The 48,254-nt window shown below is 72.8% G+C and carries 51 protein-coding genes and 1 pseudogene; 27 read left to right on the forward strand and 25 right to left on the reverse strand.

What is annotated here, in order from left to right:
• Positions 1 to 429: 429 nt before the first annotated feature.
• Positions 430 to 969, reverse strand: coding sequence for an ATP-binding protein (locus KBX43_RS27930; protein ID WP_069088881.1), 540 nt, complete (start codon positions 967 to 969; stop codon positions 430 to 432).
• 593 nt (positions 970 to 1,562) lie between these two features.
• Here KBX43_RS27930 and KBX43_RS27935 point away from each other — a divergent pair.
• Positions 1,563 to 1,904 (forward strand): hypothetical protein, encoded by a 342-nt coding sequence (locus tag KBX43_RS27935; protein WP_307851610.1) that lies wholly within the window; start codon positions 1,563 to 1,565, stop codon positions 1,902 to 1,904.
• A 226-nt stretch (positions 1,905 to 2,130) separates the two neighbouring features.
• On the opposite strand, the gene KBX43_RS27940 is transcribed toward KBX43_RS27935, so the two are convergent.
• A complete protein-coding gene (locus KBX43_RS27940) occupies positions 2,131 to 2,838 on the reverse strand; it encodes a DUF899 family protein (protein ID WP_043331028.1) in 708 nt (235 codons plus the stop codon).
• A 137-nt stretch (positions 2,839 to 2,975) separates the two neighbouring features.
• On the opposite strand from KBX43_RS27940, the gene KBX43_RS27945 reads away from it, so the two are divergent.
• The 5 genes from KBX43_RS27945 (at position 2,976) to KBX43_RS27965 (ending at position 7,925) form a co-directional block, all read left to right on the forward strand.
• Positions 2,976 to 3,896, forward strand: a complete 921-nt coding sequence (locus KBX43_RS27945; protein WP_210888147.1) for an RNA polymerase subunit sigma-70 — start codon at positions 2,976 to 2,978, stop codon at positions 3,894 to 3,896.
• Between the two features lie 907 nt (positions 3,897 to 4,803).
• Entirely contained in the window at positions 4,804 to 5,199 is a 396-nt protein-coding gene (locus KBX43_RS27950) for a hypothetical protein (RefSeq protein WP_064448191.1), read from the forward strand.
• A gap of 289 nt (positions 5,200 to 5,488) precedes the next feature.
• Positions 5,489 to 5,830 carry a CU044_2847 family protein gene (locus KBX43_RS27955; RefSeq protein ID WP_069088884.1) on the forward strand — a complete coding sequence of 114 codons (342 nt, stop codon included), beginning with the start codon at positions 5,489 to 5,491 and terminating at the stop codon, positions 5,828 to 5,830.
• On the forward strand, positions 5,827 to 6,891 hold the full coding sequence (locus KBX43_RS27960; protein WP_210888150.1) for a serine protease: 1,065 nt from the start codon (positions 5,827 to 5,829) through the stop codon (positions 6,889 to 6,891). Before KBX43_RS27955 ends, KBX43_RS27960 begins: the two co-directional genes overlap by 4 nt.
• A complete protein-coding gene (locus KBX43_RS27965; protein WP_187693404.1) occupies positions 6,891 to 7,925 on the forward strand; it encodes a hypothetical protein in 1,035 nt (344 codons plus the stop codon). The genes KBX43_RS27960 and KBX43_RS27965 overlap by 1 nt, the downstream gene beginning before the upstream one ends.
• Positions 7,926 to 7,976: 51 nt before the next feature.
• Here KBX43_RS27965 and KBX43_RS27970 read toward each other — a convergent pair whose 3' ends face one another.
• Positions 7,977 to 8,768, reverse strand: coding sequence for an aminoglycoside N(3)-acetyltransferase (locus KBX43_RS27970; RefSeq protein WP_210888153.1), 792 nt, complete (start codon positions 8,766 to 8,768; stop codon positions 7,977 to 7,979).
• Positions 8,769 to 8,946: 178 nt separating this feature from the next.
• Positions 8,947 to 9,384, reverse strand: a complete 438-nt coding sequence (locus KBX43_RS27980; protein ID WP_113972643.1) for a hypothetical protein — start codon at positions 9,382 to 9,384, stop codon at positions 8,947 to 8,949.
• 100 nt (positions 9,385 to 9,484) lie between these two features.
• Between KBX43_RS27980 and KBX43_RS27985 the strand changes: the two genes are divergently transcribed.
• Positions 9,485 to 10,069, forward strand: coding sequence for a GNAT family N-acetyltransferase (locus KBX43_RS27985; protein ID WP_210888155.1), 585 nt, complete (start codon positions 9,485 to 9,487; stop codon positions 10,067 to 10,069).
• A gap of 5 nt (positions 10,070 to 10,074) precedes the next feature.
• Here KBX43_RS27985 and KBX43_RS27990 read toward each other — a convergent pair whose 3' ends face one another.
• Complete coding sequence (locus KBX43_RS27990) at positions 10,075 to 11,262, reverse strand: aromatic acid exporter family protein (RefSeq protein ID WP_210888160.1); 1,188 nt, start codon at positions 11,260 to 11,262, stop codon at positions 10,075 to 10,077.
• Between the two features lie 50 nt (positions 11,263 to 11,312).
• Complete coding sequence (locus KBX43_RS27995) at positions 11,313 to 11,780, reverse strand: SRPBCC family protein (protein WP_210888163.1); 468 nt, start codon at positions 11,778 to 11,780, stop codon at positions 11,313 to 11,315.
• Between the two features lie 160 nt (positions 11,781 to 11,940).
• On the opposite strand from KBX43_RS27995, the gene KBX43_RS28000 reads away from it, so the two are divergent.
• Positions 11,941 to 12,702, forward strand: coding sequence for a GNAT family N-acetyltransferase (locus tag KBX43_RS28000; protein ID WP_210888167.1), 762 nt, complete (start codon positions 11,941 to 11,943; stop codon positions 12,700 to 12,702).
• Positions 12,703 to 12,717: 15 nt separating this feature from the next.
• On the opposite strand, the gene KBX43_RS28005 is transcribed toward KBX43_RS28000, so the two are convergent.
• Positions 12,718 to 13,410, reverse strand: coding sequence for a hypothetical protein (locus tag KBX43_RS28005; RefSeq protein ID WP_374226030.1), 693 nt, complete (start codon positions 13,408 to 13,410; stop codon positions 12,718 to 12,720).
• Between the two features lie 50 nt (positions 13,411 to 13,460).
• On the opposite strand from KBX43_RS28005, the gene KBX43_RS28010 reads away from it, so the two are divergent.
• Complete coding sequence (locus KBX43_RS28010) at positions 13,461 to 16,598, forward strand: BTAD domain-containing putative transcriptional regulator (RefSeq protein WP_210888169.1); 3,138 nt, start codon at positions 13,461 to 13,463, stop codon at positions 16,596 to 16,598.
• A gap of 7 nt (positions 16,599 to 16,605) precedes the next feature.
• Here the strand turns inward: KBX43_RS28010 and KBX43_RS28015 are convergent, their stop codons facing one another.
• Positions 16,606 to 17,430 carry an ABC transporter permease gene (locus tag KBX43_RS28015; RefSeq protein ID WP_064448199.1) on the reverse strand — a complete coding sequence of 275 codons (825 nt, stop codon included), beginning with the start codon at positions 17,428 to 17,430 and terminating at the stop codon, positions 16,606 to 16,608.
• Positions 17,427 to 18,383, reverse strand: coding sequence for a daunorubicin resistance protein DrrA family ABC transporter ATP-binding protein (locus KBX43_RS28020; RefSeq protein ID WP_043331034.1), 957 nt, complete (start codon positions 18,381 to 18,383; stop codon positions 17,427 to 17,429). The genes KBX43_RS28015 and KBX43_RS28020 overlap by 4 nt, the downstream gene beginning before the upstream one ends.
• 126 nt (positions 18,384 to 18,509) lie before the next feature.
• On the opposite strand from KBX43_RS28020, the gene KBX43_RS28025 reads away from it, so the two are divergent.
• Positions 18,510 to 18,893 carry a hypothetical protein gene (locus KBX43_RS28025; protein ID WP_043329122.1) on the forward strand — a complete coding sequence of 128 codons (384 nt, stop codon included), beginning with the start codon at positions 18,510 to 18,512 and terminating at the stop codon, positions 18,891 to 18,893.
• 9 nt (positions 18,894 to 18,902) lie between these two features.
• Here the strand turns inward: KBX43_RS28025 and KBX43_RS28030 are convergent, their stop codons facing one another.
• Both KBX43_RS28030 and KBX43_RS28035 read right to left on the reverse strand, forming a co-directional pair.
• Positions 18,903 to 19,424 carry an SRPBCC family protein gene (locus tag KBX43_RS28030; protein WP_166456699.1) on the reverse strand — a complete coding sequence of 174 codons (522 nt, stop codon included), beginning with the start codon at positions 19,422 to 19,424 and terminating at the stop codon, positions 18,903 to 18,905.
• A gap of 3 nt (positions 19,425 to 19,427) precedes the next feature.
• Positions 19,428 to 19,736: a helix-turn-helix transcriptional regulator gene (locus tag KBX43_RS28035; protein WP_104115004.1), complete on the reverse strand. Its 309-nt coding sequence runs from the start codon at positions 19,734 to 19,736 to the stop codon at positions 19,428 to 19,430.
• Between the two features lie 87 nt (positions 19,737 to 19,823).
• Here KBX43_RS28035 and KBX43_RS28040 point away from each other — a divergent pair, with 87 nt between their 5' ends.
• Entirely contained in the window at positions 19,824 to 20,753 is a 930-nt protein-coding gene (locus tag KBX43_RS28040; protein ID WP_210888172.1) for an LLM class F420-dependent oxidoreductase, read from the forward strand.
• A 303-nt stretch (positions 20,754 to 21,056) separates the two neighbouring features.
• On the opposite strand, the gene KBX43_RS28045 is transcribed toward KBX43_RS28040, so the two are convergent.
• On the reverse strand, positions 21,057 to 21,464 hold the full coding sequence (locus KBX43_RS28045; protein ID WP_064448203.1) for a hypothetical protein: 408 nt from the start codon (positions 21,462 to 21,464) through the stop codon (positions 21,057 to 21,059).
• Positions 21,465 to 21,531: 67 nt separating this feature from the next.
• Between KBX43_RS28045 and KBX43_RS28050 the strand changes: the two genes are divergently transcribed.
• Positions 21,532 to 22,758 (forward strand): FAD-binding protein, encoded by a 1,227-nt coding sequence (locus KBX43_RS28050; RefSeq protein WP_282101094.1) that lies wholly within the window; start codon positions 21,532 to 21,534, stop codon positions 22,756 to 22,758.
• Position 22,759: 1 nt separating this feature from the next.
• On the opposite strand, the gene KBX43_RS28055 is transcribed toward KBX43_RS28050, so the two are convergent.
• Positions 22,760 to 23,899: a site-2 protease family protein gene (locus KBX43_RS28055; protein ID WP_064448204.1), complete on the reverse strand. Its 1,140-nt coding sequence runs from the start codon at positions 23,897 to 23,899 to the stop codon at positions 22,760 to 22,762.
• A gap of 151 nt (positions 23,900 to 24,050) precedes the next feature.
• Between KBX43_RS28055 and KBX43_RS28060 the strand changes: the two genes are divergently transcribed.
• Complete coding sequence (locus KBX43_RS28060) at positions 24,051 to 24,665, forward strand: DUF6082 family protein (RefSeq protein WP_210888179.1); 615 nt, start codon at positions 24,051 to 24,053, stop codon at positions 24,663 to 24,665.
• Between the two features lie 31 nt (positions 24,666 to 24,696).
• Here the strand turns inward: KBX43_RS28060 and KBX43_RS28065 are convergent, their stop codons facing one another.
• Both KBX43_RS28065 and KBX43_RS28070 read right to left on the reverse strand, forming a co-directional pair.
• Positions 24,697 to 24,903, reverse strand: coding sequence for a DUF397 domain-containing protein (locus tag KBX43_RS28065; protein ID WP_064448206.1), 207 nt, complete (start codon positions 24,901 to 24,903; stop codon positions 24,697 to 24,699).
• A 13-nt stretch (positions 24,904 to 24,916) separates the two neighbouring features.
• Positions 24,917 to 25,753 carry a helix-turn-helix transcriptional regulator gene (locus KBX43_RS28070; RefSeq protein ID WP_064448207.1) on the reverse strand — a complete coding sequence of 279 codons (837 nt, stop codon included), beginning with the start codon at positions 25,751 to 25,753 and terminating at the stop codon, positions 24,917 to 24,919.
• 270 nt (positions 25,754 to 26,023) lie between these two features.
• On the opposite strand from KBX43_RS28070, the gene KBX43_RS28075 reads away from it, so the two are divergent.
• From KBX43_RS28075 to KBX43_RS28090, 4 genes are all read left to right on the forward strand, one after another.
• A complete protein-coding gene (locus KBX43_RS28075) occupies positions 26,024 to 26,338 on the forward strand; it encodes a DivIVA domain-containing protein (protein ID WP_210888181.1) in 315 nt (104 codons plus the stop codon).
• Positions 26,335 to 26,589, forward strand: coding sequence for a hypothetical protein (locus tag KBX43_RS28080; RefSeq protein WP_043329135.1), 255 nt, complete (start codon positions 26,335 to 26,337; stop codon positions 26,587 to 26,589). Before KBX43_RS28075 ends, KBX43_RS28080 begins: the two co-directional genes overlap by 4 nt.
• 65 nt (positions 26,590 to 26,654) lie before the next feature.
• Positions 26,655 to 26,939, forward strand: coding sequence for a hypothetical protein (locus KBX43_RS28085; protein ID WP_210888185.1), 285 nt, complete (start codon positions 26,655 to 26,657; stop codon positions 26,937 to 26,939).
• Positions 26,936 to 27,346: a type II toxin-antitoxin system VapC family toxin gene (locus tag KBX43_RS28090; RefSeq protein ID WP_043329139.1), complete on the forward strand. Its 411-nt coding sequence runs from the start codon at positions 26,936 to 26,938 to the stop codon at positions 27,344 to 27,346. The genes KBX43_RS28085 and KBX43_RS28090 overlap by 4 nt, the downstream gene beginning before the upstream one ends.
• Before the next feature lie 13 nt (positions 27,347 to 27,359).
• Here the strand turns inward: KBX43_RS28090 and KBX43_RS28095 are convergent, their stop codons facing one another.
• From KBX43_RS28095 to KBX43_RS28105, 3 genes are all read right to left on the reverse strand, one after another.
• Positions 27,360 to 27,779 carry a PIN domain nuclease gene (locus KBX43_RS28095; RefSeq protein ID WP_064448209.1) on the reverse strand — a complete coding sequence of 140 codons (420 nt, stop codon included), beginning with the start codon at positions 27,777 to 27,779 and terminating at the stop codon, positions 27,360 to 27,362.
• A complete protein-coding gene (locus KBX43_RS28100) occupies positions 27,776 to 27,985 on the reverse strand; it encodes a type II toxin-antitoxin system VapB family antitoxin (protein ID WP_043329142.1) in 210 nt (69 codons plus the stop codon). The genes KBX43_RS28095 and KBX43_RS28100 overlap by 4 nt, the downstream gene beginning before the upstream one ends.
• A 72-nt stretch (positions 27,986 to 28,057) precedes the next feature.
• Positions 28,058 to 28,909, reverse strand: coding sequence for an alpha/beta hydrolase (locus tag KBX43_RS28105; RefSeq protein ID WP_113972631.1), 852 nt, complete (start codon positions 28,907 to 28,909; stop codon positions 28,058 to 28,060).
• A 137-nt stretch (positions 28,910 to 29,046) separates the two neighbouring features.
• Here KBX43_RS28105 and KBX43_RS28110 point away from each other — a divergent pair, with 137 nt between their 5' ends.
• From KBX43_RS28110 to KBX43_RS28130, 5 genes are all read left to right on the forward strand, one after another.
• Positions 29,047 to 29,790, forward strand: a complete 744-nt coding sequence (locus KBX43_RS28110; RefSeq protein WP_210888188.1) for an SDR family NAD(P)-dependent oxidoreductase — start codon at positions 29,047 to 29,049, stop codon at positions 29,788 to 29,790.
• 109 nt (positions 29,791 to 29,899) lie between these two features.
• Entirely contained in the window at positions 29,900 to 30,784 is an 885-nt protein-coding gene (locus KBX43_RS28115; RefSeq protein ID WP_210888191.1) for an ABC transporter ATP-binding protein, read from the forward strand.
• Between the two features lie 16 nt (positions 30,785 to 30,800).
• Positions 30,801 to 31,598 (forward strand): ABC transporter permease, encoded by a 798-nt coding sequence (locus tag KBX43_RS28120; RefSeq protein WP_069088902.1) that lies wholly within the window; start codon positions 30,801 to 30,803, stop codon positions 31,596 to 31,598.
• Positions 31,599 to 31,619: 21 nt separating this feature from the next.
• Positions 31,620 to 32,771 (forward strand): sensor histidine kinase, encoded by a 1,152-nt coding sequence (locus tag KBX43_RS32175; RefSeq protein ID WP_210888196.1) that lies wholly within the window; start codon positions 31,620 to 31,622, stop codon positions 32,769 to 32,771.
• Positions 32,768 to 33,388, forward strand: coding sequence for a response regulator (locus KBX43_RS28130; RefSeq protein WP_064448212.1), 621 nt, complete (start codon positions 32,768 to 32,770; stop codon positions 33,386 to 33,388). The genes KBX43_RS32175 and KBX43_RS28130 overlap by 4 nt, the downstream gene beginning before the upstream one ends.
• 6 nt (positions 33,389 to 33,394) lie before the next feature.
• On the opposite strand, the gene KBX43_RS28135 is transcribed toward KBX43_RS28130, so the two are convergent.
• Together KBX43_RS28135 and KBX43_RS28140 are read right to left on the reverse strand one after the other, a co-directional pair.
• Entirely contained in the window at positions 33,395 to 34,285 is an 891-nt protein-coding gene (locus KBX43_RS28135; RefSeq protein WP_043329151.1) for a L,D-transpeptidase family protein, read from the reverse strand.
• A gap of 74 nt (positions 34,286 to 34,359) precedes the next feature.
• Complete coding sequence (locus KBX43_RS28140; protein WP_166456688.1) at positions 34,360 to 35,805, reverse strand: alpha-amylase family protein; 1,446 nt, start codon at positions 35,803 to 35,805, stop codon at positions 34,360 to 34,362.
• A gap of 239 nt (positions 35,806 to 36,044) precedes the next feature.
• Here KBX43_RS28140 and KBX43_RS28145 point away from each other — a divergent pair, with 239 nt between their 5' ends.
• The 4 genes and pseudogenes from KBX43_RS28145 to KBX43_RS28160 form a co-directional block, all read left to right on the forward strand.
• Entirely contained in the window at positions 36,045 to 37,799 is a 1,755-nt protein-coding gene (locus tag KBX43_RS28145) for a hypothetical protein (RefSeq protein ID WP_233607678.1), read from the forward strand.
• Positions 37,796 to 39,265, forward strand: coding sequence for an NADH-quinone oxidoreductase subunit NuoF family protein (locus tag KBX43_RS28150; protein WP_064448215.1), 1,470 nt, complete (start codon positions 37,796 to 37,798; stop codon positions 39,263 to 39,265). Before KBX43_RS28145 ends, KBX43_RS28150 begins: the two co-directional genes overlap by 4 nt.
• 16 nt (positions 39,266 to 39,281) lie before the next feature.
• Entirely contained in the window at positions 39,282 to 39,866 is a 585-nt protein-coding gene (locus tag KBX43_RS28155) for a redoxin family protein (protein ID WP_210888199.1), read from the forward strand.
• Positions 39,863 to 40,735: pseudogene (locus tag KBX43_RS28160) on the forward strand (cytochrome c biogenesis CcdA family protein); the annotation flags it as partial. The gene KBX43_RS28155 and the pseudogene KBX43_RS28160, both read left to right, overlap by 4 nt.
• A 53-nt stretch (positions 40,736 to 40,788) precedes the next feature.
• Here KBX43_RS28160 and serS read toward each other — a convergent pair.
• The 5 genes from serS to KBX43_RS28185 form a co-directional block, all read right to left on the reverse strand.
• Positions 40,789 to 42,072: a serine--tRNA ligase gene (gene serS / locus KBX43_RS28165; protein ID WP_210888202.1), complete on the reverse strand. Its 1,284-nt coding sequence runs from the start codon at positions 42,070 to 42,072 to the stop codon at positions 40,789 to 40,791.
• Positions 42,073 to 42,541: 469 nt separating this feature from the next.
• A complete protein-coding gene (locus KBX43_RS28170; RefSeq protein ID WP_210888204.1) occupies positions 42,542 to 43,654 on the reverse strand; it encodes a MerR family transcriptional regulator in 1,113 nt (370 codons plus the stop codon).
• Between the two features lie 31 nt (positions 43,655 to 43,685).
• Positions 43,686 to 44,861 (reverse strand): trans-acting enoyl reductase family protein, encoded by a 1,176-nt coding sequence (locus tag KBX43_RS28175; protein ID WP_210888207.1) that lies wholly within the window; start codon positions 44,859 to 44,861, stop codon positions 43,686 to 43,688.
• A gap of 31 nt (positions 44,862 to 44,892) precedes the next feature.
• Entirely contained in the window at positions 44,893 to 46,029 is a 1,137-nt protein-coding gene (locus KBX43_RS28180) for an alcohol dehydrogenase catalytic domain-containing protein (RefSeq protein ID WP_210888210.1), read from the reverse strand.
• A complete protein-coding gene (locus KBX43_RS28185; protein ID WP_064448221.1) occupies positions 46,026 to 46,451 on the reverse strand; it encodes a hypothetical protein in 426 nt (141 codons plus the stop codon). The genes KBX43_RS28180 and KBX43_RS28185 overlap by 4 nt, the downstream gene beginning before the upstream one ends.
• 160 nt (positions 46,452 to 46,611) lie before the next feature.
• On the opposite strand from KBX43_RS28185, the gene KBX43_RS28190 reads away from it, so the two are divergent.
• A partial coding sequence (locus KBX43_RS28190) for an AAA family ATPase (protein WP_210888214.1) occupies positions 46,612 to 48,254 on the forward strand: 1,643 nt, incomplete at its 3' end.

The following is a 48,254-nucleotide window of genomic DNA, read 5'->3' on the forward strand; positions in this document are numbered from 1 at the left end:
TGGGGGAGTGGTGAGAGACGTCGAGAGGTGTTTCCGCTGGTAGGAGCCCACTCGGGCAGGTCACCGGGTCGCCCATCTTGATCTCATAATCCCTCGGTCGCGGGTTCGAACCCCGCCCGCCCCACCAAGCCGTTTCTCCAGCTCAGCCATGGTGCCGACGGCTCGGGTGCACTGCGTCGAGGTCATGGCCGCCTTCACATTGGCCCCTCCGCCACCGCGACACTGGCCGCCGTTGTGCCGCAGCTCGTGCGGCGTCCGGTTCGCAAGCTCGATCGACGCCGAAGCCCGGTCGAAGACCCGGCGACGGAAGTTGTTGTTACGCAACACCTCGCCCGTTGGGGATGTGAACACCAGCTCGTCACCGGGGCACATCAGTGGGCGTCGGGACGTGCGGTCTGCCGATGGGTGGTTGGTTCGGAATCCTTGGTGTCAGGGGACCGACGGAGGCCAGCGATGCCTGCGCCAGTCCTCCCACGTCGCGAATTCTGCCGGCGGGCAGTCGACGGGTTCACTGCCGTCGAGTTCCCCTTCGGTCGGGATGCTGATGAGGGCAGCCCACCTGTCGAGTTCCTCGTCGGACATGTGCCACGTCGTGTGCGGCTCTTCGGCTTGGCGTTGGTCGAGTCGTCTCCGTTGCTCGGCCGGTGGGAGTTCGAAGTAGCGCATCTCCACCGCCGCGCCGAGGTCGGCAGCTGCCTGCCGTAGCGCGGAGCGCTCATCTCGACCCCAGAGGCCGAAGTCGATGACGACGTTGATGCCGAGATTGAGGGCGCGCAGCCCAATCTCGATGAGCCGTCCTTCGATCACGTCCGAGGCCGACGGCGGGTTCGCGAGGCCGTACAGGGCCTTTACCCACTCGTCCTTCGTGAGGCGAAGAGCCTGCTCCTCGACTTCTATGCGCCGCGCTTCTGTGGTCTTCCCGGTGCCTGGCAGTCCTACCGTCAGGAACAGAGTCGGTCGTGTCGTCATCGTTTCCCCATCTGAACGGTCGCGCCATCATCGCTGACGCTCGCTCATGCCGCGACCAGCGCGTAGGTGTCGCCGATCAGTTGGCGGACGGGTGTCGCGCATCAGCCGACGGAAGACAAGAGTTCTACACCGCGAACTGCCGAATTGGCCTCTTTAGGATCAAGGCGGCCTGCTGGCGGCGCAAGCGCCGGCATCGGCCGGGCCGGCCGGCCACGCTGACGGGGCCTACCAAGGGCTTGAAGGGCTGTGAGGCGGGACGATCGGCGTAGGCGTCGCTCCCAGTTGAGGTTGGGGCGATCGGCTGCCGCGCAGCGGAGCTGCTTGCCCCCGGCCTCTCGTAGGTCGCCGAATGCGGTTTGACGACGATGAGGACCAGGGCGTGAACCGTCCCCGGGTGCCCGATCCTCTACGCCACCCGCCCGGCGTCAAGGGCGCTGCGCGTCGGTATGCCGATGGCCTACAGCCATCCTTGACCCCAACCGGGCACCGCAGTTTTTGGCACCTATCCGGGGGACGGGGGCAGACTGGCGGCTATCCGTCGAGGATCTGGACGGTCTGCGACGGCATCTTGATCCAGAGGGGCAGCCTTGGATGTGAACCGCGACGAATCAACGGTGACCGTCCCACTTGACCGGGCGATTGAGGTAGCTCGCTTCCTTGAATGCCTCACCCGCTCGATTGACCGGATCGGTTCAAGTATGGCAGGCGGCCATGCAGACGCCGAGACCGTCGACCGCTTCATCGACGAGTGGCTGATCGGCCCTCAAGCGTCTCGGGCGCGAAGGGTCCTATGGGATGCCATCAGTCAGGTGATCGGTGAGGAGGCGGTGGAGGGAATCGCTGAAGCAGTGCCCAGATTCCCGGACGCCCCACCTGATGAGGTGGGACGGCTTCGACAGGAGCTGTCGGCGGGGCAGAAGGCGCTCGATGGGTAGCCAACTCTTGCGGGACGAGAGGCTTGCGGGCAGTTCGCACCCAGTCCGCAAGAGGCCGACCGCCTCTGGGGGAGTGGTGAGAGATATCGAGAGGTGTTTCCGCTGGTGAGAGCCCCATTCAGGCAGGTCGCTGGGTCGCCCATCTTGATCTCATGATTCCTCGGTGGCGGGGTCGAAACCCGCCCGCCCCACCAGCCGTTTCCCCAGCTCAACTACGATCAGGACGTCATCGCGGTGCAACGCCGGGGCGTGACCATTGCGCGGTGGGGCGGCCGTCGAGACGCCACGGGTGCCCGGCGACCCGCGGCCAGCCTTCAGGCGAGTTCTCCCAGTTCTCCTGCCGGCCGTACACCGTGAGATCCAGAGCGTGGTAGGTGGTCATCAACGCCTCCACGCCCCGCCCGGTGGTCCAGTAGGTCTCGTAGACCTTGTCGCCGTCGCGCAGGTAGCACGCGATGAACCCGAAGTGACGACCGTCGGCCAGAGCCGGGTCGGAGTCCTTCGCCGAATACCAGGGGAACCTGTAGCCCATGAACTCCGCGAACGGGGCGCTTTCGTCGTAGGGACCCTCGCAGAAGACGGCGTAGGTGACGTCCCGAGCATGCAGGTAGTCCAGCGTCTGCATGTGACAGGTCGAGAAGGTGCACCCCTCACACTGATGCTCGTACGGATTGCCGTCGTGCCACATATGGAAGTAGGCGATGAGCATCCGGCGGCCCTCGAACACCTCCACCAGCGGGGTGTCGCCGCCAGGGCCCCGCACCGTCACCGTCGGCATCAAGGTCATCGGTAGCTGACGACGAGCGGCTGCGATCGCGTCTCCTTCGCGGGTGTGGGCCTTCTCCCGTACGAGCAGTTCGTCGCGCTTGCGCAGCCAGGTCTCCCGGTCGACGACCGGGGGCGCGGCGGCGCTGGACGCGGGGGTTGCCGTCATGGCTGTCTCCTTCGTGGAGTGGGGATCGGTCACAGGTACAGACGACCGAGTCGGCGAGTGTCATCGGTGACCGATGACGGATGCGGTCCGCGGTCGTCAGTACGGTTGTGAGCACCATTCAGCCCCGGGGAAATCACATGCCCGACTCGTCTGACGAGCAGGCGATCTGGCTGCGGCGCGCCTTCGACGAGCACCGGCGTGAGCTACACGTCCACTGCTACCGCCTCGCCGGGAACGTCACCGACGCGGACGACCTGGTGCAGGAGACCTTCCTGCGTGCCTGGCGGGCTCGCGACCGCTTCGAGGGCCGGGCGTCGGCGCGTACCTGGTTGTATCGGATCGCCACGAACGTCTTCCTCGACAGCCGCAAGGCGGCCGGTCGACGGGCGGTGCCGTACGGTGATCCGCTGGAGTGGTCCACCGAGCTCGGTCCCTATCCCGACGCCCTGCTGGCCGACGACGCGCAGGCCGGTCTCGCCGCTCGGGAGACCGTCGAGCTGGCCGTGATCGCGGCGCTCATGTACCTGCCGCCGCGGCAGCGGGCGGCCTTCGTGCTGCGCGACGTCCACGGCTGGACGCCGCAGGAGATCGCCGTCGCGCTCGACACCGCCGTAGCGGCCGTCAACAGCCTCCTCCAGCGGGCCCGCCACACCCTCCGGGGGCGCGCTCCGTCGGACCCGAAGGAATGGCGCCGCCCGCAGCTCACCAGTGAGGACGAAGAGATCCTGCGCCGCTACGCCGACGCGAAGGACCCGGAGACGATACGGGAACTGCTCGCCGAGGACGTACGGATCACGATGCCGCCCGAGCCGCCGGTCGTCGGGATCGACGCGGCCGCGGAGTTCCTCGGCCGACCGCTCGACTGGCGTACCTTCCCCACCTCGGCCAACGGGCGCCCGGCACTGATCAACTATCTCCGCCGGCCCGGCAGCCGGCACTACGAGGCGTTGGTCGTCGACGTACTCCGGATCGAGAACGGGAAGATCGTAGAAAGCAACGCCTTCATCGGTGCCCGTCACGTCGCCGCCTTCGGCATGCCCACCACGCTCGAGCCCTAGACAAGTAAGCTTCAAGCTCAGGATTCCTACGAACTCGGCGGCGTGGTTCCGTCGCAGGGGACACCGACACCTAGTTGTACGTGCGCCGTCTGCCCCCGCGACGTGATGGTGAGCGGTAGGCAGGCCGGCCGCGCAACCCAGGTGCCGCCGACGAAGGCCAGCCACTGAGGTCGGTCATCGACAGGTGCGCAGGCGCGCACGTGGGCGCTCACGGCCGGCACCACTGACGAGCCCCATCCGAGACGCGCCTTGTCCTCCCAGCCGGCTGCCACCCGAAGGTCGACCACTGCGCCGCCGCGTACGACCAGGCCCCATTTGGCGAACAGCCGGGCTGCCGGGTCCGGTTGCCCCGATTCCGCTACTTGAAGCACCGGCCGGGCAGGTACCGCGACGTCCTCTCCCACGAGCCGATAACCCGCCGGCGGTTCCGTGATCGTATCGACCGATTTGGTGCACGACTCCTGCCCGGCGCCCACGTCAGCTGACGGGGACGCGCTGGGGTCGGTGCCCAGAGACGCAGTTGGCGCGGGTGGTCTGGCCTCACCCTGGCCGGTACCGCTTGAGGACGTACAGGCTGCCGGCGCCGCCATCAGGAAGATGCTGAGCGGCCACCACACCATGCGGCTGGTCCTTCTCACGCGCGTCACCTCCTGAACGGCGAGGCCATCACCGGTAAGGGCACGACTCGTGAAGCGTCACCGTACCCGAGGGCGGGTGCGTTCGATGCCGCCCATCTGAGCCTGCGGCAGCCCGACCAGCTAGACGCGGGCCAGTTCCGCGATGTGCGGACCCACCGCGGAGATGAGCTGAGGCGAGGAATGGTTGGCGGCATCACCGCCTACGCTGCCGGGATGAAGGCGGAAGCGGCGCCGGCCATGCCGACGGCGGACATCGACAGGAGACGGGCGTGAGCAGGCGAAAGGTCTTGCTTGTGGCCGTCGGCCTACTGATCGCGCTGCTGCCGTGTGCCCTGGCCTGGAGGTCACTGTGGCCGGTCCGCATCGACGCTCTGTGCGGCGTTTTCCAGTCCCGGCAGGGTGGGGTCGTCAAGATCGAGCCAGACCGTTCCTTCACGGTCTCTGCGGCCGTGTTCGGTCCGAACGACACGGTTTCCGGGAGCGGCCAGCTGCGCCCGGGTGACCTGGCAGCGGACGGCCATCTAATCCTGACGATGAAGGATGCCAAGGTAAGCCTTGAGCTGGATACGCGGCGCAGTTGGCGAGGGAATGTGAGCCTGTGGCACTGGGCCGACGACCCGGACACCGGGGAACGCGAGACCTTCGTCCAGAAGTCTGCCTGCTAGTCCGCGTCCAGTCCGCAGGGGTCCACCAGGAGTAGTGATCGATGCGAGATGCCGTAAGGCATCGGCCCAGTCCTCAGTAGAGCGCGATATTCGACCAGAAGTCGTGTTGCTGACAATCGAACCGGCCGAATGCCTGATCCTGGCATCAGTGCGCGAACGTCAGGATCTTTTTCAAGCCGGTTGAACGATCCTCGCAAGTTGCGGGCGTCACGCCGGTCGTCATCGACGCATTGTCGCGTCGTCTGCATTGTCCCGCTGACCTCTTTTTCCTTCCGTCCGAAGGAGTGCTGTGCCAGTTACCAGGCAATTCGCGGTGCATGGAGCGGATCCGGTTCTCATCGAGGTCGATGGTCAGGACCTTGATATTCGTGGCGAGAGCGCCGGCATCGGGCCGGTGGGCCGCAGCGGTCGTACCGAACCGAGATCCTTCGAGGAGTCCCTTCGGAGCGTCCGCGCGGCGGCTCTGGAGGCCATGCGCGTGTTCCGCGAGGACCTGGGGCCGAGCGAGGTCAAGCTCACCTTCGCGGTGAAGATGACGGCTGAGATGAACGCCGTCATCGCGAAGACCGCGTACGAAGGAAACCTCGGTGTCGAACTGGTCTGGCGACGGGAAGACTCCGCACCGAAATGATCACCTCCTCTGAACCCTGGCGGCTGCGGATCCGAGCCACGACGAATGATGGTGCTCCGTCGGAGGTGCTGGGAACCGCATTCGTCGTGGCGCCGGGCGTGGCCCTCACGTGCGCTCACGTGGTCGAGGGCCGGGTCCGGTGCTGGGCGGAGGCGCCGGGGGGCTGGGGCTCGGGCCAGGTCTGTTCCACCCGCTACGCGGTGCCGGGCTGGAGTCCGGGCCGGTACGACGGGACCGACGTGGCAGTCGTCGACGTGCCGGAGAGCTGGCCTACGGCGCCGCTCGGGCCCAGTGCGCCGCCGCGGCCGGAGACGCCGCTCGACGCGCTCGGCTTTCCGGAACAGTATTCGGCGGCGGACGACCGCGGTCAGCGGACCCGGGTCCAGGTCATCGGGCCTGATGAGACCGGGAAGCTCATCCAGGTGAACGGTCTGCCCGGATTCGACGGCCAGATCCAGCGCGGATACAGCGGCGGCCCCGTTGTCGACGTCACGTCGGGCCGCGTCGTCGGCATGGTTTCGACCGCCGACATGGACAAGAGGCTGCGGATCTCGTGGATCATCCCGCTCGCCACGCTGGCTGAGGCCTGGCCGCCGTTGGCGGACCTGCTCCCGGAGCAGATCCGCGTCGACCCGGAATTCGTCGAGGCGGTCGCTGCTCTCAACAATGGGGCGTACGCGCGGGCCCTGGAGCGCTTCAACACGCTCGTGAACATGTATCCACGCGAAGTCGATGTCTACTACTACCGGGTGCTGGCCGCTCTCGGCGGCCGACGCCCCGGCGGGTACCGGTACGAGGTGATCCGGGCGATGGAGAATCTGCTGCAGATCGGCATTCAGATCGAGCCCGGCCGTACGAGCAACCATTTGCGAGCCCTCTGGGCGCTGATCATCGAGGACTACTACGAAATCCGTGGCATTCCGACCGACCGCTCCAGGCTGCGCGGCCTTCAGGCGGCGCTGTCGGGCGTCGGCAGTGATCGCGCCCGCGAGATCATCAACCACGTTCCTGCTGTCGAGTGCCCGACCTGGCAGGGGCTCAGCCGAAACCAGGGGATCTGATGCATCCTGAACAACGCGCAGAGCGAGCCGGCAAGTATTTCGCGCCCGAACCGTCCACGCCGGTAGCCCAGTACGTCAAGCTGGCATTCGGTGGCGGACTCCTGCTGATGGCCCTGGTGATGTTCGCCGTCGGTGACGCGGCGATCTGTCTCGGATTCCTCTGTGGGGTCGGCGGCGCCGTGCTCGTCGTCCTGGGGCTCATCGGGCTCCTGAACTATGCGGAGGCGCGCCGGCGCGCCTATCCCCGGGCGACCGATCAGGAGATGGACGCCTGGCTGTACGGGGCCGAGGAAGCCATCGCGCAGATGGGCTACCGGCGGCTGAACATCCACCCCACCGAGCTTTCCCAGGGCAGGCAGCCCTATCTCGTCTTCTACGGAATCCCCGAGCTGTTCTCGGTTCTCCCGTTCCACTGGAACAGGGGACGGGACGGCAAACTCCGCTACTCCGCGTACAAGATCATGATCGTCTACATGTCGAACTGGCGCCTGCCGGTGTACGAGTGCGTGCTCGACATCGCCACCGGGTTCACGATCCGCGACTCCACGAAGGAGTACGCGCTCGGCAACGTGGACGGGATGGAGACGTCCGCGGACCGGGTGAGCGTCTTCAACGAGCAGTGGAAACCCGGCTCCGACGGCAACAGCGGCGGGGTCTTCTCGGGAGCCATCGGCAACGGGCCGAACATGGGTGCACAGTTCGGGCACTACACGCAGCGCCAGATCATCAAACTGCTCGTCTCCGGCCGGGTGGCTGTCGACCTCTGGCTGGGGATCGCGCCCAACGAGGCGATGGGTATCCAGGGTGTCACGGAGCCGTCCTCCGTGGACAGGATGATCTCCCAACTCCGCGAGCACCTGCGGGAACACAGCGGCGCCGCGTATCCCGACGCGCCCGCGGCGTTGAGTGGACCCGCTGTACCGTCGGGTGCGGACCCGACCGCGCTGTTGATGCCGCCGCCGTCCGAAGGCCACACGACCGAGCCGATCCGCCAGCGTCCTCCTGGCGAGGAGAACGAACAACGCCCCGCGTGAGTCGAGCGCCCCGTCCGTCGTGTGAGTCCGGGCGGCGGACGGGGACGGCGATCAGCCCGTGCGGTTGGTGGCCATCCACCCGGTCGCGAAGTCGACCAGCGCGCGTTGGCGCATCAGCCTGGCCGTCGCGCTGCCGACCCGGCCGACCGTCGCGCCGCCGGTGGCCTCGAAGTCGGCGCCCAGCCGGTCGAAGTCGTCCTCGTCGGTGACGACGTCGGTCCACGTGGTCCACCGGCTCGTTCCGTCCGGCAGCCGTACCGCCGAACCCGTCACCGCCCGCGGCGGCGACGCCTGCCGCCATTCCGCCAGGTGCAGCGAGGTGTTGGAGCTGTGTTCGCAGCCGAGCAGCAGCACCTTGCCGCCGAGCCGGTAGACCGCGCCCAGCGGTGAGCCCTCGCCCAGCGCGTCGTCGAGGCGGTGTCCGTCCACGACGTCGGCGGCGTGCGCGCCGAGCGCGGCGAACGACACCTGCGGATGGTCGCTGCGGCGGGCGCCCGGCCAGGTGCGTACCGTCTCGGCGACGGCGCCTATCCACCGGCTCGGCGTGCGCGCCGGGTCGAAGCCCGGGGTGTGCTCGCGGATGACGGGCCACCACGCCTCCGGTACGGGCGGATGCCGCCACCCGGCCGGATCCGTGTTGTCCGGCGTGTGCGTCGGCACCACGAGGGTGCCCTCCGAACCGAGCGCCTCCAGCAGCGCCAGCACCACCGCGTGGGTGCCCCCGGCGACGAACCCGAGACTCCGGTACGACGAGTGCAGCAGCAGGACGTCGCCCTTGGTGACGCCGAGCGTGCGCAGGTCGTGCGCGATCGAGGCGACGGTGTGCGGTGCGGCCTGGTCCACGCGGCGCAGTGTAGGCGGGGCCCTGAGCAGGATTCTCGCCGATTCCGGGATAGCGGCGGCGTCCCCGCGCGTCTGTCACTGGTGAACGAGGAGACGAGGGTGGTGCGGTGGACGAGGACGAGCGGGCGGTGCTGGCCGAGTTCGTGGCGAGCCGTGCGCCGGCGCTGATTCGGGTCGCCTACCTGCTCACCGGCGGGGGATGCCGGTTCACGTAGTCGCGGGCGCGGGGGAGCGGATCACCGAAGTACTGGTGCGGCATGCGGTGATGCTGGGCCCGGCAGAACGTGGCGAGGTCGCCCGTGATCCCGATCCGGTCCAGTGGACGCCGTTCGAACTCCCGGTTGGCGGCGAGCAGGTCCGCCTCCCGGTTCCATCCGGCGTGGTCGAACGCCCAGTCCGCCCAGGTCGCGTACACGTGGAAGACCTGGCGCTCGCCCGCGAACCGCAACCCCGCGAGACCGATCGGCCGGTCCGGGTAGGTGTCCCGGCACACCCAGGCCAGGATGTGGCAGGCCCCGGCCGCGAAGAACGCCTGGTCGGCGCGCTCCCAGGCGAGTCGTTGGTCGGCCCGTTCCCGCGGCGTACGCCGGAAGACGCCCGCTGCCGTCACTGCCACCAGCGCACCCTAGCCGAGCGGCCACGTGACGCGTGGACCCTCGCACGTGCCGATCTGAACCCGATTGACATGTGGGGTGGTCGGCGGGGGAGAGTCGGGCATGCGCTTTCAGGTGTCCACACCGCCCGCCGTTCCCGCCGGTACGTTGGCCGCCGGCCCGCAACCGACGTTGCCCGCCGAGGGCGGCCTGGTCCTGCGCCCCTGGGCGGACGGGGACGCGCCGAGCGTCCTGGCCGCGTACCAGGATCCGGAGATCCGCCGCTGGCACACCCGCCGGCCCGCGTCGCCGGAGCAGGTCCTCCAGTGGTTCGCCCACTCCCGTCGATCGTGGCAGGAGGAGACGGGCGCGAGCTGGGCGGTGACCCGGGGCGACGAGGTGGTGGGCCGCATGACGTTGGGCGGCGTCAACCTCGACGACGGCGAGGCCGCGTGCGCGTACTGGGTGGTTCCGGCCGCCCGCGGCACCGGCGTGGCCTCCGGCGCGCTGCGGGCGCTGAGCGCGTGGGCGCTCGCGGACGGCCGGCTGCACCGGCTCTGGCTGGACCACTCCACCGGCAACGTCGCGTCGTGCCGGGTGGCGGTCAAGGCCGGGTTCCGGCTGGAGGGCACCAAGCGCAGCGCGGCCGTGCACGACGACGGACGGCACGACATGCACCTGCACGCCCGCGTCCGCGGGGACGACTGACCGGGTCACGACTGCGCGGCGGCCACCTCCCGGATGCGCCGCAGCGCCTCCGCCCGGTCCATCCCGGTCGCCTGGAGGATGTCGCTCGCGGCGGTCCGGACCTGCCCCACGATCACCGTGCCGGACAGCCCGGTCCCGGCCAGCTCCGCGCGCGTCGCCGCCGCCACCGCGTTCAGCGCGTGCCGGCGGGCGTCCTCCGGACCCTGGTCCGCGAGAACCTCCTCCTGTACGGCGTGCACCGCCGCGCCGAGCGCCTCCACGGCGTCCGGCAGGCTCTCCGGGATCGGCTCCCCGTCCTCGATCAGCACCACGGCCCGCCGGGCCAGCACGCGGGTGTTCCAGACCGCCTGGTCCACGTCCGGCGCGCCGAGCTGGTAATGCTGAACGGATTGCCGCCTCGGCCACCGGGCCGGGGCGAGGTCGACGGTTTCCTTCGCGCCGCCGAAGACGTCCCAGAACCGGCCCAGGTCCGTGCCGATCGCCTGCGACCGGCTCAGCGCCCGGTCGGCCAGTTCGTGGTCGCGTCGCCGTAGGGCGGTGGCGGTCGCCGCGAGCTGGTCGGCGAGCTGCCGCAACGTCGGCGCGGCCACCCGCCGCATGACCCGCAGCGGGTTGATCGGCACCAGCAGCAGTGTCACCACCAGTCCCACGCCGCCGCCGATCAGCGCGTCCACGAAGCGGGGGAACTCCAGCGTGTGCCGGGACGAGGAGAGCGCGCCGAGCAGCACCGCCGTACCGCTGGCGTTGCCCACGATCCCGCCCCGCGTACTCAATGCCAGCGCGACCAGGACGGACGCCGCGACGATCACGCCGGTCTGCCACACCCCGGCGCCGACGGCACCGATCAGCAGGTCCGACACGATGATGCCGAGCGTCACCCCGGCGAGCAGCTCGACGGTGTTGGAGAGGCGCCGTCCGAACGACGAGGTGATCACCGCGACCGCGGCCGCCGGGGCGAAGATCGGGCTCGGCATGCCGGTGACCCAGCGCGCGACGGCCCAGGCCAGCGCCGCCGCCAGCCCGGCCTGCACGGCGAGTACGGACTTGACCCGCAGCTGCTGCATCCGGTCCCGCCCGGCGGCCCGGCCGCGCTCGTTCACGCGCTCCCACGCCTCGTCGAACCGTTCCGCGTCCAGGCCGGCGCGCCGCGACGACCCCCGCCGGCCGTCGCGCCCCTCCCGCTGCCCGGTCACCGCGGGCGGCTACCCGCAAAAACCGCCGCCAATCCCGGCGTCCGCCTAGGTCAGCCGCCCGATTCGAGGTACGCGGCCAGGTGCGCCAGCGAGGACGCGATGCCCTCCTCGTGCACCGCCTGGTCGATGCCCGGTGGTACGCCGGTGGCCGTGACCGTCACCTCGGTGCCGTCGCCGGCCGCCGCGAGGTGCCAGGTCATGGTCATGGTGCCCGCGTACGCGGGGTCGTCGGCCTGGAACACGGCGGTCTGCACGACCCGGCGCGCCGGTACGAGTTCGGCGAACCCGACGTCGACCACGTCGGTGGCGTCCGACGTCTTGCCCGGGCTGCCCGCCGGATCGAGATAGGTGAGCACCATCCGGAACCCGCCCCCGGGCCGAGGATCCCACCGCTCGATCCGCCCGCGCATCCCGTCCGGCGGCAACCACGCCTCCAGGGCCGCCCGATCCACGAGCGCCCCGTACACCGCTGCCGGCGCGGCCCCGATCGTCCTGCTACCCCGATCGACCCTGCTCACCCCCCAACCCTAGGCCCCGCACCCTGCCCGCCCGTGGGCGCTCTCGTCGATCTTGGAGTTGTGGCGGTTGACGAATGCCACCGAGTAGGGCGATTCAGGCGCAACAACTCCAAGATCGGCGGGGAAGCGGGGGCGGGGCGCGCCGGGTACGCTGCCGCGAATGCCGGTACTGCCGCACCTCCACTACTCGCTGCTGTTCGATGCCGACGACGTGCCGCTGGCCCGGATGCGGCTGCGGGACGACGACGGCACGCGGGTCGCGGCCGGCGTGAGGCCGCTGGCCGGGGCGCCGCTCACCCGGCTCGTCGCGCAGGTGCGGCGTGACCTCGCCGGGCATCGGCTGGAGACGCCGGACGAGGCGCTGGCGGCGGCGCTGGTGGCCGACGGGCTGAAGCTGCACCGGGCCGCCACTGACATGCGGCACGACCTGACCGACGTGCCGGAACCGGTGGCGCTGCCGGACGGCTGGTCGCTCGGCGCCCCCGGCTGGGACGACGAACTCGCCGAGGGACTGGACGCGGCGTACGGCCCGGACCACCCGGACGGCCGCTGGCAGCCCAGCGACACCGAACAGGTGCGGGCGATGTTCGACACCGGTGAGCCGGTGCCGCCCCTGGTGCCCGCCTCGGCCCGGCTGATCGACCCGGACGGCCGCAGCGCCGGGCACGTGCTGTGCGCCGGGCCGGTGCCGTGGACCGACGACGACTGCGTCTGGATCCTCAACCTCGGCGTCGCGCCCCGGGCACAGCGGCGCGGGTTCGGGCGGGCGCTGCTCGTCCACGCGCTGCGCGGCGCGCGGGAGGCGGGACTGCCGTCCGTCGGCCTGTCGGTGGTCGACGGCAACCCGGCCCGCCGCATGTACGACGCGGCCGGTTTCCGCGTCCTCACCCGGGTGCTCACGGTCCGCATCCCCGACGCGTAGCCCGCCGGGGAACCGTCAGGCGCCGGTGAGCAGGGGACGGTGCGCGGACCAGAGCCAGCGCAGGTAGTCGCGTAGCCGTTCCGGGGTGGCGATCCACCCCTGGCCGGGATAGCGGAGCAGCCGGCTGACCTCGCCGGCCACCAGGTCGTATCCGGCCGCGCCGGTCTCCGGCACCGGGGCGTCCGGTGCGACAGCCACTGGTAGCGGGACCATCGGGATCCGCAGGCCGGCGTCGTCGCAGGCCCGCAGCACGGTGAGGTAGACCCGGACCAGGTGGTACGGCGAGACGACGAGCGCGACGCTGCCGATGCCCAGCGCCCGTACCTGCTCCACGACCCAGGTGGCCTGCCGGCCGGTGCCGGTGACCGGCTCGGCCTGGAGCACGACCCCGTCGACCCGGCGCAGACCGAGTCCGCGCAGCCGGTCCAGTGTGAGCGGGCGGTACGTCCGCTCGGCCGAGTCGGTGTTCGCCACCAGCAGGTGCCGCAGCGCCGGGCCGGTCTCCCAGGCGCGGATCGCGTCGGTGAGACGCCAGTCCTCGCCCTGGCCGGTGGCCACCACCAGCGCGTCCACCCGCTCGGCGGCGCGGTGGGGGAGCGTGAGGACCATCGTGACCGCCTCCAGCACCGCCAGGAGCCGGTCGGCGGGGACGTCCGCGAACGCCTCCGGCCCCACGAGCCGTGGCAGCGGGCGGGACACACTCGTCACGCCCGCGATCTTGCCACCATCGGTTCGCCGGCGGGTGAGAGAGTGACATGGTGCGGGTGGGGATCCTCGGGCCGCTTGAGGTCCGCGACGGCGACCGGCCGCTCGACGTCGCCGGGGCGCGGCTGCGGGCGCTGCTGATCCGCCTCGCGCTGGACCCGGGCCGGCCGGTGAGCGTGCCCGCGCTGGCCGAGGCGCTCTGGGGCGACGAGCCGCCCACCGACACCGCCAACGCGGTGCAGACGCTCGTGTCGCGGCTGCGCCGGGCGGTGCCCGGGCTCGGGGTACGCAGCAGCCCGGCGGGCTACCGGCTCGACCTGGACCCGGACGACGTGGACGCCGGGCGGTTCGAGCGGCTGACCCGGCAGGGGCGGGCGGCGCTTCGCGACGGGGACCCGGCGACGGCGCGGACGACGTTGCGCGACGCGCTCGCGCTGTGGCGGGGGCCGGCGCTGGCCGAGGTCGCCGACGCGCCGTACGCGGCGGCAACGGTGGCGCGGCTGGCGGAACTGCGGCTCACCGCGCAGGAGGACCGGATCGAGGCGGAGCTGCGCGCCGGGCGGCCGGAACTGCTGGTCGCCGAGCTGGAGGAGCTGACCGCCGCGCATCCGCTGCGGGAGCGGCTGGCCGAGCTGCACCTGCGTACGCTCGCCGCCGCCGGGCGGCCCGCCGAGGCGCTCGCCGCGTACGAGCGGATCCGGCAGCGGCTCGCCGACGAGCTGGGCGTCGACCCGTCGCCGCAGTTGCGGGCCGCGCACCTGGAGCTGCTGCGCGGCGAGGCGGCCCCGCGGCAGCCGACGGCCGTGACGCGGGGCAACCTGCGGGCCGCGCTCACCACGTTCGTCGGGCGCGACGAGGACCTGCGCCGGCTCACCGGGCTGCTCGCCGGCAACCGGCTGGTCACCCTGCTCGGGCCGGGCGGAGCCGGCAAGACGCGGCTGGCGAGCGTGGCGGCGGGCCGGCTCGCCGACGGCGTACCCGGCGGGGCGTGGCTGGTCGAGCTGGCGCCGATCACCGACCCGGCGGACGTGCCACGGGCCGTGCTCGACACGCTCGGGCGGCGGGACCGGAAGCTGGAACCGGTACGCCAGCCGGCCCGCGACACGCTCGGCCGCCTGGTGGACACGATCGCCACCGACGAGACGCTGATCGTGCTGGACAACTGCGAACACGTCGTCGAGGCCGCCGCCCGGCTCGCCGAGGACCTGCTCGGCCACTGTCCGGGGCTGCGCGTGCTGGCCACCTCCCGGGAGCCGCTCGGCATCGTCGGCGAGGTGCTGGAACCCGTACCCCCGTTGCGGCTGCCACCGGCGGACGCGACGCCGGGCGACGCGCTCGCGTACCCGTCGGTGCAGTTGCTGCGCGACCGGGCCGCCGCCGTGCGGCCCGGGTTCGCGGTGACCGGCGAGAACGTGGCGGCCGTGGTGGAGATCTGCCGGCGGCTCGACGGCCTGCCGCTGGCCATCGAACTCGCGGCGGCGCGCCTGCGGACGCTGTCGCCGCGGCAGGTCGCGGCCGGTCTGGACGACCGGTTCCGGCTGCTGACCGGCGGCAGCCGCACCGCGCTGCCCCGGCACCGCACCCTGCGGGCGGTGGTGGACTGGAGCTGGGGGCTGCTCACCGACGACGAGCGGCAGCTCGCCGAACGGCTCGCGGTCTTCCCGGCGTCGGTCACCGCCGACTCGGCGGCCGGCGTCGCCGGCCCGGCCGCCGCCGCGCTGCTCGACGCGCTCGTGGACAAGTCGCTGCTCCAGGTGGTCGGCGACGGGCGGTTCCGGATGCTGGAGACCATCCGGGAGTACGGGCTGGAACGGCTCGCCGCCGCCGGGGCGTCGGCCGGGGCGCGCGCCGCGCACGCGGCGTACTTCCGGGAGCTGGTCCGGACCGCGGAGCCGCACCTGCGCACGGCCGGTCAGCTGCCGTGGCTGCGGCTGCTGGAGGCGGAACGGGAGAACATCGTCGGCGCGCTGCACTACGCCTGCGACGCCGGTGACGCCGACACCGCGCTGCGCATCGGCGCGGGGCTGGCGTTGCCGCTGGTGATCTGGGGCGACGGCGGCATCGGCGGTGACGTGCTGGCCCGCGCGCTGGCGCTGCCCGGCCCGGCCCCGGCGGAGGAGCGGGCGGTGGTGCTCGCCATCCGCATCGGTTCGGAGCTGGCAGGCGGCGAGCGGGGGCCGACGCCGGAGCAGATCGCCGAGCTGACCACGACCCTGCGGGCGGTGGAGGGGACCAAGCATCCGATCGTGGGGCTGCTCGCGCCGATGCTGTCGATCTTCGACGACGACACGGCGGCCGGGATCGCGGCGATCGACCGTGCGCGCGGGCATCCCGACCCGTGGACCGACGGCACGCTGCTGGGGGTACGCGGCAAGTTCAAGGAGAACGACGGCGACGCCGAGGGCATGCTGCGTGACCTGACCGACGCCGCCGCGGAGCTGCGCGCGGTCGGCGAGCGGATGAGCCTGTCGCACGTGCTCAGCGAGTACGCCGACGCGCTCACCAAACGCGGCGACTTCGACGCGGCGACCGCGGCGCTGGAGGAGTCGGTGCGGCTGGCCCGGGAACTCAACCCGGCCTCCGAGCCCGGCTTCCAGCTGATCTGGCTCGCCGCCATCCGGGCCCGCTCCGGCGACGTGGCCGGCGCCAAGGCCGAACTGCGCCGGTTCGTGACCGACCGGGACGGCCGGGACGGCGCGTTCGGGCTGATGATGCTCGGCAGCATCGCCCGCTCCGAGGGGTCGCTGGACGAGGCGCAGGAGTGCCTCGCCGAGGCGACGCGCCGCCAGGACGAGACGCCGTTGGCCGCCCCGCAGTTCCGTGCCCTGCTGCTGACCGAGACGGGCCATCTGGCGCTGGCCCGCGGTGACCTTCCGGGTGCGCGTCGCTGTCTCGACGATGCGACCACGCGCAGCCTCGCCGCCCGGGACATGCCGGTGGTCGCGATCGTCACGGTCGGCTGGGTCGCGTTGGCGGTGGCCGAGGGCCGGTACGAGCGGGCCGCCGAACTGCTCGGCGTCTCCGACTCGCTGCGCGGGCGGCCGGACCGCTCCAATCCCGACGCGCAGCGGCTCGCCGAGCGGCTGCGCGCCGAGCTGGGCGAGGACGGATACGCCGCCGCGTACGCCCGGGGTCACGGCCGCAGCCGGGCCGACGCCCTCGCGTTCGTGGGCGGCGACCCGGCTGGATGAGGCGCCCTCAGGCGCGGCGGCGGTAGGCGCGGACGGCGAGCGGCGCGAACACCGCGATGATCGCCACGGTCCAGAGCAGCGACCGGGTCACCGGCCCGGCCACCGGGCCGCCGATCATCAGACCCCGGGCCGCCTCCATCACGTCGGCCACCGGGTTGACCCCGACCCACCACTGCAACCAGCCGGGCAGCGTGTCCGTCGGCACCATCATGTTGGTGCCGAAGGTCAGCGGGAACAGCAGCAGGAACGCCGTGCCCTGCACCGCGCCCGGGCTGCGCATCAGCACCCCGAGCAGCACGCCGATCCAGCTGACCGCGAACGCGAACGCGATGGTCAGCAGGCAGGCGGCGAGCGCGGACAGCGGATCGGTGCCGATCCGGAAGCCGAGCGCGTAGCCGAACCCCAGCAGCACCGCGATGGAGACCACGAACCGGACCAGGTCGCCGACCACCGAGCCGACGAGCGGCGCGGACCGGGCGATCGGCAGGCTGCGGAACCTGTCGAAGACGCCCTTCTCGACGTCGGTGTTGAGGCTGACGCCGGTGGCGATGGACGCGAACAGCACGGTCTGCACCATGATCGCGGGCAGCAGGAACTGCAGGTACTCGTGCTGCGAGCCGGCGACCGCGCCGCCGAGCAGGTAGACGAAGATCAGCACGAAGACGACCGGCTGGAGCGTGACGTCGAGCAGTTGTTCCGGGGTCCGGATCGTCTTGACCAGGCTGCGGCCGGCCAGCGCGAGACTGTGCCGGACCAGCCCGAACGGACGGGCGGAGGCGCGGGGCGTGCCGGTCCGGGGCGGCGGCGTCGCCGTACGGGTCGTCGTGGTCATGCCGCCACCTCCGCCTGCTCCTCGGCGCCGTGGCCGGTCAACGTGAAGAACACCTCGTCGAGGCTGGGCAGCCGCAACGCCAGCTCGACCACTCCGATGCCGGCGTCGTCGAGCCGGCGGACCACAGCGGTGAACGGGGTGTCGTCGTCCACCGGCACGGTCAGCACGCCCGGCCGGGGCAGCTCGGGATCGGTCCCGGTGGCGGCGCGCAGGATCTCGGCGACCGCGCCGATCCGGCCCGGATCGGTCGGCCGGACCACGATCGTCTGGCTGCCGGCGATCCGCTTCAGCTCGCCCGGCGTACCGTGCGCGATCACCCGGCCGTGGTCGATCACCGAGATCTCGTCGGCGAGCGCGTCGGCCTCGTCCAGGTACTGCGTGGTCAGCAGCACCGTCGACCCGTCGTCGACGAGCGAGCGGACCACGCCCCACATCTCCTCCCGCTTCGCCGGGTCCAGCCCGGTCGTCGGCTCGTCCAGGTAGATCACCTCCGGCCGGCCGACCAGGCTCGCGGCCAGGTCCAGGCGGCGGCGCATACCCCCGGAGTACGTCTTGGCCGGGCGTCCGGCCGCGTCGGTCAGGCCGAACCAGGCGAGCAGCTCCGCCGCCCGCGCCCGCGCCTCGTGGCGGCTCAGGTCGAGCAGCCGGCCGATCAGCACCAGGTTCTGGGTGCCGGTCAGGTCCTCGTCCACCGAGGCGTACTGGCCGGTCAGCCCGATCAGCCGCCGTACCCGGGCGGCGTCGGTGACCACGTCGTAGCCGCCGACAGTCGCGCGCCCCCCGTCCGGGCGCAACAGCGTGGCGAGGATCCGTACCGCAGTGGTCTTGCCGGCGCCGTTGGGTCCCAGCACCCCCAGCACGGTCCCCCGGCGTGCGGCGAGGTCGATCCCGGCCAGCGCGGTGGTCGTACCGAACCGCTTGACCAGGCCCTCCGCTTCGAATGCGTAACTCATGACGCCGACGATGGCCAGGGCCGCTGGCACCGGGCGCACACGCCGCGCACACCGTCGTGTGCGCGGCGGCGAAATCGAGTACGCGTGCTCATTCGCCAGCCCCGCCGGCCGGGCAGGATCGAAGGCGTGACGACGAGACGTACGCTGCTCGGCGGTCTGTTCCTGGCGCTGGCCACGGCCGGCGCCTGGGTGGCCTGGCTGAGCTGGGAGTCCGGCTGGACCGTGGACCCGCAGACCGGCGACATGAGCGGGCCGTACGCGGTCTGGCAGGTCGCCGCCGCGGTGCTGACCCTGGGCGCGCTGGCCGCCGTCGCCGGCTGGTGGCTGAACATCTGGCTGGTGGCGACCGTGATGACAGTGGCGTTCACCGTTCCGTGGGCGGTGCACGCCGCCTCGACCGACGACACCGGCCTGTGGGCGGTCGGGGCGGCGCTGGTGGCGATCGGCACCACCATCGGAACGACGCTTGTCGGCGGCGCCGCCGGGTGGCTGCGCCGCCGGACCGGGTGACCGCAGTCGTCAGTCGCGGTTCAGGCGTTCGGCGTACGCGTCGCGCAGGTCCGCCCAGCCGAAGTCCTTCGCCTCCGCGCCCCGGATCGGGCCGACCGGGTCGCCGTCGAGCAGATGCGCGGCGACGTCGAGGCAGATGTGCCAGCCGGCGGCAGTCATCGGGGCGAGGTCGGGACCGCCGACCCGGTGCCGCAGCGTGAGCGTGGTGCCGTCGCCGTTGGCGGTCAGCTCCCAGCGCAGCAGGTCGTCGCCCCAGGTGTACTCCAGCAGGTGCGGCCGGTCGGCGCGCAGCACCCGGGCCGGCGCCGGGTAGCTCTGGTCGCCGTCGACGGCGCTGAGTACGGCGTCGCCGGGGCGGCCCAGGTCACGGTCGGCCAGGAACGGCGCCCACTCGGCGAGCCGATCCGGGTCGGTGAGCGCGGCCCACACGGTTTCCGGCGGGTGCCGCAGGTCGCGGACGAAGACCAGTTCGTTTTCGGGTGTCAGCCTCACCCGGGCGAGTGGGCCGGGGCGGAACGAGTCGCGGTCCATCTGTCACTCCTGACTGTCGAGATGGCGTTCCAGGGCGTCGAGATGCGTGGTCCACATCGACCGGTAGGGCTCGAGCCAGTCGTCGACTGCTCGTAGCGGCGCGGTGTCGACCCGGTAGATCCGCCGCTGCGCGGCAGTACGGCAGGTGACCAGTCCGGCGTCGCGGAGCACGCGCAGGTGCTTGGAGACGGCCGGCTGGCTCATGCCCAGCGCGTCCACCAGCTCGCCGACGCTGCTCTCGGTCCGGCGCAGCCGGTCCAGGATGCGGCGCCGGGAGGGCTCGGCCAGCACGGCGAAGGCGTCGACTGTCACGCCTTCAATATGCCTCATCGGTTATATGCCTGGCAAGGAATGACAGGTCGCGCTGCCCCGCCCCGGCCGGCTCCATATGCTCGGGGCATGGAACTGCGGATCTTCACCGAACCCCAGCAGGGCGCCACGTACGACCAGCTCCTCGCCGTGGCCCGGCGTGCGGAGGAGACCGGCTTCGCCGCGTTCTTCCGCTCCGACCACTACCTGAAGATGGGCTCGGTGAGCGGTGACCCCGGCCCGACCGACGCCTGGACCACGCTCGCCGGGCTGGCCCGCGACACCACCCGGATCCGGCTCGGCACGCTGATGACCGCCGCCACGTTCCGGCTCCCCGGCCCGCTGGCGATCACGGTGGCGCAGGTCGACCAGATGAGCGGCGGCCGGGTCGAGCTGGGCATCGGCACCGGCTGGTACGCCGAGGAACACACCGCGTACGGCATCCCGTTCCCGCCGCTGGGGGAGCGGTTCGACCGGCTGGAGGAGCAGCTCGCGGTGATCACCGGGCTCTGGTCCACCCCGGCGGGCTCCACGTTCGACTCCCCCGGCACGTACTACCCGGTCAGCGACTCGCCGGCGCTGCCCAAGCCGGTGCAGCGCCCCCGCCCGCCGATCCTGCTCGGCGGCATGGGACCGAAGCGCACGCCCCGCCTGGCCGCTCGGTACGCCGACGAGTTCAACCTGCCGTTCGTCTCGGTCGAGGACACCGTCACGCAGTTCCAGCGGGTACGCGACGCCTGCGCCGAGATCGACCGCGATCCGTCCACGATGGCCTGGTCCAACGCGCTCGTGCTGTGCTGCGGCCGCAACGAGGCCGAGGTGAAGCGGCGCGCCGAGGCGATCGGGCGCGACCCGGACGAGTTGCGCGCCAACGGCGCCGCCGGCACGCCCGCCGAGGTGGTCGAGACGCTCGGCCGGTACGCCGAGGCGGGCAGCTCCCGGGCCTACCTCCAGGTGCTGGACCTGACCGACCTGGACCACCTGGAGCTGGTAGCCGCCGAGGTGATGCCCCACATCTGACCCGGCCCTGTCCGCCGCCCGTCCCGCCTCCCGCCTCCCGCCTCCCGTCGAGATCTTGGTACGGAACGGCCCCTATAGGGGCCCTTCCGTACCAAGATCTCCAGCGGTCCCACCTTGCGGAACAACAATCTCGCGTTACGGGAGGCACTCCCGCGCCGCCCCCCACAAACCCCGCGATCTTGCGGTTGCGGCCCTTCCGGTGCCGGATTTACGGCTCTTGTCGGGGCGGCAACCGCATGATCAACGGCGGTGTGGACGCCAGAACTCCAAGATCGTCGCCGAGTCGCGTGGGCGGCGGGCGGGTCAGCTTGTTGTGGCGCGGCGGACCGTGTCGAGGCGGCCGTCGCGGTCGCTGTCCAGGTACGTCACGTCGGGTACGCCGTCGCCGTCCAGGTCGATCTGCACCACGTCGGCCACACCGTCGCCGTCCAGATCCGTGACCACCTCGACGGAACCGTCCAGGTGCCGGGTCACGATCGACCGGCCCGCCCCCTGGCGCGGCGGCGGCCCCGGGTGGGGCACCGGCGCGGGCTCGGGCTCCGGCGTGGGCCCCGGAACCGGGGCGGTCGCGGCGGGCGTCACCCCCACACCGGCGGGTCCCACACCGGCGGGCGGCATCTCCGCAGCGTCGGGGTCCACGCCGGTCGGGTCGATCTCCTCCTCCGACGGGTACACGTCGCCGCGGAGGCTCGGGTCGCGGTAGCTGCTCATCCCGCCAGGATTCCCGCCGAGTGGCCGGGGCAACCCTGTCGGCGCATGATGGCGGATGATGGCGCGCATGACGGACACGAACTGGGCCGGAAACGTCAGCTGGTCGGCGCGTACCCGATCGCGGCCGACCTCGACCGACGAACTGCGGCGGCTGGTCGCGGAGGCCGACCTGGTCCGGGCCGTCGGCACCGGCCACTCGTTCAACCGGCTCGGCGACACCACCGGCACCCAGATCGCGCTGGACGGCCTGCCGCCCGCCGTCGCGCTCGACCCCGACCGCGGCGCCGTCACCGTCGCGGCGGGCGTCCGCTACGGCGACCTGGCCACCGCGCTCCAGGCCCAGGGGTACGCGTTGGCGAACCTCGCGTCGCTGCCGCACATCTCGGTGGCCGGCTCGGTCGCCACCGCCACCCACGGCTCCGGCGCGCGGAACCGCAACCTGGCCGCCGCCGTCGCCGCGCTGGAACTCGTCACCGCCGACGGCGACCTGATCACCGTCGACCGGGCCGATCCGCGCTTCGCCGGGATGGTGGTCAACCTGGGCGCGCTGGGCGTGGTCACCCGGCTCACGCTCGACGTGGTGCCCACGTACGAGATCCGGCAGCACGTCCGTCTGGGCCTGCCCCGCGCCGCGCTGGACGAGGCGCTCGACGCCGCGTACAGCGTCAGCGTCTTCACCTCGTGGCGCTCGGAGCGCTTCGACCAGGTGTGGGTGAAGCAGTACGCCGACGAGGCCCCGCCGCCCGCCGACTGGCTGGACACGGTGGCCGCCGACTCGCCCCGGCACCCGGTGCCCGGCATGTCGCCGGAGCACTGCACCGCTCAGCTCGGCGAGCCGGGGCCGTGGCACGAGCGGCTGCCGCACTTCCGGCTCGGCTTCACCCCCAGTAGCGGCGACGAGCTGCAGTCGGAGTGGCACGTGGCCCGGGCCGACGCGACGGCGGCGCTCGCCGCGCTCGACCCGGTCGCCGACCGCATCGCCGCCGTGCTCCAGATCTGCGAGCTGCGTACGGTCGCCGCCGACGAGCTGTGGCTGAGCCCGAACTTCCGGCGCGACTCGCTGGCGCTGCACTTCACCTGGATCGGCGATCCGGTCGCTGTCGCGCCGGTGCTGGCCGAGGTGGAGGAACGGCTCGCCCCGTTCGCGCCGCGCCCGCACTGGGGCAAGCTGTTCGAGCGCGACCCCGCCGCCGCGTACCCCCGGCACGCCGACTTCGCCGCGCTGCTGCGCGAGTTCGACCCGAAGGGGAAGTTCCGCACCGCCGAGATGGACCGCTACTTCCCCCGGGACTGACTCAACGCCCGGCCGGCATCTGCTGGCGCAGGCTGCCGCGCTGCACCGCGCGGCTGATGTCGCTGGGCGAGACGATGCCGACAAGCTGGTTGTCGACCACCACGAGAGCGCGGCCGTCGGTGCACTCGTTGAGCCGGGGCAGCAGGTCGGTGAGCTGCTCGTCCGGGCGGGCGAGCACCAGCTCGTCGGCCCGGCAGGACACCTCGGCCAGCGTGGTCGACGCACGGCGGTCGGCCGCGATGCCGCGTACCCGATCGAGCGTGACCAGACCGACCGGCCTGCCGTCGACGGTCAGTGGGAGCGCGGAGTGCCGGTACGCGAAAAGGTAGTGGTCGACGAAGTCGGCCACTGTGAGGTCGCCGGACGCGGTCTGCGGCTGCGGCGTCATCACGTCGCCGACCCGGATGCCGCGCAGCGCGTCGCCCATCCGGGCGGCGCGTTCCTCCTGGCCGGCGGCGCCGAGCAGGAACCAGCCGATCAGCGCCAGCCACAACCCGCCGAACCCGGCGCCGGTGAAGAACCGCCACAGCCCCAGCCCGATCAGCACGACGCCGAGCACCCAGCCCGCGCGGGCCGCCACCACCGACGCCTTGGTTCGGTCGCCGGTGAACTTCCACACCGCCGCGCGCAGCAGCCGCCCGCCGTCCAGCGGGGCGGCCGGCAGCACGTTGAAGATCGCCAGCAGTACGTTGATGCCCGCCAGCCAGGCCAGCGCGCCGAGCAGCAGCCCGTGCCCGCCCGCGGCGGCCACCGCCACCGCGATCGCCGCGAAGAACACGCCGATGATCAGGCTGACCAGCGGCCCGACCCCGGCGATCCGCAGCTCGGCGCCCGGGTCCTTCGCCTCGCCCTTCAGCTCGGCGACACCGCCGAACAGCCAGAGCGTGATGCCCTCGACCTCGATGCCGTTGCGCTTGGCGACCACCGCGTGCGCCACCTCGTGGGCGAGCAGGCCGAGGAAGAAGACCACGGCGGCGGCCAGGCCGGCCGCGACGTAGGCGACGGGGGAGTGACCGGGGTACGAGGCGGGGAACAGGCTCGCCGACAGCGCCCACGCGATCAGCACGAAGATGACCAGGACACTCCAGTTGACGCCGACCGGTACGCCGGCGATCCGACCCAGACGGAAACTCGCCCTCATGTTTCCGTCATACCCGGCGCACCCACCCGCACACCAGAACCTGCCGCACGGCGTGCCGGTTCTGCGGTGGGTGCAGAGCCAGGAGGATCGGGGTGCCAGGTGGCGGCGCGTTCGATTGATCAACTTTGATGGGAGAACTAGCCTTGCGTAGATGAGGAGTGTTCGCGGCGTAGCCGTCTGGGCGTTGTTGGTCTTCTTGGGAGGGCTTGCGCTGCTGCTCTCCCCGCCCCTGATCGACTACGCCTTCGATCCGAGTACCGACTGGGAGCGCTTGGCGAATATCGGCCAAGCCTACGGCTCGGTCTCCATGCTTCTGTCCGCGCTGGCTCTCGTGGGTGTGGTCGCCACCACCATCAGTCAAAACAGGCAGGACCGCATCGCATTGGAATACGCGCAACGTGACCAGCACGCCTTGTTGCTCAAGATGGCCATAGATGATGCCGTGCTGATGGAGTGCTGGGGGTCGCTGACCCAGGACCCTGCCCCTGAACGGCGGAGGCAGCGGGCCTACATCAATCTGATCCTCAACTTCTGGGCCACGACCTGGCAACTGGGCGGGATGCCTGAGAGCCAGTTGCGAGGACTGCTGGCGGCTGACATCTTCGCCACCGAGATCGGCTTGAGGTTCTGGGAGCAGGCGCGGCTTACGCGGAAGGTCGTGCACGCGGGGGCGCAGCCAGCAGCGTTCGACCGGATTGTAGAGGACGAGTACCTGCGCGCCCTGGCGAAGCTACGAAGCACGGAGGCTTCGGGCGTTGGACCGTAGGGTCAGGGTGCGCAGGCGATGCCTGCCGCGTTCAGTTCCGGAACGTCTCGTGCTTGACGCCCGCGACGAAGGTCGACCAGGCTGCCGGGTCGAAGGCGAGGATAGGACCTCGCGGGTCCTTGCTGTCGCGTAGCCCGACCACGCCGGGCAGGTTGTCGGCGACCTCGACGCAGTTTCCGGAGCCGTTGCTGCGGGTGCTCTTGCGCCAGGTCACCGCCGCCTGGTTGGCCTCTTCCACCCGCGCCGTCCTCTCATAGCTCGTCGATCGCCCCCAGGATCAGGTCGTGCGACTCGCGGGCGCCGGCCGCCGTGGCGACCAGGTGCTCGAAGACGCGGCTGTACTCCCTGACCTGTTGGCCTTCGAGGTAGAGGCTACCCGCGCGGGTCTCGACGTAGACGACCCCCGGATCGGCCGGCTCGGGGAAGGTCAGCACGCTGAAGGCACTGCCCATCGACCCGTACTCGCCCGCGCCGAAGGTCAGGATCTGAATGGTGCGGCCAGGTCGGTCGGCCTCCTCGGCCAGTCGCCGCAACTGCGCCGCGAACAGCTCCGCGCCGCCGACCGGCCGCCGTAGTGCGGCTTCGTCCAGCACCACCCAGAGCTTCGGCGGAGTCTCGGTGTCCTGTCGCCGCATGCGCAACTCCACCCGCCGGTCCACCTCGTCGGTCGGGGCGTCCGGGTGCTCGGCGCGGATGATCGCGCGGGCGTAGTCGGCGGTCTGGAGTAGACCCGGAATCAGTTGTGGCTCGAACGCGCGGATCTCGGACGCCTCGGCCTCCAGCCCGACGTAGACCTCGAACCAGTCCGGCAGCACGTCGTCGTACGCCTGCCACCAGCCGCGCTTGCGGGCATCGCGGGCGACCTGGACGAGCGCGTCCACCTCGTCGCCTTCCACCCCGTACAGCTCAAGAAGTCCACGGGCGACCGGCGGCATGACGGACACCTGGGCGTTCTCGATGCGGCTGATCGCCGACTTCGAGATCCCCACCTCCTTGGCGGCCTGGTCGGCGGTCATGCCGGTCTGCTCACGGAGGCGACGGAGGGCAGCGGCCAGGCGTCGACGTCGGACGGTCGGGCTTCCAGTCATGCCGGTCAGTGTGGCGGAAGCGGACGAGCTTCGCAATGACATCATCCCGAATCGGGAGTTGCGCAAAGGGTGCGGTCCACTGCACGATGAGTGAGTGGCCGGATCGGCTGGGTCATCGGGTGTCGACCTGGGCCACGCGTTGTGCCCTGCTGACGTACTGCTGGTCGAAGGCTGCGGTGGCAGGTGCCGGGGTGGGTCCGCCGGTGCGCGGCGGGCCGGTGGGCCCGCCCTTCCACGGTTCGATCTCGACGGTGAGAGGCAGGTCCTGTCATGCGCGTCTTCCTCCGGCGTGTCCGGCGTCGTCGGCGGTCGGTCCTCGGATCGACCTGCTACCGCTCGTCCACCTACCAGCCCCTGCGTCCGTGGCAGGTCCGTGAGCGGAGCTTCCGGACGACCCAGCTGGGCCGGCGCGGGCTCGACCCGCAGGAGGTGCGGGAGTTCCTCGACCGCGTCGCCGGTGACCTGGCCGTCGTCTACGACGCGCTGGCGCAGAGCCGCCGGGAGACCGACCGGATCAAGAACGCGCTGCGTCGCTGGCAGTCGGAGCAGGCCCGGGCCCGCAACGAACGGGGGTGCGACAGGTGACCGAGCGATGGGTGATCCACCTGCCGGTCGTCGTCAACGACCTGCTCTCCGCTCAGCGGCTGGCCCGGGTGGTGGCGCACTGGTCGCACGTCCTGCCGCAGACCGAGCCCGGCGGCACCACGGTCTCGGCGGAGGACGACCAGAACGTCCGCCACTGGGTGTTCTGCGACCTGTTGCTGTCCGGCGGGCAGCGGTGTCTGCTCCGGCCCGGACACGACGGTGAGTGCTCCCGGCGGTTCCGGCCGCGATGAGCACCCGCTCGACCGGCACCGCGTGCCGCACCGAAAGCGGAGTATGCATGAGCTATGGTGAGAGTATGACGCGGCGCATCACGATCAGCCTGCCCGACGACGTGGCCGAGTACGTCGAGCGGTCGCAGGGCACGACGTCCGGCTTCATCGCCGACGTGCTCCGGCGGAAGATGCGAGCGGACGGTCTGCGTGCCCGATGGGCTGAGCACGGCTATGTGGTGACCGACGAGGACGTCGAGCGGGCTCGCCGGAGGCTGGCACAACAGCCGCCGATCACCGACGAGCAACACGATCGGAACATGGAGTGGCTACGCCAGTTCGGGGACGGTGACGGGGTGGCTGCCGCGTGAACGGGCTCGTCCTGGACACGTCCGCACTGCTCGCGTACGCCGCTGGGGACAGCGTCGAGCCGGGTGCGCTGCTGACCCTCGCGCAGGAGGATCCCGAGCAGGAGGTGTGGATCCCGGCGCTCTGCCTGGGGCAGGCGCAGCTTCAGGTAGCGGGTACTCCGGCCGCCGATCTGCTCGACCTGCTCCTCGACACGGACCGGGACATCCGGATCGCGGTATACGACGGTCCGACCAGCCGGCGGGTGGCCCGGATCGCGGCGAGCCGCAAGGTGCCGCTCGACGTGGCCCACGCGATCGCCACCGCCGTGCTCTACCGGTGCTACCTGGTCACACGGGACGTCGGGACGGTAGCGGCGGCGGCCCCGCCCGACCTCGAGGTCCTCGACATCTCCGACTCCTGGGAATGAGGACCGTAGTCGGTCAGTCGGCCTTTCCGGCCGGGACGACCCACGTCGTCGGCTGGCCGGTGATCGCGGTGATCAGGTCGAAGTCGCCGTCGTAGTGCAGAACGGTCACGCCATGCCGTTCGGCGGTGGCGGCGATCAGCAGATCGGCCATCGAAAGCGCGCGGTGGTTGCCCTTGTGCAGCGCCTGCACCTGGACGTCGATCGCACGATCCCAGATGTCGTCCGGCATGGCGAGCCAGTCGAAGCCGCGAAGCAGCCATCGAGCGCGCTGCGCGTCCTTGGCCGAGCGGGCGCTGTGCACCACCTCGATCTCGACCGCCCCGCAGACCGCCAGCAGACCGCGCTCGGACAACTCGTCCAGGACGGGTGCCACGGCGGGCTTCGGCCACCTGGCGAGCGCCGACTTGTCGAGAAGGTAGCGCTCCCGCGTCATGCCGCTTCGGGCTTCGACGCCTGCTGCGGGTCGGTGAGGTCCGGCAGGCCGCCGCTCTTGAGCCAGTCGGCGAACTCCCGGCGCTTCTCCCGGTTGACCACTTCCTGCAGCGCGGCGTTGACGGTGGCCTTCTTGGTGCCGGTACCGAGGATCTCGGCGGCCTCGGCCAGGAGGTCGTCGTCGACGTCAAGGATGGTCCGGGACACGTGCGCCTCCTCGTCCGAGCACTCGAACGAGGTGATGATATCAATTTTCGCTGATCTTGATATCTCCGTGGGTCAACGCCGTCGCGGGGCCTCGGCGACCACTGTCGGGGAATACTCGTTCGCCGCCTCGACCGCCCACTCCAGCGCGTAGTCCGCCTCCTCCTCCCAGCCCGGTTCGCCGCCGACGAAGTGCGACCGGCCGGGGAACTCCCGGTAGCCGGTGAGCGCCGTCGAACTCCGGTAGAGGTTGGCGATCGAGCTGGCCAAGGTTGCGGGCACCACGTGGTCCTCGCCGCCCGCGGTGATCAGCAGCGGGGCGCGGTCGCTGCGCTTCTTGTCGATCTCGGTGGCGGAGTTCGGGTCCAGGTTGGCGAACGCGGCCTCGAACAGCACGTGCCCAGCGCCCGGTACGGCGTACCGCTCCCAGGCGGCGTCGGACTCCTGCTGGCTGATGGTGTTGCCGAAGGCGTACCGGAAGTCCTCCGGCGTGAACGGCACGGCGCGGTGCCGGTTGGCCGGGTTGTGCAGGATCGAATATCCGGACCGCAGCGTGCTGGGCGGCAGCTTGAGCACACCCCGTACCGGCGCGGGGTGCACGGCGACCACCGCGGCGCCGAGGCGGCGGTCCGCCAGCAACTGGGCGATCAGGCCGCCGAACGAGTGGCCCATGATGATCGGCGGGCGCGGCAGGCCCTTGACGATCGCCGCGTAGTGGTCGGTGATGTCGGCGATGCGCTGCGCGGCGATCGGGGCCGGGTCGGCCCGCAGCTCCTCCACCTCGCGGTCCATCCCGGGCCAGGCGGGCGTGAGCACCTGGAAGCCGCGCGCGGCGTACCGCTGCGCCCAGTGCTCCCAGCTCCGCGAGGTCATCCAGAGCCCGTGGATGAGCACGATCGTGTCGACCCGTCCCGTCGGTGCGCTCATGTCCGCCTCCCCGTTTCGCCGCTGGACGGCCCGCGCGTACCCGGACTGGGCGCCGGCAATCCTGCCTGACCGGCCGGACAGGAATTGACGGCTGACCCGGATGATCAGCGTCCTGAGTCGACTGTCAGGATGACGACATGACGGTCAGACTTGCCGACAGGGTCGCCCTGGTGACGGGCGGGAGCCGGGGTATCGGCGCCGCCGTCGCGCGCCGGCTGGCCGAGGACGGCATCCACGTCGCGTTCACCTACCGCACCGCGCAGGACAGCGCGAAGTCCGTGGTGGCCGAGATCGAGGCGTACGGGCGGACCGGCCTGGCGATCAACGCGGACAGCGCCGACGCGACGGCCGTGATCGGCGCCGTGGACCGGACCGTCGCCGAGTTGGGGCGGCTGGACATCCTGGTCAACAACGCCGGCGTGTTCGCGGGTGGGCCGATCGAGTCGGTCAGCCTCGACGCCCTGGACCGGGCGATCGCGGTGAACGTGCGCGGGGTCTACCTCGCCACCCAGGCGGCGGTACGCCACATGGGCGCGGGTGGGCGGATCGTCAACATTGGCAGCAGCTTCGCCAGCCGCGTCCCGGCACCGGGGGTGAGCGCGTACGCGATGACCAAGAGCGCCGTGAACGGGCTGACCCGGGCGCTCGCCCGCGAACTCGGTCCGCGTGGGATCACCGTCAACCTGATCCTGCCCGGCTCGACCGACACCGACATGAACCCGGCGGACAGCGCCGGCGCGGACGGGCAGCGGTCGCACATCGCCCTCGGCCGGTACGCGACCCCGGACGACGTGGCGGCGACTGTCAGTCACCTGGTAGGCCCCGGCGGACGGCACATCACCGGCGCGTCGATCGCGATCGACGGCGGCGCGACGGCCTGATCGGCCCCAGAGCGTCCCGCGTCGGCGGTGTGACCGCCTGACAAATGTCACGGCCGGAAGGTGACTGCCGCTCCGGGGAACCGGACACCGCACGCCGGAGCATCGGGACATGACCGATTCCGCACCGGCCGTGGACCTGGCCGGACTCACCAAGACCTTCGGCCCGGTGACCGCCGTCGACGGGCTCGACCTGCGGATCGCCCCCGGTGAGGTGGTGGCGTTCCTCGGCCCCAACGGCGCCGGCAAGACCACCACAGTCGACATGCTGCTCGAGCTGGCCCGCCCGGACGCCGGCACGGTCCGCCTCTTCGGCGGCGAGCCGGCCGACGCCGTCCGGCACGGCCGGGTCGCCGCCGTGATGCAGACCGGTGGCCTGCTCAAGGACCTCACCGTCGCCGAGACGGTACGGATGACCGCGCACTTCTACGGCCACACCCGGCCGGTGGCGGAGGTGCTGGAGCGCGCCGGCATCGCCGGGATCGCCGACCGGGCGGTGGGCAAGTGCTCGGGCGGTCAGCAGCAGCGCCTGCGGTTCGCGCTCGCGCTGCTGCCCGACCCGGACCTGATGGTGCTGGACGAGCCGACCACCGGCATGGACGTCGAGGGCCGGCGCGACTTCTGGCAGGCGATCCGGGCCGACGCCCGCTCCGGCCGGACCGTCCTGTTCGCCACCCACTACCTGGACGAGGCCGACGCGTACGCGGACCGGATCGTGCTGATCCGCCAGGGCCGCGTGGTCGCCGACGGCACCACCGCCGAGATCAAGAACCTTGCCGCCGGGCGGGTGGTGCGGGCGACGCTGCCCGGCGCCGACCAGGCCGCGCTCGCCGCGCTGCCGGGCGTCCGCTCGGTCGAGGTACGCGGCGACGCGGTCCTCGTGCACACCGGGGACTCCGATGTGGTCGCCCGGCACCTGCTGACCCGCACGGACGCCCGGGACCTGGAGATCACCTCACGCAACCTCGAGGACGCCTTCCTCACCCTGACCGCCTGAACCGGGGAGCCTCGCCATGACCGCCACGACCTCGTCCACCACCGCCCGCGCCGTCGACCGCCGGCCGCCAATGCTCGGCGGGTTCTGCGCGCCGGTGCTCGCCATCGAGATACGCCGGGTGCTGCGCAACCGCCGTACGCTGCTGTTCATCCTGGTCATGCCGGCGGTGTTCTTCCTGCTGTTCGGGCTGCCCACGCGCGGGGAGAAGCTGGACAACGGGCTGCCGGTCACCGGCTGGATCATGATCAGCCTGGCCGTGTACGCGGCCATGGTCGCCACCACCAGCGCCGGCGCGGCCGTCGCCACCGAACGCGCGCTGGGCTGGAGCCGGCAACTGCGGCTCACTCCGCTGCGCCCCGCCGCGTACGTGGCGACGAAGGTGGCCACCGCGATGGTGCTCGGCCTGCTCGGCGTACTCGTGGAGTTCGCCGTCGGCGCGGCCTCCGGAGTCCGGCTGCCGGCCCACGTCTGGGTCGAGTCCGGCCTGACCGCCTGGGTCGGCGCGCTCGTGTTCGCCGCGCTCGGGCTGTTCGTCGGCTACCTCGCCCCGGCCGAGAACGTCATGCAGTTCATGGGTCCGGCGCTGGCGATCCTGGCCATGCTGGGCGGCCTGTTCGTCCCGCTGGAGCTGCTGCCCGACGTGATGCGGCAGATCGCCAAGTTCACCCCGGTGTACGGGGTCGGTCAGCTCGCCCGCGCGCCGCTGACCGGCACCGGGGTGGACTGGGCGGCGGTGGCGAACGTGACCGCCTGGACCGTGTTCTTCGGCCTCGGCGCGGCCCGGCTGTTCCGCCGGGACACCACCCGTGTCTGAGCGGGGTCTAGCGTGGTCGGCGTGACGTCGCCGCCCGGTCCGGCCCGGCCGGTGAACCGCCACTGGCGGTTCACCGGCTGGCTGCTGGCGGCGGTCTGGCTGTTCTTCCTCAACATCCCGCTCGGCACCGCACTGCACCAGCCGCAACTGTGGCGGCGGCTGGTCGGGATCGGCGCGCTCGTCGCGTTCGCCGTGGCGTACGTGCTGATCTTCGAATGGGCCCGGGGCCGACGGCAGCGCCATCGACCGGTGCCGCCCGGCCGGGCCCGGCTGCTGATCGCCGTGCTGCTCGCGCTCGGGCTGGCCGGGATCCCCGGCACCGGCGGCGACTGGCTGACCACACTGGTCTTCGTCGGGGCAGCCGCGGTGTTCCTGCTGCCGTCGGCAGAGGCGCTGGTCGTGGTGGTGCTGGCCGCGGCGGCGCCGCCGGTGACCGCGCGTCTGGTGCCCGGCTGGGAGCACGAGAGCACGCTCGTCTTCGCGGTGCTGCTCGCCTCGTTCGCGATGTTCGGGGTGAGCCGGCTGGCCCAGCGCAACGGCGAACTCCAGGCCGCACAGCAGGAGATCCGCCGGCTGGCGGTGGCCGAGGAACGCGCCCGCGCCGCCCGGGACCTGCACGACATCCTCGGGCACTCGCTCACCGTGGTGGCGGTCAAGGCCGAGCTGGCCGGCCGGCTGCTGGAGCTGGACCCGGCCCGCGCCGCCACCGAGGTCGCCGACATCGAGCGGCTGGCCCGGGAGGCGCTGGCGGACGTGCGGAGCACCGTCGGGGCGTACCGCGGGGTGGATCTGGCCTCCGAGCTGGCCGGCGCGCGGTCGGCGCTGACCGCCGCGGGCGTCGTCGCGGAGCTGCCGGAGTCGGTGCCGCCGCTGCCGGCGGACCGCGACGAGCTGTTCGGCTGGGCGGTCCGCGAGGGGGTGACGAACGTGGTGCGGCACAGCGGCGCCCGCCACTGCCTCATCCGGGTGGAACCGTCGGCGGTGGAGGTACGCGACGACGGCCGGGGCCCGGCGGACCAGCATGGCCCGGCCGGGCACGGGCTGGCCGGGCTGCGGGAGCGGGCCCGGCGGCTGGACGCGACGGTGACGGTGGCGCGGCCGGACGACGGGCGTGGCTTCCTGCTCCGGGTGACGGTGCCCGCAGCGGATCCGGACGGAGGGACGCGCCCGTGACCGAGCCGATCAGGCTGCTGCTCGCCGACGACCAGGCGCTGGTCCGGGGCGCGCTCGCAGCGCTGCTGTCGCTGGAGCCGGACCTGACTGTGGTGGCCGAGGTGAGCCGCGGCGACGAGGTGGTGCCGGAGGCGCTGCGCGCCGGCCCGGACGTGGCGCTGCTCGACGTGGAGATGCCGGGCCTGGACGGGGTGGCCGCGACCGCCGCGCTGCGGGCCGCGCTGCCGTCCTGCCGGGTGCTCGTGGTGACCACGTTCGGGCGGCCCGGCTACCTGCGCCGGGCGATGGAGGCGGGCGCGAACGGCTTCGTGGTCAAGGACACCCCGGCCCGGCAGCTCGCCGACGCGGTCCGCCGGGTGCACGCCGGGCTGCGGGTGGTCGACCCGGCGCTCGCCGCCGAGACGCTCGCCACCGGGCCGAGCCCGCTCACCGAGCGGGAGACCGAGGTGCTGCGTACGGCGCGCGGCGGCGGCACGGTGGCGGAGCTGGCGGCGACGTTGCACCTGTCCGAGGGGACCGTACGCAATCATCTTTCCGCAGCCATCGGCAAGACCGGCGCCCGCAACCGGGCCGACGCGGTGCGGGTGGCCGAGGCCAACGGCTGGCTGCTGGGCTGAGCCCGGTCAGGGCAGGCGGTCCACCACGACGAAGGCGGTGCCCGGCTCGACCTCGGTCAGCAGCAGGCGCTGGGCGCTGCGGGTCAGCCGGATGCAGCCGTTCGTGACGTTCTTGCCGAGCGTGTCGTCGTTGTACCAGCTGTGCAGTCCGATGTGGGCGCCGCGCAGCCCGGTCGGCACCGCACCCGGGTCGTCCGGGATCGCGCCGAGGGCGAATATGTCGACGCCGCCGTAGACGGCCTCCGGGGGCGGGGTGCGGCCCAGCACGAACGTGCGGCCCAGCGGGGTGAGCTGCCCGGACATGCCGAGGCTGACCGGCCAGGTGCGCATCGCGCGCCCGTCCCGGCTCCAGGTGAGGCGGTGGGTGCGCCGTTCCACCACGATCTGGTCGCGCAGCGCCACCGTGGTCCAGCCGCCCGAGGGCAGCCAGGCGATGGTGCGGTTGGCCGACGGGAGCAGCACGGCGGTCCAGCCGGAGCGGCGTTCGACGATCGGCACGGTGAGCCGTACGCCGTTGATGGTCGGCGCGAGGAAGGCCAGTGGCCGGCCGCCCGGCGCGTCGTACGCGGCCACGTTGCGGTTCGGGCGCAGCCCTTCGCCGAGCTGGCGGGTGTCGGCCGGATCCGGGTCGGGCGGGAAGCCGCGCGGCGCCGGGTCGTAGGTGATCACCGGCAGGTCGTCCGGCGGGCGCGCGGCGGGCGGCACCGACTCGTACGGCGACGGGCTCGGCGCGGCGGTCGTGCTCGTGGGCGCGGCGACGACCGGCGTTGACGGGCGCGCGGGCGTGACGGTGAGCGCGCGGCCGACCAGCAGCGCGGTGACGAGCAGCAGCGGTACGGCGAGCGCGGCGATCAGCCAGCCGGGAGGTCGGCGCGCGGCAAACCGGTCGAACAGCACGAAACTGACTGTAACCGACCGGAAGCCCCCGTACCCGGTACTACGGGTACGGGGGCTTCGCGGCCCGGGGTGGCTCAGCTGAGCTTCGCGCCGATGTGGATGGCGATCGCGTCGTGCGCGGGGACGTTCGCGGCGAACCAGCCGGACGAGTCCACCGTGATCACCGGACCGCTGCACGAGCCGTTGCTGAACGTGCCGTGGACGACGTCGCAGTAGCGGCCGGCCGGCAACCCGGTGTAGTACGAGCGGCCGTTCACCGCGCTGCCCTCGTCGTTGATCGTCAGGTAGCCCTTGCCGGTACGGCTGAACGCGATGTGCTGGTAGCCGTTGTCGTACCAGTTGGAGACCCCCGCGCCCTCGGTGGCGTTGCGGAAGCCGACCATGTTGGCGATGACCGGCCAGCGGTGCTCGCACTCCCAGCCCGAGTAGCAGGTGACGTTGGTGATCCGGTTGCTGCCGTCGGCGGGCGGGCCCTGGTCCCGGCCGCTGTAGGTGAAGCTCGACATCACCGCCGGGGTGCCGTACGGCCAGGCCAGCATGAACGCGTTGGCCAGCGCGTACGTGCCGCGGTCGCGGTAGGTGAGCACGCCGCCCTCGCGCTGGGTGTCGTGGTTGTCGGTGAAGACCACCGCCTTCGCGCTCGACAGGTAGCCCCAGGACTCACCGAAGTTCTTCAGGTACGCCAGCCGCTCGTTGTTGAACATCCGGGCCAGGTCCTTGCCGTACCGGAACTCGTGCACGTCACCGTTGCCGGTGTACTCGGTCGGCTGGATCGGCTCGCCCGCGCCGTAGATGACCTCCTGCACCAGGTACGCGCTGCGGTTCAGCTTGGCCTTGATCGCGGCGATGTCGGCGGCCGGCATGTGCTTGCTGCCGTCCAGGCGGAAACCGTCGACGCCGAGGGAGAGCAGGTCGTTGAGGTACGCGGCGAGCCGGCCGCGCACGTACTCCGACTCGGTCTTGAGGTCGGCGAGGTTGACCAGCTCGCAGTTCTGCACCTCGTACCGGTCGTTGTAGTTGGCGATGTCGTTGTTGCCGTTGCGCCCGCAGTAGTGGAAGTCCTGCGCCGAGTAGATGCCGGGATAGTTGTAGTGGCCGTACGACGAGCCGGCCCAGCCGGTGCCGCCGTTCTCCTGGCCGGACATGTGGTTGACCACGGCGTCGACGATCACCTTCACGCCCGCCGCGTGGCACGTGTTCACCATGGACTGGAACTGCGCGCGCGTGCCCTTGCGGGACTCGATCCGGTAGCTGACCGGCTGGTACGACACCCACCACTGGTTGCTGTTGACGTGCTCCTGGGGCGGGGACACCTGCACGTAGCCGTAGCCCTTCGGGCCCAGCGTGCTGGTGCACTCGGCGGCCACCGACGTCCAGTTCCACTCGAAGAGCTGGACGATGACCTTCTTGGCGCCCGGGGTGGCGGCGGTGGCCGGGGGAGCCGCCGCCGTGATCGGGACGAGCAGGCTGGCGGCCAGGCCCAGGGCGAGCGCCGCGGCGCGGAATCGGCGTCGATGCATCAGGACTCCTGCGGGGGTGCGGGGGATGCGGGGGAGTGGAGCCTGTCTCAGTGCTGGCTTCTTGCAGCCCGCGCTGAAATTTTGCGGCAAGGTTACGAGAATGTTGCAAGGACTGTCAACGTATGGGCATTCGTCGTTGCGTCAGGCGCTACACGCGCGTCCGGACCGGACGGTTCGAAAAACCGGCCGAGAAATTCGCCACCGGAGGTGATCCGTCCGCGCCGTCGCTCCGTACCTGAGTGGGGAGCAGGGTCGGCCGGTGGGGGCGCCGCCGCGAGACGATCGAGGAGCAGATGGCCCGGGCACAGCAGAACGAGAAGACGACGACCGTCCGGACCACCACCAGCAGCCGTGGTGCCCGGACCATGTCGAAGTCCGCGATCGCGGCGCTGACCGCTTCCGCACTCGGCCTCGCGTGGGCCGGAGTGGAGCTGGCCGGCGCCGGCGGGCTCATGTACTCGTACGGATTCTTCTTCACCGAGTTCTTCGCCGGGGTGGTCGCCCTGGTCGCGCTCAGCATCACCGTCATGCTGGGCCTGCTCGCCACCGACCGCCTGGTGCTGCTCATCCGGCACCGCGTGCTGCTCCAGTCCGCGCACCGCGCCACCGGCGTGCTCGGCGTGGCCGGACTGGTCTTCCACGTCATCACCAAGGTGGCCATCGGCCGGGCCGGTCCCACCGACGCGGTGGTGCCGTTCATCGGCGGCGCCGGCCTCTACGTCGGACTCGGCACCGTCGCCGCGCTGCTGATGGTGGGCGTGCTCTGGACCGGAATCGTCCGGGTCCGGTTCGCCGGCGTCGGCCCCAAGTGGTTCTGGCGGGCGCTGCACTCGATGGCCTACGTGTCCTGGCCGTTCGCGCTGGTGCACGGCCTCAACGCCGGCCGTCCCGCGGCGACCTGGGTGCTGCTCAGCTACCTCGCCTGCGTGCTGGCCGTGGTGCTGGCGCTGATGGTGCGGCTCTCCGTCCACCTGGGTAAGCGCAGCCGGGAACAGCACCAGGCCGCCGCGCTCAACAAGGCCATGGCCGGCAAGGCCGAGGAGCGGACCGGCGTGTTCGCCGTGCTCACCCGCAAGAAGGACACCGCGAAGGAGGACAGCGGCGCCGGCCGGGGCCGCTGGGCCGAGGCCACCGCCACCTGGACCGCGCCGGCCGGCACCGCCCGGCGGCGCGACCCCGAGCGGTTCGCCGTACCCGTGGTGCCGGAACCCGGGTCGCTGCGCGAACCGGTCCGCGCGTCCGCCCGCCGCCGCGACGAGGAGCGGGTCGCCACCCGGGTACGCGAGGAGGAGCGCGAGCCGGTCCTCTTCGACCGGGACGAGGAACTGGTGCCGGCACGCCGGTCCGACAGTGAACGCTCCCGCCGTCGTCGCCGGTCCGAGGAGGAGCCGGCGGGCCGCCGGTCCCGCACCGACGAGGAGCGGGTGAGCCGCCGGTCCCGGACCGACGAGGAACGGGTCGGTCGCCGCTCCCGGGCCGACGAGGACGTCGCCGCCCGCTACTCGGCCCCGCCGGAGAGCGGTGGCCGCCACTCCGCGCCCCCGGACACCGGGGGCCGCCACTCCGCCCCGCCGGACAGCAGCCGGTACGCCACCCCGGCCGAGGTGGCCCGCTACTCCGCGCCGCCGCGTGCCGGCAGCGAGCCGGAGGAGCCGTGGGACAGCCCGCGCCGCTGGGAGACCCGCCCGGTCTCCGGTGAGCCGATCTCGGCCGGGCCGATCTCCGGCAGCCCGATGTCGGCGCAGCCGCTCAGCGGATCCGGCCGGCGCTACCGGGACGAGGAGGACGTGCCGGAGGAGCCGGACTACTGGCGCCCGCCGGCCCGCTACGACGCCGACGAGGCGTTCGTGGACGACACCCCGACGCTCGTCGACCTCGCCTCCCGTCGCGCCATGCGGGCCGGCAAGGACAGCCGGTCCGGCCGTCGCAAGCGGGCCGACGCGGACGCGGTCGACGGGGCGTACTGGGCCGGGCTGCGGGGTGAGGCCCGGTGACGCGGCAGACCACGGTCCCACCGGTCGCCTGCGTCGGCGAGCCCCGCCTGACCGCCGGGTTCGCCGAGTTCGGCCGGCTCGACCTGCTCGCCCACGAGGAGGTGCACGGCCCGATCGGCCCGATGGAACCGGCGGCGCTGCTGCGGCTCGCCGAAGCCATCGACCTCAAGGGCAAGGGCGGCGCGGGCTTCCCGTTCGCCCGCAAGCTGCGCGCGGTGCTGGAGTCCTGCGAGCGGCAGGACCTCTCCGCCGTGGTCGTCGTCAACGCCACCGAGGGGGAACCGGCGAGCTGGAAGGACAAGGTGCTGCTCACCCGCGCCCCGCACCTGATCCTGGACGGCGCCGCGCTGGCCGCGTTCGCGCTGGACGCGGAGGAGATCGTCATCGGCGTCGCCGACGACGACGTGGGCCGGCCCTCGCTGGCCGAGGCGCTGAAGGAACGCCGGATGCCGGTGCCCACCACGATCGTCACGGTGCCGCACCGGTTCATCTCCGGCGAGGGCGGCGCGCTCGTCAACGGCATCAACGGCCTGCCGCACATCCCGCCCGGCACCAAGAAGCGCTCCAGCGACTCCGGCGTCGGCGGGCTGCCCACCCTGCTGTCGAACGCCGAGACGTACTCCCAGCTCGCCGTCGCCGCCCGGATCGGCCCGTACGAGTACGCCGCGCTCGGCACCGACGACGAGCCCGGCACCGTGCTGCTCACCGTCACCGGGTCGGCGAAGCGGCCCGCCGTGGTGGAGTGCGCCGCGGGCACCCCGCTGCGCGAGATCCTCGACCTGTGCGAGGTCCCGCCCGGCCCCGGCATCCTGATGGGCGGCTACCACGGCAAGTGGATCACCGCGGCGGCGGCGGACCGGGCCGAGGTGTCCCGCAAGGGGCTCACCGCCGTCGGCGGCACGCTCGGCGCCGGCATCATCGTGCCGCTCGGCGCCGACACCTGCCCGCTCGGCGAGGCCGCCCAGGTCGTGCGGTACCTGGCCGGTGAGTCCGCCGGGCAGTGCGGCCCGTGCAAGATGGGCCTGCCCGACCTGGCCCGCTCGGTCGACCTCGCGGTCTCCGGCAGCGCCCCGGTCGAGCTGGTCCGCGCCGCGGCCGGGGACGTCAAGGGACGCGGCGCGTGCAGCCACCCGGACGGCACCGCCCGGTTCGCGCTGTCCGCCATGGAGGTGTTCGCCGACGACCTGCGGCTGCACGCCACCGGCGAGGGCTGCGGCAAGCGGGTCAAGGGCATGATGGGCCTGCCCGGCGCGCCCGACGCCAACCCGCAGAAACTCACGCTCGACTGGTCCCGCTGCGACGGCCACGGGCTCTGCGCGCACGTGGTGCCGGACTTCATCCGGCTCGACGGCAACGGCTACCCGGCGTTCCCGCCCACCCCGGTGCCGACGTGGCTGCGCGAAGGCGCGCTCAAGGCGGTAAAGGTCTGTCCCGAACTCGCGCTTCGCCTGGTCCGGGCCGAGTAGAACCCAGGAGCCGCCGATGCGTACCGCCGTTCGTGTGACCGCCGCCGTCGTACTCGCCGCCACGCTCGCCACCGGCTGCGCGGCCGGGCCCGAGGCCGGGGCGGTGGCACCCGCGGCCCCCGCCGCCGCGCCCCCGGACGTCGCGTCCCCCGCCGCGACGCCGGGCGGGCCGACGTCCGCGCCACCGGCCGCGGTGCCGGCCACGCTGGCGTTCACCGGCAAGACCCTCGACGGTACGGCGTTCTCCGCCGCCGCCCTGGCCGGGCGGCCGGTGCTGCTCTGGTTCTGGGCGCCCTGGTGCGCCACCTGCGCCAGCCAGGCGTGGACGGTCGCCGAGATCGCCCCCGCCTACCGGGACACGGTCCCGATCGTCGGCGTCGCCGGGCTCGGCGAGCAGAAGGCGATGAAGGACTTCGTCACCGAGTTCGACCTGGGCGGCACGACCCAGATCGACGACCGCAACGGCGCGCTGTGGCGCCGTTTCAAGGTGACCGAGCAGAGCACGTTCGTCGTCCTGGACCGGACCGGCCGGGTCGTCCACCAGGGATTCCTGGACGGTGAGGCGCTCACCCGGCAGGTCGATACGCTGGCCCGGGGATGACCGGCGCGCTGCTGCTCGCCCTGACCGCCGGCATGCTCGGCGCGGTCAACCCGTGCGGCTTCGCGATGCTGCCCGCGTACCTGTCACTGCTCGTCGCCGGGCCCGACGGCGGGCGCGGCGCGGTCGGCCGCGCGCTCACCGCGACGGCCGCGCTCACCCTCGGGTACGTGCTGGTGTTCGGCGCGTTCGGGCTGGCCGTGGCACCGGCCGCCGACTGGTTGCGCCCTCGGCTGCCGTGGCTGACGGTGACGCTCGGCGTGCTGCTGGCGCTGGCCGGGTGCTGGCTGCTCGCCGGCCGTCGGCTGCCCGCCCCGCGCCCGCTGCGCGTCGCGCCCCGGCTCACCCGCACCTGGCCGTCCATGGTGCTGTTCGGCGCGGCGTACGCGCTCACGTCGCTGAGCTGCGCGATAGCGCCGTTCCTGGCGATCGTGGTGACCAGCATGCGGGCCGGGTCGCCGCTGCGCGGGCTGGCGCTGTTCGGCGCGTACGCGCTGGGCATGGCGCTCGTGGTCGGGGTGGCCGCGCTCGCCGTGGCGCTGCTGCGCGGCCGGGTCGTGGCGCGACTACGCGGCGCGGGCGCCTGGGCGCCGCGTCTGAGCGGCCTGGTGCTCGTGGTCGCGGGCGGCTACGTCGCCTGGTACGGCTGGTACGAGGTGCGCCTCGCCCAGGGCCGGTACGACGCCTTCACCGACCCGGTGATCCGCGCCGCCGCCGAGGTCCAGCAGACCCTGGTGAACGCCGTCGACACTCTGGGCCCCGCGGTCCTCGCGGCCCTGCTCCTGGCCGCCGTGCTCCTCACCCGCCCCCGCCCCCTTTCCCGCGATCTTGCGGTTGGGGCCCGGGCGGAAGGGGTGAAGCGGACTTCTCGCGGGCCGGAAGTGCAAGATCGCGGGAACGGGGGCGGCGGCGGCGGGGGAGCGGGTCAGCGCGGGGTGAGGCGGTCGGTGCCGAGCTTGTCGCGCAGGACCTCCGGGACCACCACCGAGCCGTCGGGCTGCTGGTGCTGCTCCAGGATGGCCGGGAACAGGCGGCTGGTGGCCAGCGCCGAGCCGTTGAGCGTGTGCACGAAACGGGTCTGCTTCGCGCCCGGCTCGCGGTAGCGGATCGCCGCCCGGCGCGCCTGGTAGTCACCGGCCCAGGAGACCGACGACACCTCCTTGTACTTGCCGGTGCTCGGCATCCACACCTCGACGTCGAGCGTCTTCTTCATCGAGGCGCTGGCGTCACCGGCGGCCAGCAGGCTGGTCTGGAAGTGCAGACCCAGCTTGCCGACCAGGCCCTCGACGTGCCCGACCATCGCCTCCAGCGCCGCGCCCGCCTGCTCCGGCAGCGTGAACTGGAAGATCTCCACCTTGTTGAACTGGTGGCCGCGCACAGTGCCGCGCTCGTCGGAGTGCGACCCGGCCGCCTCGCGCCGGTAGCACGGCGTGTACGCGAACGCCTTCAGCGGCAGCTTCGGCGTCTCCAGGATCTCGTCCTGGTACGCGCCGAGGATCGCCGTCTCCGCCGTGGGCAGCAGGAACTGGCCGCGCGAGGACGACTGCTTGTCGATGTGGTAGACGTCGTCGTGGAACTTCGGGAACTGCCCGGCCGCGTAGCCGGCGCTGTCCAGCAGCAGGTGCGGCGGGAGCAGGAACTCGTAGCCGGCCTGGATGTTCTGCTCGATCAGCCAGTTCACCAGCGCCCACTCCAGCCGGGCGCCCAGACCGGTGTACATCCAGAAGCCCGAGCCGCCGAGCTTCACGCCCCGCTCGTGGTCGACCAGGCCGAGCGCGCGGCTCAGCTCCACGTGGTCGCGCACCTTATCGATGTCCGGCGCCTCGCCGAACGTCCGCACCACCCGGTTGGCCTCCTTGCCCCCGGCGACCACGTCGTCGGCGGGCAGGTTCGGCAGCTCGCTCATCACCGCGCGGAGCCGGGACTGCACCTCGTCGAGCTGGGACTCCAGCTCCGCGAGCTGCTTGCGCTCGGCCTCCGGGGCGACCGGCTGCGGCGTGCCGCCGGACCGTTTCGCCTCCGCGTACGCCCGCGCCTCGGCCTTGCGGCGCTGCCGCTCGGCGTCGATCTCCGTGATCAGGGCGCGTCGTTCCTGGTCGAGCCGCTGGATGTCGTCCAGCGTCCGGGTGACCTCGGCAGGATCCAGACGCTTCGCCAGCGCGGTCGCCACCGCCTCGCGATCCTTCCGGATCAACTCCATGTCGAGCATGCTGCTCGTACGCCTCCGTCCAGGCAGTCAGGTGGGACCTCCAGATGCTACCGTCGCGCCCCCGTCGCCCCGGCCCGGCCCGCACAGCCCGCCGCCGCAGGGCCCGTTTCGGTGACGGCGCGTGACGGTGGTGCTGTCGGAGGGGTGTACTCACAGTCCGTGACGGTGCGCTGGTGCCCGCTCCGACCCGCGTCCGCTGGCCGGCGTGCTGACCTGGTCAATCTGACGGATCCGCCTTCGGGCGGGCTTGCCCCTTCGGCGACTTTGCTCTGCAGCCACCGACGCGGCGTTCGACGCAGCGTCAGCGTCGCGCGGATGGTTGCAGAGCAAAGTCCGCGAAGGGCAAACATCCCGGGGGAGCGTTCGCATCACGCACAGTCACTGGCGTCTTCCGCCGGGGCCTGGCTGAGGCCGGGTGGCGGAGGCGGGTGACGGAGGCCGGGTGGCGGAAGCCGGGGAGCGCTGAGCGTCAGAGGCGTACCGGCATCAGGACCGAGAAGGCGTGCGCGTCGTCGGTCCGTCGCACGGCCAGCGGAGTGATCGGGCCGTCCAGCTCCAGCACGAGCTGGCCGTCGCCGGACCCCAGCGCGTCCAGCAGGTACTCCCGGTTCACCCCAACCCGAAGCGCGTCAGCGCCGGCCGCGCCGGCCGGGTCGACAAGGCGCAACTCGCCGCGGCCGTCCAGGCCGAGCGCCACCACCTCGTGCTCGACGCCCTCGTGCGCGCGGTGGCAGACCGGGACGCCGTCGGCGGTGAGCGCCGCGCGCAGCGCCGCGCCGTCGACCGGGATCCGGTACGCGGGTACGTCACCGAGCTGCGCGCGCAGCAGCCGGCGGTAGTCCGGGAAGTCGTACGGCAGCGGTACGGCGGTCAGCGGCCGGCCCGCCACCGTGACGGTCACCCGGCCGGGAGCGACGACGACCTCGGCGACGTCCGAGCCGTCGGGGCCCGACACCGAGCCGGCAGCGTCCAGCAGCGCCCGCAGCTCGTCGACGGCGGCCACCGGCAGCAGCACGCTCACCGGCGGGCCGTCGACGGTGCCGGCGACCCGGGCCACGGCGAGCCGGAACCGGTCGGTGGCGAACAGGTGCACCCCGTCGAGGGCGACCTCCAGCAGCACGCCGGACAGGACCGGCAGCTCGGGATCGGCGCCGACGGCGAAGCGTACGGCGTCCACGGCGGCGGCCAGGTCGGTGCGGGCCAGCGCGAGGCGGGTGGTCACTGTGGGCTCCTCCGGGTCGATCAGGCAACGGATCCGGGAGAGCTCGCGACGCGCGTCGGCCAGGCCGTCCTCCAGGCGGCGCAGGTGCGCGTCCAGCAGCCGGTGCACCTCGGCCGGCCGGTGCCGGTTCCGCAGCGCCTCGGCGATGCCGGCCAGCGGCATCCCGACCCGCCGCAGCCCGGCCACCAGCCGGGCCGGGTCCACCTGCTCCTCGGTGTACCAGCGGTAGCCGGTCACCGGGTCCACCCGGGCCGGGGCCAGCACCCCGGAACGGTCGTAGAACCGCAGCGCGCTGACCGTCAGGCCACTGGCCCGGGCCAGCTCGCCGATGCTGCGAAGCTCGCTCTCCACGGCCGTCATCCTGTGACCTCAAGCGGGTCGAGGGTCAACCTCACGCCGGCAGCGTGCGGAACGTGATGCCCGCGCGTACCAGCCGGTCCAGCAGCGCGTCGCCCATCGCCGCGACCGGCGTGACCTGCCCGGCGGTCTCCGGCAGGTCGTCGAAGGCCAGGCAGAGCGCCGACTCGGCGAGCATCTTGGCCGTCTCGTCGTAGCCCGGGTCGCCGCCGGCCACCTCGGTCACCACCCGGCGGTCGCCACCGGTGCCCACGAACCGCACCCGGAACCACGACTTGGCCCGCTGCTCGGCCGTCGGGCCCTGCCCGGAGGCGAGCCGCCCGAGCAGCCAGCGCCGCGTCGGCGCCACCTTCACCAGCCCCATCACACCGGCCAGCCCGACACCTGCGACGAGCACCGTGGGCAGCCGCTTCAGCGCGGCGAAGTGCCGGTAGCGGAAGTCCGGGCCGTACTCCGGGCGGGCCGCCGCGGACCGGCGGACCACCTGCGGGTCGATGGTGGGCAGGGGCACCGCCCACTGGCCGAACTCGCGTACCCGGCCGACCTTGCCCGGCACCGCGCGGACCCGGCGCCCGTCGGGCTTCGGCTCCATCGCCCGCCGCGCCCGCGCCGCGCGGCTCGTCTCACCGGTACGGGAGAACGCGGTGAGCGCCGAGTGGTACGTGCCGGCGGAGAACCGGCCACCGGCCCGCACGTACCCGTCCACGGCGATCGGCCCGTCTGCGGGCAGTTGCTTGACCGTGTACCAGACGCCCAGGTCGTGCGGGATCGAGTCGAAGCCGCAGGCGTGCACCAGGCGGGCCCCGGTGCGTACCGCCTCGGCGTGGTGCCGCACGTACATCCGGTCCACGAACTCCGGCTCACCGGTGATGTCGAGGTAGTCGGTGCCGGCCGCGGCGCACGCGGCCACAAGCGGCTCGCCGTGGTGCACGTACGGCCCGACGGTGCTGGCCACCACCCGGGCGCACTCCGCCACCGCGCGCAGCGACGCCGGGTCGGTCACGTCGGCGGTGAGCAGCGGCAGCTCGGCCAGGGCCGGGTCGATCGCGGCGAGCCGCTCCCGCACCGCGGCCAGCTTGTCCGGGTTACGCCCGGCCAGCGCCCAGCGCAGCCGCTCCGGCGCGTGCCGGGCCAGGTACTCGGCGGTCAGCCCGCCGGTGAAGCCGGTGGCGCCGAACAGGACGAGGTCGTACCGACGGTCTGCGCGCATCCGCCGAGTGTGCCATCCACGGCGCTCACCTTCACGGCGTGAAGACCACCCGGACGCAGCCGTCGGCCCGGTCGCGGAACAACGCGTACCCGTCGGCGCCGCGCTCCAGCGGCATCCGGTGCGTGGCCAGATGCTCGGTGACCAGCTCGTCGCGGGCCATCCGGGCCAGCAGCTCCGGGATCGCCGTCGCGCCCCGCCGCCGGGCCGCGCGGACGGCGAGGCCCTTGTCCGCGAGCGCGCCGAGCGGGAACCGGTCCACCACCCCGGGCCGGGCATCGAGCACCACCACGACGCCGCCCTTGCGGCACGCGTGCACCGCCTCGCGCAGCGCCGCCCCGCCGTCCGCCTCGGTCAGCGGCCACCGGTTCGGCTCGGCCGGCACCCCGGAGGCGTCGACGCAGACGTCCGGGCCCCGGCCGCCGCTGCGCTCCCGCAGCTCGGCGAGCACGTCCACGTACCTGTGGTTGAGCGCCTCCACCCCGGCGCGCCGGGCGACCATGCTCAGCCGGTCGTCCCGGTCGTCGACCACGATCACCCGGTCCGCGCCCCGGGCCACCGCCGCCCCGGCGGTGAGCTGGCCGACCGCGCCCGCGCCCCACACCGCCACCACGTCGCCCGGGGCGACCTCGCCCAGCTCCGCGCCGTACCAGCCGGCCGGCGCGGCGTCGGCGGCGAACACCGCGCGGTCGTCGCTCACCGACTCCGGTACGGCGAACGCGCCCACGTCCGCGTACGGCACCCGGACGAACTCGGCGTGGCCACCGGCGAACCCGCCCAGCCGGGCCGGCCGGCCGAAACCGCCCGCTGACGGCTGGCCCCACTCCGGCTCGGCCGTCACGCCGCTCGTGCCGTTGTCGCAGCAGGCGAGCAGCCCCTGCCGGCAGAACCAGCACGCCCCGCAGGCCACCGCGGCGCCCACCACCACCCGGTCGGCGACCCGGTGCCGGCGTACCTCCGTACCGACCTCGACCACCTCGCCGAGGAACTCCCGTCCGAGCACCTCCCCGGCGGACGCCTCGGGCACCCGCCCGCCCAGGAGCGGCAGGTCCGCGCCGCAGGTGATGCTGCGCCGCACCCGCACGATCATGTCCTGGGCGTTGCGCAGCTCCGGGTCCGGGACGCGACGTACCTCCACCGCGTCGGCCCCGGCCCAGCACAGCGCCCTCATCGCACCGGTCCCGGCCGCTCCAGCGGCGAACGGTCCGCCCGCAGCACCTCGCCGGTCTCCAGGAGCTGCTTGGTCTGCCGCAGCACGTGGCGCAGGTACCGGCCCGGGTCGTCACCGACCAGGTGCGCGGCGAACCCCGGCAACGTGCACTCCCCGCCCAGCGGACGGATCGCCAGCTCCGTGCCGCGACCGCCCGGCGCGGGGCGGGCCCACACCTCGACCGCCCCGTCGAGACGGCGCAGCGGCTCGGGCCACCGCCCGGCCGGGAGCACCCGCTCGGGCTCGGCGGCCACCGTCACCTTCTGCCAGCGCCCCGGCCGTGGATCCGTTGCGGCCCGCTGCGGCAGGCGATCGGCCAGCCTCCGCGCCCCGCCGGCCGCCAGCGCCAGCGCGCCCGCCGCCAGCCGTCTGATCCGCGCCACCTGACCTCCCGAGGTCCCGGCCTCGGGCGGCCGGCGCTGCCCGGCCGGCCGCCCGCGTGCCTCCAGGGTGGGCGAGGGGCGGGTGAGCCGGGGTCGCCCCGAAGGGGTGAACCGGCCCGGTTCGGGTAACCGCTGCCCGCGTCGACAGGGGGAGGGATGCATGCCGGAGGAGGCCGACCAGGTCCGGTTCGTGGCCGCGCCGCACGACACCAGCGAGATCACCGGTACGTCCGATCTGCGTACCGCCGGCATCGATTCGCCCGACCTGGCCGGTGGTCCGCTGCCGGGCGGCCCGCCGCTGCTGGCGTCCCGGTTGACGCCGCCGGCGCCACCCGAGCCGGGTCTGCTGCGGCCCCGGCTGGTGGAGCGGGTGGAGCGGGGCGCGAGCGGGCCGGTGACGCTCCTGCTCGCGCCGGCCGGCTGGGGCAAGACGGCCGTGTTGTCCACCTGGGCGCGGGCGGAGCGGGACGGCCCGGCGCCGGCCTGGGTGACAGTGGGTGAGGGCGACACGGCACGGCGGCTCTGGGGCTACCTGGCGGCGGCCCTGCGGACGGCCGCCGTCGACGACCCGGACGAGGGACCACCGCCACCGGTGCCGGACGGCCCGCCCCGGCCGGAACAGCTGGAGTCGCTGGCCGCCGCGCTGGCCGGACGGGAACGGCCGGTGCTGCTGGTCCTCGACGACCTGCACCGGGTCACCGACCCGGCGGCGCTGTCCGGGCTGGAGTTCCTGCTCCAGCACACCGACGGGCGGCTGCGGCTGGTGGCCGGCGCGCGGCGCGAGCCGCCGCTGGCGCTGCACCGCTGGCGGCTGGCCGGCGAACTGACGCTGATCGGCCCGGACGAGCTGGCGTTCACCACCGACGAGGTCGCCGACCTGCTGGTCGCGCACGGTGTGCCGGTGCCCACCCCGGCGGTGCCCCGGCTGGCCGAGCGCACCGCCGGCTGGCCGGCCGGGCTGCGCTTCGCCGCGCTCGCGCTGGCCGACGGGACCGACCCGGCCCGCGCGGTGGACCGGTTCGCCGGTGACCAGCCGGACGTCGCCGCGTACCTGCGGGACGAGGTGCTCGCCCCACTGGGCCCGGCGACCCGCGACGTCCTGCGCCGCGTGGCGGTGGCCGTCGCGGTCCGCGCCGACCTGGCCGCCGCGCTGACCGGGCGGGCCGACGCCGGGCAGGTGCTCGCCGAGGCGGCCCGGGACGGCGGCTTCCTCCTCCAGGACGGCGGCAACCCGCAGTGGTACCGGCCGCATCCGCTCCTGGCCGACGTGCTGCGGGACGAACTGGGCCGGCTGCCCGCCGACGAGGTGCGCGAGCTGCACCGGCGGGCGGCGGACTGGTACGCCGCCCATGACCGGCCGGCCGAGGCGGTACGGCACGCGCTGACCGCCGGTGAGTGGACCGCCGCCGCCGAGCTGCTGGTCAGCCGCTGGCCCGAGCTGACCCCGGACGAGCCGGCCGCCGCGCCGGCCCCGCCGGAGCCGCCCGCGCACCAGGTCCGCCGGGATCCCGAGCTGGCGCTGGCCGCCGCCGCCGAGCGGGCGTACGCCGGTGATCCGGCCGCCGCCGACGGGCAGCTGCGGCGGGCGCTGGCCCACGCCGACGACCTGCCCGCGCCGCGCCGCGACCGGTTCCGCCGGCTGGCCGCCGCCGTGGAGCTGAGCCTGGCCCGGCTCGGCGGGAACCACCAGGGGGTACGCGAGGCCGCCGACCGCCTGCTCGCCACCGCTTCCGGCCCGGCTGCCGACGCCGGGGCCGACCCGCGTGCCGGGTCGGCCGAGCGCGACGACGTACGCGCGGTGGC

Source organism: Micromonospora sp. C41, from assembly GCF_018070485.1.
GTDB classification, from domain to species: Bacteria; Actinomycetota; Actinomycetes; order Mycobacteriales; family Micromonosporaceae; genus Micromonospora; species Micromonospora chalcea.

Excerpts from the sequence above, each read along its gene's own strand:
- KBX43_RS27930 (WP_069088881.1), bottom strand. The coding sequence starts at position 969 with ATGACGACACGACCGACTCTGTTCCTGACGGTAGGACTGCCAGGCACC.
- KBX43_RS27940 (WP_043331028.1), bottom strand. The coding sequence starts at position 2,838 with ATGACGGCAACCCCCGCGTCCAGCGCCGCCGCGCCCCCGGTCGTCGAC.
- KBX43_RS27945 (WP_210888147.1), top strand. The coding sequence starts at position 2,976 with ATGCCCGACTCGTCTGACGAGCAGGCGATCTGGCTGCGGCGCGCCTTC.
- KBX43_RS27960 (WP_210888150.1), top strand. The coding sequence starts at position 5,827 with ATGATCACCTCCTCTGAACCCTGGCGGCTGCGGATCCGAGCCACGACG.
- KBX43_RS27965 (WP_187693404.1), top strand. The coding sequence starts at position 6,891 with ATGCATCCTGAACAACGCGCAGAGCGAGCCGGCAAGTATTTCGCGCCC.
- KBX43_RS27985 (WP_210888155.1), top strand. The coding sequence starts at position 9,485 with ATGCGCTTTCAGGTGTCCACACCGCCCGCCGTTCCCGCCGGTACGTTG.
- KBX43_RS28000 (WP_210888167.1), top strand. The coding sequence starts at position 11,941 with ATGCCGGTACTGCCGCACCTCCACTACTCGCTGCTGTTCGATGCCGAC.
- KBX43_RS28015 (WP_064448199.1), bottom strand. The coding sequence starts at position 17,430 with ATGACCACGACGACCCGTACGGCGACGCCGCCGCCCCGGACCGGCACG.
- KBX43_RS28020 (WP_043331034.1), bottom strand. The coding sequence starts at position 18,383 with ATGAGTTACGCATTCGAAGCGGAGGGCCTGGTCAAGCGGTTCGGTACG.
- KBX43_RS28030 (WP_166456699.1), bottom strand. The coding sequence starts at position 19,424 with ATGGACCGCGACTCGTTCCGCCCCGGCCCACTCGCCCGGGTGAGGCTG.
- KBX43_RS28040 (WP_210888172.1), top strand. The coding sequence starts at position 19,824 with ATGGAACTGCGGATCTTCACCGAACCCCAGCAGGGCGCCACGTACGAC.
- KBX43_RS28045 (WP_064448203.1), bottom strand. The coding sequence starts at position 21,464 with ATGAGCAGCTACCGCGACCCGAGCCTCCGCGGCGACGTGTACCCGTCG.
- KBX43_RS28050 (WP_282101094.1), top strand. The coding sequence starts at position 21,532 with ATGACGGACACGAACTGGGCCGGAAACGTCAGCTGGTCGGCGCGTACC.
- KBX43_RS28055 (WP_064448204.1), bottom strand. The coding sequence starts at position 23,899 with ATGAGGGCGAGTTTCCGTCTGGGTCGGATCGCCGGCGTACCGGTCGGC.
- KBX43_RS28060 (WP_210888179.1), top strand. The coding sequence starts at position 24,051 with ATGAGGAGTGTTCGCGGCGTAGCCGTCTGGGCGTTGTTGGTCTTCTTG.
- KBX43_RS28070 (WP_064448207.1), bottom strand. The coding sequence starts at position 25,753 with ATGACTGGAAGCCCGACCGTCCGACGTCGACGCCTGGCCGCTGCCCTC.
- KBX43_RS28075 (WP_210888181.1), top strand. The coding sequence starts at position 26,024 with ATGCGCGTCTTCCTCCGGCGTGTCCGGCGTCGTCGGCGGTCGGTCCTC.
- KBX43_RS28085 (WP_210888185.1), top strand. The coding sequence starts at position 26,655 with ATGACGCGGCGCATCACGATCAGCCTGCCCGACGACGTGGCCGAGTAC.
- KBX43_RS28095 (WP_064448209.1), bottom strand. The coding sequence starts at position 27,779 with ATGACGCGGGAGCGCTACCTTCTCGACAAGTCGGCGCTCGCCAGGTGG.
- KBX43_RS28105 (WP_113972631.1), bottom strand. The coding sequence starts at position 28,909 with ATGAGCGCACCGACGGGACGGGTCGACACGATCGTGCTCATCCACGGG.
- KBX43_RS28110 (WP_210888188.1), top strand. The coding sequence starts at position 29,047 with ATGACGGTCAGACTTGCCGACAGGGTCGCCCTGGTGACGGGCGGGAGC.
- KBX43_RS28115 (WP_210888191.1), top strand. The coding sequence starts at position 29,900 with ATGACCGATTCCGCACCGGCCGTGGACCTGGCCGGACTCACCAAGACC.
- KBX43_RS28120 (WP_069088902.1), top strand. The coding sequence starts at position 30,801 with ATGACCGCCACGACCTCGTCCACCACCGCCCGCGCCGTCGACCGCCGG.
- KBX43_RS28140 (WP_166456688.1), bottom strand. The coding sequence starts at position 35,805 with ATGCATCGACGCCGATTCCGCGCCGCGGCGCTCGCCCTGGGCCTGGCC.
- KBX43_RS28155 (WP_210888199.1), top strand. The coding sequence starts at position 39,282 with ATGCGTACCGCCGTTCGTGTGACCGCCGCCGTCGTACTCGCCGCCACG.
- serS (WP_210888202.1), bottom strand. The coding sequence starts at position 42,072 with ATGCTCGACATGGAGTTGATCCGGAAGGATCGCGAGGCGGTGGCGACC.
- KBX43_RS28170 (WP_210888204.1), bottom strand. The coding sequence starts at position 43,654 with ATGACGGCCGTGGAGAGCGAGCTTCGCAGCATCGGCGAGCTGGCCCGG.
- KBX43_RS28175 (WP_210888207.1), bottom strand. The coding sequence starts at position 44,861 with ATGCGCGCAGACCGTCGGTACGACCTCGTCCTGTTCGGCGCCACCGGC.
- KBX43_RS28180 (WP_210888210.1), bottom strand. The coding sequence starts at position 46,029 with ATGAGGGCGCTGTGCTGGGCCGGGGCCGACGCGGTGGAGGTACGTCGC.